General features: G+C 72.1%; 54 protein-coding genes, 1 pseudogene and 1 riboswitch (1 of these 56 cut by a window edge). Of the genes and pseudogenes, 26 read left to right on the top strand and 29 right to left on the bottom strand.

Annotated features, from left to right (window positions below; genetic code table 11):
* A pseudogene (locus BGO91_RS16420) lies at window positions 1–898 on the top strand (hypothetical protein); the annotation flags it as partial.
* Complete coding sequence (locus tag BGO91_RS16425; protein ID WP_290473806.1) at window positions 898–1260, top strand: hypothetical protein; 363 nt, start codon at window positions 898–900, stop codon at window positions 1258–1260. The pseudogene BGO91_RS16420 and the gene BGO91_RS16425, both read left to right, overlap by 1 nt.
* Before the next feature lie 96 nt (window positions 1261–1356).
* Here BGO91_RS16425 and BGO91_RS16430 read toward each other — a convergent pair whose 3' ends face one another.
* Window positions 1357–3060 (bottom strand): cytochrome c biogenesis protein DipZ, encoded by a 1704-nt coding sequence (locus tag BGO91_RS16430; protein ID WP_290473807.1) that lies wholly within the window; start codon window positions 3058–3060, stop codon window positions 1357–1359.
* A 134-nt stretch (window positions 3061–3194) separates the two neighbouring features.
* Here BGO91_RS16430 and BGO91_RS16435 point away from each other — a divergent pair, with 134 nt between their 5' ends.
* Window positions 3195–3857, top strand: coding sequence for a fasciclin domain-containing protein (locus BGO91_RS16435; RefSeq protein WP_290473808.1), 663 nt, complete (start codon window positions 3195–3197; stop codon window positions 3855–3857).
* Between the two features lie 130 nt (window positions 3858–3987).
* A complete protein-coding gene (locus BGO91_RS16440) occupies window positions 3988–4644 on the top strand; it encodes a SagB/ThcOx family dehydrogenase (protein ID WP_290473809.1) in 657 nt (218 codons plus the stop codon).
* Window positions 4645–4684: 40 nt separating this feature from the next.
* On the opposite strand, the gene BGO91_RS16445 is transcribed toward BGO91_RS16440, so the two are convergent.
* The 3 genes from BGO91_RS16445 to pdhA are packed head-to-tail and all read right to left on the bottom strand — an operon-like array spanning window position 4685 to window position 8064.
* A complete protein-coding gene (locus tag BGO91_RS16445) occupies window positions 4685–5926 on the bottom strand; it encodes a dihydrolipoamide acetyltransferase family protein (protein WP_290473810.1) in 1242 nt (413 codons plus the stop codon).
* Between the two features lie 36 nt (window positions 5927–5962).
* Window positions 5963–6955: an alpha-ketoacid dehydrogenase subunit beta gene (locus BGO91_RS16450; protein WP_290473811.1), complete on the bottom strand. Its 993-nt coding sequence runs from the start codon at window positions 6953–6955 to the stop codon at window positions 5963–5965.
* Window positions 6952–8064 carry a pyruvate dehydrogenase (acetyl-transferring) E1 component subunit alpha gene (gene pdhA / locus BGO91_RS16455; protein WP_290473812.1) on the bottom strand — a complete coding sequence of 371 codons (1113 nt, stop codon included), beginning with the start codon at window positions 8062–8064 and terminating at the stop codon, window positions 6952–6954. The genes BGO91_RS16450 and pdhA overlap by 4 nt, the downstream gene beginning before the upstream one ends.
* Window positions 8065–8153: 89 nt before the next feature.
* Here pdhA and BGO91_RS16460 point away from each other — a divergent pair, with 89 nt between their 5' ends.
* Together BGO91_RS16460 and BGO91_RS16465 are read left to right on the top strand one after the other, a co-directional pair.
* Window positions 8154–8750 (top strand): TetR/AcrR family transcriptional regulator, encoded by a 597-nt coding sequence (locus tag BGO91_RS16460; RefSeq protein WP_290473813.1) that lies wholly within the window; start codon window positions 8154–8156, stop codon window positions 8748–8750.
* 51 nt (window positions 8751–8801) lie between these two features.
* The gene (locus BGO91_RS16465) at window positions 8802–9458 is read left to right on the top strand and encodes a DedA family protein (protein WP_290473814.1); all 657 of its coding nucleotides are present in this window, start codon (window positions 8802–8804) and stop codon (window positions 9456–9458) included.
* On the opposite strand, the gene BGO91_RS16470 is transcribed toward BGO91_RS16465, so the two are convergent.
* Window positions 9424–10434 carry a HAMP domain-containing sensor histidine kinase gene (locus tag BGO91_RS16470; protein WP_290473815.1) on the bottom strand — a complete coding sequence of 337 codons (1011 nt, stop codon included), beginning with the start codon at window positions 10432–10434 and terminating at the stop codon, window positions 9424–9426. The genes BGO91_RS16465 and BGO91_RS16470 overlap by 35 nt on opposite strands.
* Window positions 10431–11096: a response regulator transcription factor gene (locus BGO91_RS16475; protein WP_290473816.1), complete on the bottom strand. Its 666-nt coding sequence runs from the start codon at window positions 11094–11096 to the stop codon at window positions 10431–10433. Before BGO91_RS16475 ends, BGO91_RS16470 begins: the two co-directional genes overlap by 4 nt.
* A gap of 107 nt (window positions 11097–11203) precedes the next feature.
* Here BGO91_RS16475 and BGO91_RS16480 point away from each other — a divergent pair, with 107 nt between their 5' ends.
* The gene (locus BGO91_RS16480) at window positions 11204–11980 is read left to right on the top strand and encodes a hypothetical protein (RefSeq protein ID WP_290473817.1); all 777 of its coding nucleotides are present in this window, start codon (window positions 11204–11206) and stop codon (window positions 11978–11980) included.
* A 37-nt stretch (window positions 11981–12017) separates the two neighbouring features.
* Window positions 12018–12692, top strand: coding sequence for a phosphatase PAP2 family protein (locus tag BGO91_RS16485; RefSeq protein WP_290473818.1), 675 nt, complete (start codon window positions 12018–12020; stop codon window positions 12690–12692).
* A gap of 9 nt (window positions 12693–12701) precedes the next feature.
* Here BGO91_RS16485 and BGO91_RS16490 read toward each other — a convergent pair whose 3' ends face one another.
* The 3 genes from BGO91_RS16490 to BGO91_RS16500 form a co-directional block, all read right to left on the bottom strand.
* Window positions 12702–13256 (bottom strand): PIN domain-containing protein, encoded by a 555-nt coding sequence (locus BGO91_RS16490; RefSeq protein WP_290473819.1) that lies wholly within the window; start codon window positions 13254–13256, stop codon window positions 12702–12704.
* 1 nt (window position 13257) lies between these two features.
* The gene (locus BGO91_RS16495) at window positions 13258–13710 is read right to left on the bottom strand and encodes a helix-turn-helix domain-containing protein (protein WP_290473820.1); all 453 of its coding nucleotides are present in this window, start codon (window positions 13708–13710) and stop codon (window positions 13258–13260) included.
* Window positions 13711–13781: 71 nt separating this feature from the next.
* Complete coding sequence (locus tag BGO91_RS16500; protein ID WP_290473821.1) at window positions 13782–14354, bottom strand: putative immunity protein; 573 nt, start codon at window positions 14352–14354, stop codon at window positions 13782–13784.
* 90 nt (window positions 14355–14444) lie between these two features.
* Here BGO91_RS16500 and corA point away from each other — a divergent pair, with 90 nt between their 5' ends.
* Window positions 14445–15413 carry a magnesium/cobalt transporter CorA gene (gene corA / locus BGO91_RS16505; protein ID WP_290473822.1) on the top strand — a complete coding sequence of 323 codons (969 nt, stop codon included), beginning with the start codon at window positions 14445–14447 and terminating at the stop codon, window positions 15411–15413.
* Window positions 15414–15642: 229 nt separating this feature from the next.
* Window positions 15643–16464: a hypothetical protein gene (locus BGO91_RS16510; protein ID WP_290473823.1), complete on the top strand. Its 822-nt coding sequence runs from the start codon at window positions 15643–15645 to the stop codon at window positions 16462–16464.
* Here BGO91_RS16510 and dgt read toward each other — a convergent pair.
* Entirely contained in the window at window positions 16461–17936 is a 1476-nt protein-coding gene (gene dgt / locus BGO91_RS16515; protein ID WP_290473824.1) for a dGTP triphosphohydrolase, read from the bottom strand. The genes BGO91_RS16510 and dgt overlap by 4 nt on opposite strands.
* Before the next feature lie 135 nt (window positions 17937–18071).
* Between dgt and BGO91_RS16520 the strand changes: the two genes are divergently transcribed.
* Window positions 18072–18251, top strand: a complete 180-nt coding sequence (locus BGO91_RS16520; protein ID WP_290473825.1) for a hypothetical protein — start codon at window positions 18072–18074, stop codon at window positions 18249–18251.
* Between the two features lie 49 nt (window positions 18252–18300).
* Here BGO91_RS16520 and BGO91_RS16525 read toward each other — a convergent pair whose 3' ends face one another.
* Both BGO91_RS16525 and BGO91_RS16530 read right to left on the bottom strand, forming a co-directional pair.
* Window positions 18301–19089, bottom strand: a complete 789-nt coding sequence (locus BGO91_RS16525; RefSeq protein ID WP_290473826.1) for a glucose 1-dehydrogenase — start codon at window positions 19087–19089, stop codon at window positions 18301–18303.
* Window positions 19090–19134: 45 nt separating this feature from the next.
* On the bottom strand, window positions 19135–19329 hold the full coding sequence (locus BGO91_RS16530; protein ID WP_290473827.1) for a hypothetical protein: 195 nt from the start codon (window positions 19327–19329) through the stop codon (window positions 19135–19137).
* Between the two features lie 182 nt (window positions 19330–19511).
* Here BGO91_RS16530 and BGO91_RS16535 point away from each other — a divergent pair, with 182 nt between their 5' ends.
* The 3 genes from BGO91_RS16535 to BGO91_RS16545 all read left to right on the top strand — a co-directional run bounded on the left by BGO91_RS16535 (window position 19512) and on the right by BGO91_RS16545 (window position 22819).
* Window positions 19512–20936, top strand: a complete 1425-nt coding sequence (locus BGO91_RS16535; protein WP_290473828.1) for a sensor domain-containing diguanylate cyclase — start codon at window positions 19512–19514, stop codon at window positions 20934–20936.
* A gap of 97 nt (window positions 20937–21033) precedes the next feature.
* On the top strand, window positions 21034–21462 hold the full coding sequence (locus BGO91_RS16540) for a hypothetical protein (protein WP_290473829.1): 429 nt from the start codon (window positions 21034–21036) through the stop codon (window positions 21460–21462).
* A gap of 43 nt (window positions 21463–21505) precedes the next feature.
* Complete coding sequence (locus tag BGO91_RS16545; protein WP_290473830.1) at window positions 21506–22819, top strand: GNAT family N-acetyltransferase; 1314 nt, start codon at window positions 21506–21508, stop codon at window positions 22817–22819.
* Here the strand turns inward: BGO91_RS16545 and BGO91_RS16550 are convergent.
* From BGO91_RS16550 to BGO91_RS16570, 5 genes are all read right to left on the bottom strand, one after another.
* Window positions 22806–23435, bottom strand: a complete 630-nt coding sequence (locus tag BGO91_RS16550) for a histidine phosphatase family protein (protein ID WP_290473831.1) — start codon at window positions 23433–23435, stop codon at window positions 22806–22808. The genes BGO91_RS16545 and BGO91_RS16550 overlap by 14 nt on opposite strands.
* Window positions 23436–23486: 51 nt before the next feature.
* The gene (locus BGO91_RS16555; RefSeq protein ID WP_290473832.1) at window positions 23487–25661 is read right to left on the bottom strand and encodes a bifunctional hydroxymethylpyrimidine kinase/phosphomethylpyrimidine kinase; all 2175 of its coding nucleotides are present in this window, start codon (window positions 25659–25661) and stop codon (window positions 23487–23489) included.
* On the bottom strand, window positions 25658–26437 hold the full coding sequence (thiM, locus tag BGO91_RS16560) for a hydroxyethylthiazole kinase (RefSeq protein WP_290473833.1): 780 nt from the start codon (window positions 26435–26437) through the stop codon (window positions 25658–25660). The genes BGO91_RS16555 and thiM overlap by 4 nt, the downstream gene beginning before the upstream one ends.
* Window positions 26430–26521, bottom strand: a riboswitch (TPP riboswitch). Its footprint overlaps the gene before it by 8 nt.
* Before the next feature lie 55 nt (window positions 26522–26576).
* Complete coding sequence (locus BGO91_RS16565) at window positions 26577–27344, bottom strand: SDR family oxidoreductase (protein WP_290473834.1); 768 nt, start codon at window positions 27342–27344, stop codon at window positions 26577–26579.
* Window positions 27341–28291 carry a helix-turn-helix transcriptional regulator gene (locus tag BGO91_RS16570; protein ID WP_290473835.1) on the bottom strand — a complete coding sequence of 317 codons (951 nt, stop codon included), beginning with the start codon at window positions 28289–28291 and terminating at the stop codon, window positions 27341–27343. Before BGO91_RS16570 ends, BGO91_RS16565 begins: the two co-directional genes overlap by 4 nt.
* Window positions 28292–28409: 118 nt before the next feature.
* Here BGO91_RS16570 and BGO91_RS16575 point away from each other — a divergent pair, with 118 nt between their 5' ends.
* Window positions 28410–29432, top strand: coding sequence for an aldo/keto reductase (locus BGO91_RS16575; protein WP_290473836.1), 1023 nt, complete (start codon window positions 28410–28412; stop codon window positions 29430–29432).
* Between the two features lie 9 nt (window positions 29433–29441).
* Here BGO91_RS16575 and BGO91_RS16580 read toward each other — a convergent pair whose 3' ends face one another.
* Window positions 29442–29867 carry a PaaI family thioesterase gene (locus BGO91_RS16580; protein ID WP_290473837.1) on the bottom strand — a complete coding sequence of 142 codons (426 nt, stop codon included), beginning with the start codon at window positions 29865–29867 and terminating at the stop codon, window positions 29442–29444.
* A gap of 206 nt (window positions 29868–30073) precedes the next feature.
* Between BGO91_RS16580 and BGO91_RS16585 the strand changes: the two genes are divergently transcribed.
* The 4 genes from BGO91_RS16585 (at window position 30074) to BGO91_RS16600 (ending at window position 32608) form a co-directional block, all read left to right on the top strand.
* On the top strand, window positions 30074–30472 hold the full coding sequence (locus BGO91_RS16585) for a VOC family protein (RefSeq protein ID WP_290473838.1): 399 nt from the start codon (window positions 30074–30076) through the stop codon (window positions 30470–30472).
* Between the two features lie 59 nt (window positions 30473–30531).
* A complete protein-coding gene (locus tag BGO91_RS16590) occupies window positions 30532–30810 on the top strand; it encodes a hypothetical protein (RefSeq protein WP_290473839.1) in 279 nt (92 codons plus the stop codon).
* Entirely contained in the window at window positions 30807–31160 is a 354-nt protein-coding gene (locus BGO91_RS16595) for a hypothetical protein (protein WP_290473840.1), read from the top strand. The genes BGO91_RS16590 and BGO91_RS16595 overlap by 4 nt, the downstream gene beginning before the upstream one ends.
* A 140-nt stretch (window positions 31161–31300) precedes the next feature.
* On the top strand, window positions 31301–32608 hold the full coding sequence (locus tag BGO91_RS16600) for a S8 family serine peptidase (RefSeq protein WP_290473841.1): 1308 nt from the start codon (window positions 31301–31303) through the stop codon (window positions 32606–32608).
* A 12-nt stretch (window positions 32609–32620) separates the two neighbouring features.
* Here BGO91_RS16600 and BGO91_RS16605 read toward each other — a convergent pair whose 3' ends face one another.
* Window positions 32621–33979 (bottom strand): hypothetical protein, encoded by a 1359-nt coding sequence (locus tag BGO91_RS16605; RefSeq protein WP_290473842.1) that lies wholly within the window; start codon window positions 33977–33979, stop codon window positions 32621–32623.
* 69 nt (window positions 33980–34048) lie between these two features.
* The gene (locus BGO91_RS16610; RefSeq protein ID WP_290473843.1) at window positions 34049–34633 is read right to left on the bottom strand and encodes a sigma-70 family RNA polymerase sigma factor; all 585 of its coding nucleotides are present in this window, start codon (window positions 34631–34633) and stop codon (window positions 34049–34051) included.
* 346 nt (window positions 34634–34979) lie between these two features.
* Here BGO91_RS16610 and BGO91_RS16615 point away from each other — a divergent pair, with 346 nt between their 5' ends.
* Window positions 34980–42542, top strand: coding sequence for a DUF5979 domain-containing protein (locus BGO91_RS16615; RefSeq protein ID WP_290473844.1), 7563 nt, complete (start codon window positions 34980–34982; stop codon window positions 42540–42542).
* A 75-nt stretch (window positions 42543–42617) separates the two neighbouring features.
* On the opposite strand, the gene BGO91_RS16620 is transcribed toward BGO91_RS16615, so the two are convergent.
* Window positions 42618–43829: an MFS transporter gene (locus BGO91_RS16620; RefSeq protein WP_290473845.1), complete on the bottom strand. Its 1212-nt coding sequence runs from the start codon at window positions 43827–43829 to the stop codon at window positions 42618–42620.
* Window positions 43826–45196: an MFS transporter gene (locus BGO91_RS16625; RefSeq protein ID WP_290473846.1), complete on the bottom strand. Its 1371-nt coding sequence runs from the start codon at window positions 45194–45196 to the stop codon at window positions 43826–43828. The genes BGO91_RS16620 and BGO91_RS16625 overlap by 4 nt, the downstream gene beginning before the upstream one ends.
* 130 nt (window positions 45197–45326) lie before the next feature.
* Between BGO91_RS16625 and BGO91_RS16630 the strand changes: the two genes are divergently transcribed.
* A complete protein-coding gene (locus BGO91_RS16630) occupies window positions 45327–46247 on the top strand; it encodes a helix-turn-helix transcriptional regulator (protein WP_290473847.1) in 921 nt (306 codons plus the stop codon).
* Window positions 46244–47230, top strand: a complete 987-nt coding sequence (locus BGO91_RS16635; RefSeq protein ID WP_290473848.1) for a diacylglycerol kinase family protein — start codon at window positions 46244–46246, stop codon at window positions 47228–47230. Before BGO91_RS16630 ends, BGO91_RS16635 begins: the two co-directional genes overlap by 4 nt.
* 12 nt (window positions 47231–47242) lie before the next feature.
* Here the strand turns inward: BGO91_RS16635 and BGO91_RS16640 are convergent, their stop codons facing one another.
* A complete protein-coding gene (locus BGO91_RS16640; RefSeq protein ID WP_290473849.1) occupies window positions 47243–47380 on the bottom strand; it encodes a hypothetical protein in 138 nt (45 codons plus the stop codon).
* 140 nt (window positions 47381–47520) lie between these two features.
* On the opposite strand from BGO91_RS16640, the gene BGO91_RS16645 reads away from it, so the two are divergent.
* Together BGO91_RS16645 and BGO91_RS16650 are read left to right on the top strand one after the other, a co-directional pair.
* Window positions 47521–48093: a flavin reductase family protein gene (locus BGO91_RS16645; RefSeq protein WP_290473850.1), complete on the top strand. Its 573-nt coding sequence runs from the start codon at window positions 47521–47523 to the stop codon at window positions 48091–48093.
* A gap of 12 nt (window positions 48094–48105) precedes the next feature.
* On the top strand, window positions 48106–48711 hold the full coding sequence (locus BGO91_RS16650) for a phosphoribosylanthranilate isomerase (protein WP_290473851.1): 606 nt from the start codon (window positions 48106–48108) through the stop codon (window positions 48709–48711).
* A 48-nt stretch (window positions 48712–48759) separates the two neighbouring features.
* Here BGO91_RS16650 and BGO91_RS16655 read toward each other — a convergent pair whose 3' ends face one another.
* Window positions 48760–49746 carry an Abi family protein gene (locus BGO91_RS16655; RefSeq protein WP_290473852.1) on the bottom strand — a complete coding sequence of 329 codons (987 nt, stop codon included), beginning with the start codon at window positions 49744–49746 and terminating at the stop codon, window positions 48760–48762.
* An 81-nt stretch (window positions 49747–49827) separates the two neighbouring features.
* Window positions 49828–50541 (bottom strand): TetR/AcrR family transcriptional regulator, encoded by a 714-nt coding sequence (locus BGO91_RS16660; RefSeq protein ID WP_290473853.1) that lies wholly within the window; start codon window positions 50539–50541, stop codon window positions 49828–49830.
* Window positions 50542–50595: 54 nt separating this feature from the next.
* Between BGO91_RS16660 and BGO91_RS16665 the strand changes: the two genes are divergently transcribed.
* Entirely contained in the window at window positions 50596–51963 is a 1368-nt protein-coding gene (locus BGO91_RS16665; protein WP_290473854.1) for an MFS transporter, read from the top strand.
* Between the two features lie 21 nt (window positions 51964–51984).
* On the opposite strand, the gene BGO91_RS16670 is transcribed toward BGO91_RS16665, so the two are convergent.
* Both BGO91_RS16670 and BGO91_RS16675 read right to left on the bottom strand, forming a co-directional pair.
* Window positions 51985–52881: an SDR family oxidoreductase gene (locus tag BGO91_RS16670; protein WP_290473855.1), complete on the bottom strand. Its 897-nt coding sequence runs from the start codon at window positions 52879–52881 to the stop codon at window positions 51985–51987.
* Between the two features lie 31 nt (window positions 52882–52912).
* Window positions 52913–54388 carry an MFS transporter gene (locus BGO91_RS16675; protein WP_290473856.1) on the bottom strand — a complete coding sequence of 492 codons (1476 nt, stop codon included), beginning with the start codon at window positions 54386–54388 and terminating at the stop codon, window positions 52913–52915.
* Between the two features lie 98 nt (window positions 54389–54486).
* On the opposite strand from BGO91_RS16675, the gene BGO91_RS16680 reads away from it, so the two are divergent.
* Complete coding sequence (locus BGO91_RS16680; RefSeq protein WP_290473857.1) at window positions 54487–55062, top strand: TetR/AcrR family transcriptional regulator; 576 nt, start codon at window positions 54487–54489, stop codon at window positions 55060–55062.
* 41 nt (window positions 55063–55103) lie between these two features.
* Here BGO91_RS16680 and BGO91_RS16685 read toward each other — a convergent pair whose 3' ends face one another.
* Both BGO91_RS16685 and mgtA read right to left on the bottom strand, forming a co-directional pair.
* A complete protein-coding gene (locus BGO91_RS16685) occupies window positions 55104–55817 on the bottom strand; it encodes an MgtC/SapB family protein (RefSeq protein WP_290473858.1) in 714 nt (237 codons plus the stop codon).
* Window positions 55818–55830: 13 nt separating this feature from the next.
* Window positions 55831–55936, bottom strand: partial view of a magnesium-translocating P-type ATPase gene (gene mgtA / locus BGO91_RS16690; RefSeq protein WP_290473859.1) — the 3' portion only. 2624 nt of this gene lie beyond the right edge of the window; 106 of the gene's 2730 nt are visible here — the last part of the coding sequence; the start codon falls outside the window, past its right edge — the gene reads right to left on this strand; its stop codon occupies window positions 55831–55833.

Raw genomic sequence — 55936 nt, forward strand, 5'->3', positions numbered from 1 at the left:
CGACGCGACGGTCACCCCGGGCACGGGAACGGACCCGGCGACCGTCGCCGGTACCCACACCTACGCGACCGCCGGCGACTTCACGGTCTCGGTCACGGTGGACGACGGGCTGAAGAGCACCGCCGTCACCACCACGGTCCACGTCGACCAGGCCTACCAGCCGAAGCTCGACGCGGTGGCGGGGACGTTCCTGCCCGGCGCGGACGTGACGATCACCGGGCACGGGTTCGCCGCGGGCGAGCCGGTGGCCGTCACCCTGGGCACCACGCCGGCCACGCCGGTCTCGACGACGGCCGACGGCTCCGGTGCGATCAGCACCACGGTGACGATCCCGGCCGGCACCGCCGACGCCACCTACACGGTGACGGCGCGCGGCGACACGTCGCAGACCGACGCGACGACCTCGGTCGTCGTGAAGGCCCCGGTCGCGCCGGGTGCGGATGCGACGCTGAGCCTCTCCGCCGGGTCCGCCGTGCGCGGCGCGACGGTCGTGGCCTACGGCGACCACTTCCCGGCCGGCCAGACGGTGGCCTTCACCCTCCACTCCGACCCGATCGCGCTCGGGACGGCGACGGTCAACGCGCAGGGCGTCTTCACGGCCCCGCTGGTGGTGCCCGCCGGGGCGGCCACCGGAGCGCACGAGATCGAGGCGACCGCCGGCGGTGTGACCGTGCGGGTGGCGTTCACGGTGCTCGACGCCGCGCCGGTCGACCACGGCACCGCGCCCACGCAGGGCGGTGCCTGGACGGGACTGGCCGACACCGGCTCGAACGCGCAGGGTGCGCAGTCGGCCGCGGCGATGGGCGCCTGGCTCGTCCTCGCGGGCGCACTGCTCGCCGGGGCCGGCTACCTGGTGAGCCGCCGCATCCGCCGCACCCGCGGAGGATCGGCCGAGTGATGGAGGCGACGATCGCGCAGGCGCACGCCGCGGACGAGGAGCAGGAGGAGGGGGAGCGCCCGTACGCCTGGGTGCTCCCCGCCCTCCCGGCCGAGGCCGAGCGCGTCGTCGCCGCCCTCCAGCAGCGGCAGTGGGAGCGCAGCCGGAGCACGTGGTGGCGTCGGGCCGCCCCGCGCCGGCTGACCCCGCTGGACCGCGAGATGGCCGCCGTGCGCGAGCTCCGCGAGCTCGCCACGGCGGTCCTGGACCGCCGCGGCGGCAACCGCTACGGCGCGATCGTCCCGGTCTCGGAGGTCCTGCTCATCCTGTCCGACCCGGTCGCCTGGCGCGAGCTGCTCGCCGTGAGCGGACTCGACCGCTAGCGCGCATCCCCCTCACAGACCCCGACGGGTCGCGGCCCTCAAAACCTCCGGCCGCGGCCCGTCGGCTGCGTTCTGCTCAGTGGGCAGGGCGCGGGTTTATCCGAAGGTGAAGGAGTAGGCGGTCACTCCCTGCGGCACGGTGACCGTCAGGGTCCCGCTCCCCGTGTCCGTGGTCGAGAGCAGCTGTCGGGCGTTCGGGACTCCCGAGACGTGCACGGTCTGCTTCTTGCCGTCGCGCTCGACCGTGACGTCACCGGTGCCGGAGAGCACCATCTGCACCACCTTCGCCGTGTACGAGAGGCGGATGGTCGCCGGGCCGGCCGACGGGGTGATGGACTGGGTGCCCACGTTCCAGCCGCCCTCGAGGGCGAAGGTGTTCGCGGCCTGCTTCGCCGGCAGGCTGAACGTCTGCGCGCCGCTGGTGTACTTCTCGGGACCGTCGTAGTTGCGGACCTTGGTGTAGCCGAGATAGCTCTCCGGCGTGATCTTGCTGACCTGCGGGGTAGAGTCGGCGACCTCGGTGGGAGCCGGCAGCTTCACCGACGGGTTGGCCTGCTGCAGCAGCTGGCGGATGAGCGACTCGGTCTGGGCATAGTTGCCCTCGCCGAACTGCACGTTGCGCACCGTGCCCTTCGCGTCGATCAGGTAGTGGGCCGGCCAGTAGCGGTTGCGGTAGTTGGTCCAGGTCGACAGGTTGTTGTCGATCGCGACCGGGTAGGTGATCCCGAAGCCCTTCGCGGCCGACTCGACGTTCGCCGGCACCTTCTCGAACGCGTACTCGGGGGAGTGGACGCCGATGATCTGCAGCCCCGCCGCCTTGTACGCCTTCTCCCACGCGACGACGTGCGGGATGGAGCGCTCGCAGTTGATGCAGGAGTACGCCCAGAAGTCGATGAGGACGACCTTGCCCTTCTCCTGATCGAGCGCGATCGGCTTGTTCCCGGGGGTGTTGAACCACTGCTGGATGCCCGTGATGTCGGGAGCCGTGCCGCACGACTGAAGCGTGTCGGCGTCGTTCGTGCACTTCGAGAGGTTCTTGTTCTGGTCGTTGACCAGGCCGCCGAGGTTGAGCGCCTGGCTCACCTGGTCGGAGGACGAGAAGTTGTCCTGCAGCGCCGACGTGTAGTCGGGGATGAGCCGCTGCAGGGCCTGCGGGATGTTGAAGAACAGGCCGACCGCCAGGGCGACCATCAGCACACCGCCCGTGATGCGGATGCCCTTCTGGTGCTTGCGGAACCCCTTCACGCGCTCGGAGACCCGTCGGCCCGCCAGCGCGAAGATCAGCAGCGGGATGGCCGCGCCGATTGCGAAGGACAGCGTCAGCACGATCGTCTCCACGCCGATCTTGCCCGTCGAGCCCGCGACCGTGATCGCCGCGAGCACCGGTCCCGCGCAGGGCACGTACACCGCGCCGAGCGCGATGCCGAGCACGAAGCCGCCGCGGTCGGTGCCCACGTTGCGCTGCGGGATCCACGAGAACGGCTTCTCCAGGATCTCCTCGAACTTCGGCACGATCAGGCCGACGCCGATCAGCACCAGCACGACGATGCCCGCGTACCGGAGCACGTCCTGCGGCAGGTGCAGCAGCGCGAGGAGGAGCGAGCCGAGCAGCGTGAACACGCTGAACGACACCACGAGGCCCAGGATCACCTGGTACGGCCTCCACCGGGAGGCGCCGGAGGCGCGGTCGCTCTGCGCGCCGCCGGAGAAGAAGATCACCGGCAGCACGGGGAGGATGCACGGGGAGATGCCCGTGATGAGGCCGCCGAGGAATCCGATCAGCGCGAGTGTCAGGTACATGCCCTGCGTTCGGCGGCGGCATCCCGATCGGATTGGCCGGAAGACGTTCCAATCCGATCGGGAGCGAGGCTCCGAAGCCCCGTCGTAGCAAGCACGTCGAAGTACGTCACATCACTGCACGAAGGAGTCTCACAATGCGCACTTCCAAGATCTCACTCGCCGTCGCGGGAACGGTCGCGGCCCTCGCCCTCGCCCTCACCGGATGTTCGTCGGGCTCCGGGACGGGCTCGTCGTCCACCTCGTCCTCGGGCTCGGCGATGACGACGCCGTCGGCCTCCGCCACCGCCGACCCGGCCGCCGACCTCGTCGGTACGGGCTGCGCCGCCTACGCCAAGCAGGTCCCGACCGGTGCCGGCTCCGTCGCCGGCATGTCGCAGGACCCGGTGGCCACCGCCGCCTCCAACAACCCGCTGCTGACCACGCTGGTCGCCGCGGTCTCCGGCAAGCTGAACCCCAAGGTGAACCTGGTCGACACCCTCAACGGCGGCGAGTTCACCGTCTTCGCCCCGGTCGACAGCGCCTTCGCGAAGATCGACTCCGCCACCCTCGACACGCTGAAGACCGACGCGGGCGCCGCAACGCTCAGCAAGATCCTCACCTACCACGTGGTCCCCGGTCAGATCTCCCCGTCCGACATCGACGGCACCCACAAGACGGTCGAGGGCGGCGACGTCACGGTGACCGGCTCCGGCGACTCGATCAAGGTCAACGACGCCAACGTCATCTGCGGCGGCGTCCACACCGCCAACGCGACGGTGTACCTCATCGACTCCGTCCTGATGCCGCCGGCGCAGTGACCCTGAGCTGACGAAACGCGATGAAGCGCCCGGTCCCGAACCGGGCGCTTCGTCGTGTGCGGGGGAGGGTGCGTTAGTTCCGGCGTTCGCTCGCTCGCGCGTCTCCCGGCCCGGTTTGACTGGTGGGGTGATGACCGCGCGAACGATCCCCCTCCCCTCGCCCGACCTCTATTACCCGGCGTCGGGAGTGAGCGTCGTCACCGCGCTGCGCGAGCGCCGGTCGCAGCACGAGTTCGCGGCCGAGCACCTGTCACTCACGGTGCTGGGAACGCTCCTCAACGAGTCGGCCGGCCTCACGGAGGTCTTCGGCCGAGGAACGCCGTCGCCGGGTCGGGCGTACCCCGTGTCGTGCGTCGTCGCCGCGTGCGCCGTCGACGGTCTGCCCGCCGCGTTCTACCGCTACGACCCGCGGGAGCACACGCTGGCCCCGTTGGACACCGAGGTCGCGCCCCGCGAGTGGCTGCAGCGGGTGCTCGCCAACCGCACCATCGCCGACACGGAGGCCGCGCACGTCTTCGCGGTCGGCGACCCCCGTTCCGCGGAGCAGCACTTCGGGCCGAACGCGGACCGCTTCCTCATGCTCGAGGCGGGCCAGCTCGTCCAGAGCATGCTCCTCGTCGCGCAGCACCAGAAGATCGGCGCGTGCACCATCGGCAGGTTCGACCAGGCCGAGGCGCAGGCGCTGCTCGGCCCGGCGACGGGAGGCGGCCCGGTGCTCCACAGCGCCGCCTTCGGCCACTACCCGGAGGCCCGGGTGCAGTCGGCCGCGCACCGCTCGGCGGCCTGACCGCCGCTCCACCGCCTCCCGCACCCGGACGCTCGTGTCCTCAGGCGATCACGCGCAACGGGTGCTCCAGGAGGCTCACCAGCGTCGCGAGGAACTGCGCGGCGAGCGCCCCGTCGATGATGCGGTGGTCGGCGGTGATCGTGAGCCGCATGCGCGTGCGGTTCACGATCTCCCCGTCCACGAGCGCGAGCTCGTCGCGCGCCGCGCCGACCGCGAGGATCGCTCCCTGCGGCGGGTTGATGATCGCGGTGAAGTGCTCGACGCCGTGCATCCCGAGGTTGCTGACGGTGAAGGTGCCGTCGGCCAGCTCGGCGGCCGAGAGGGTGCGGTCGGCGGCTTTCTCGACCAGTCGCCGCGCGACGGCGGAGATCGTGGACACGGAGGCGCGGTCGGCGTCCGGCACCACGGGGACGACCAGCCCGGACGGGGACGCCACGGCGATGCCCACGTTCACGCGCCGGTGCAGCAGGGTCGCGCCGCCGTCCGCCGCCGAGTAGGACGCGTTCACGCCCGGGTGCTGCCGGAGAGCGAGGGCGACGGCACGGACGAGGAGGTCGTTCACGCTGATCCGCGTTCCGTCGCCGGCCGCGGCATTGAGCTCCGCGCGCAGGCCCAGCAGACCGGCGACGTCGGCGGACGCAGTGACCGTGAACGTCGGAACCGTCGTGGCGCTCTCGGTGAGCCGGGACGCGATCGCCCGGCGGATCCCGTCGAAGGGGATCCGGTCGGCCGGGGCCGGGGCCGAGGCCGGGGCCGGGGCCGGGGCCGAGGCGTCGGCGGGAGGCTGCTCCTGCGTCCGGACGGGGTCGACCGCCGGCGCGACCGGCACCGCGTCCAGGTCGGCGCGGACGATCCGGCCGCCAGGCCCGGTGCCCGGGATCGCGGCTAGATCGAGGCCGCGCTCGCGGGCGATCTTGCGGACGAGCGGCGACGCGGGCCGACGGTCCGGGGACGCGGAGGCGGGGGCGGGAGCGGAGGTGGAGGCGGACGCGGCCTGCGGGGCCGGCGCGGCCGGTGCGGCGGCCGCGACCGGCGCATCCTCCCCGCTCCCGTCGTCGAGTCGCGCGATCGGCGTGCCGATCGCGACGTTCTCGCCCTCGGCGACGAGGATCTCGGCCAGCACCCCCGCCTCGTACGCCTCCTGCTCCATCAGCGCCTTGTCCGTCTCGATCTCGACGAGCACGTCTCCGGGCGCGACGGCGTCTCCCGGCTTCTTGTGCCAGGCGGCGATCGCCCCCTCGGTCATGGTGTCGGACAGGCGGGGCATGAGGATGTCGATCATGGTGCTCTCTTCTCGATACGGGTGCCGGTGGCCGGCTCAGTGGCGGCGCGCGACGGCGTCGAGGGTCTCGCGGATGGCGGTGATCGCGTCGTCCGCCGAGGGCAGCGCGGCCGTCTCCAGCGGTTTGGCGTAGGGCAGCGGCACCTCCGCCATCGCGACGCGGCGCACGGGGGCGTCGAGCCAGTCGAAGGCGCCGTCGGAGATCGTCGCCGCGATCTCCGCGCCGATCCCGTAGGTGAGCCAGTCGTCTTCGAGCACGACCGCGCAGTTCGTCTTCCGCACCGACGCGATCACGGTGTCGCGGTCGAGCGGGCGCAGGCTGCGCAGGTCGACCACCTCCACGTCGATGCCCTCCTCGGCCAGTCGCTCGGCGACCTCCAGGGCGACCGTCGCCATCCGGGAGTAGGCGACGACGGTGATGTCCGTGCCCGCGCGGGTCACCGCGGCCCGGCCGATCTCGGCGGGCTTGTCGTCGTCCGGCACCTCCCCGACCGTGTTGTAGAGGGCGAGGTTCTCCAGCACGAGCACCGGGTCGTCGTCGCGGATCGCGGCGAGCATGAGCGCCTTCGCGTCGGCGGGGGTGGAGGGGGCGACCACCTTCATCCCGGGCACGAACGCGTAGTAGAGCTCGATGTTCTGCGAGTGGGTGGCGCCGAGCTGCTGGCCGCCGCCTCCGGGAGTCCGGATGACGAGCGGCACGCGGGTCTGGCCGCCGAACATCCCGTAGATCTTCGCCGCGTGGTTGACGATCTGGTCGAGCGCGAGCAGCGAGAAGTTGATCGTCATGATCTCGACCACCGGGCGCAGACCGAGCATGGCCGCCCCGATCGCCGCGCCGGTGAAGCCCTCCTCGGCGATCGGGGTGTCGCGCACGCGCTTCGGCCCGAACTCGTCGAGCATCCCGGCGGTGATCTTGTACGAGCCCTCGAACAGCCCGATCTCCTCGCCGATGAGGAAGACGTCGTCGTCGCGGAGCATCTCGCTGCGCAGGGCGTCGTGCAGCGCCTGGCGGTAGCTGATCCGGCTCATGCGGGCACCCCCGCTCGCGAGGCCGCGACGGGACGCGGCGGTTGCGGGAACAGCGCCTCGCCCGGCAGGCGGCGCGAATCGTTCGGGACGGGCGTCGCGTACGTGTAGTCGAAGAGCGTCGAGACATCGGGATGCGGACTCGCCTCGGCGAACGCGGCGGCGTCGGTGACCTGCGCCACGACCTCCGCCTCCACCTCGGCGAGGAGCTCGTCGGTCGCGGCGCCGTCGGCCAGGAGCCGTGCGGCGAGCCCGGCGACCGGGTCCGCGGCGCGCAGCGCATCGACCTCGGCACCCGCGCGATACCGGGCCGGGTCGACCACCGAGTGACCCTTCAGCCGCCCGGAGGTCGCCTCCAGCAGGAACGGCCGCCCGGCTCGTGCACCGGCGATCGCCTCCTGCGCCGCTGCGAACACGGCCGCAGGATCGTTGCCGTCGACGCGCGCGGAGTCCATCCGGTACGCCGCCGCCCGCTTGTAGAGCTCGGGCTCGGCCGACGACTGGTCCACGGTGGTGCCCATCCCGAGCCCGTTGTTGACGACCACGTAGACGATCGGCAGTCCCCACAGGGCGGCGAGGTTCAGCGACTCGTGGAAGGCGCCGATGTTCGTCGTGCCGTCGCCCATCAGGCAGAGCACCACCTCGCTGCCGCCGCGGTAGTCGATCGCCAGCGCGGCGCCGGTGGCGAGGGGGAGCTGGCCGCCGACGATCCCGTAGCCGCCCATGAAGCGGGCGGCGACGTCGAACATGTGCATGGAGCCGCCCCAGCCGCGCGAGACACCGTCGGTGCGGCCGTAGAGCTCGGCCATCACGCGTCGCGGCTCGATGCCGCGGGCGATGGCGTAGCCGTGCTCGCGGTAGTTCGTGAAGACGTAGTCGGTGGGCTCGAGGGCAGACATCAGGCCGACGACGGTCGCCTCCTCGCCGAGGTTGAGGTGGCAGTACCCGCCGATCCTGGCCTCGGTGTAGGCGCGGGCGGTGCGCTCCTCGAAGCGCCGGATCAGCAGCATCCGGCGGTAGAAGGCGAGCAGCCGGGCGGCGTCGGCGGCCGGGCGCGCGGGGGTGGTGCGCGTGGCGGGCCGCTTGCGGGTGGATGCGGTGGATGGGGGCATGCGGGTTCTCCTCGTCGTCCCATAATGATACGAAACTCGTTTCATTGTAGAATGGGAGCCGGACCCGCGACGACCACGAAGGAGGCGCGATGGCCTCCCGAGACGCCCCGGCGACCGCGGCAGCACCGCGCAAGCGGGGCCGCCCCACCGAGCAGGAGCGCGCCCAGCGCCGCGACGACATCCTCGACGCGGCCGTGCGCCTCCTCCTCGCCGGCGGCTTCCACCAGGTGACCCTCGACACCATCGCCGCCGAGGCCCACGTCACCAAGCGCACCATCTACAGCTACTTCGGCGACCGCACGGACATCGGCATCGCCGCCGTCGACCGGTTGCGCGAGCGCGCGCTCGGCGAACCCGACGACGCGCACGGCCTCGCCGAGCTCGCTGCGGCCATCGTCTTCACCCTCCACTCCGACGAGGCGGTCGGCCTGCACCGGCTCATGATCGCGGAAGCCGGCACCCTCCCCGGTCTGGCCGAGCGCTTCTACGCCGACGGCCCGCGGTCGTATATTGCCGCCCTCGACCGGAGGCTGCCGCATCCCGACCCGGAACGCGCGACCGCGCTCTTCGCCCTCCTGCTGGGGGAGCCGCACCGCCAGCGCCTGCTCGGCCTGCGGGCGGCGCCGACCCGGCGGGAGGCCGCCGAGCACGCGAGCGCCGCCCTGCGCCTGCTCGCCCTGGGCTGAGCCGCGCGGTCCTTGGAGGATTCTTGGGGCGCCGCGGCTTGACTTGACCGCATGACCCACACCGGACTCCTCGCCACCGGACTCATCGACCCCCAGGGCATCATCCAGGCCGCCGGACCCTGGGCCCTCCTCGGCGTCTGCGCGATCGTGTTCGTCGAGACCGGCCTGCTCGTCGGGTTCTTCCTCCCCGGCGACACCCTCCTCTTCTTCGCCGGGGTGCTCACCCTCACCGGGCACTTCACCGAGCCGCTGTGGGTGATCATCGTCGCAGTGATCGTCGCGGCGGTGCTCGGCGATCAGGTCGGCTACCTGATCGGCCGCCGCACCGGTCCGGCGGTCTTCGAGCGCAAGGAGTCCGGCTTCTTCAGCAGGGCGAGCGTGGACCGCACACAGCACTTCTTCGACCGGTTCGGCGGCGCCGCCGTCACGGTGGCGCGGTTCGTGCCCGTGGTGCGCACCTTCGCGCCCGTCGCCGCCGGTGTCGGGCGCATGCACTGGACGCTGTTCACCGTCTACAACGTCGTCGGCGCGGCGATCTGGGCGACGGCCGTCATCCTCCTCGGCTACGGCCTCGGCCACATCCCGGGCGTCGCGGACTTCGTCGCGCAGTACCTCGACCTGGTGCTGATCGGCATCGTCGTGATCTCGGTCGTCCCGGTGCTCGTGCGCGCCATCACGCTGCGCCGGCGGTCGCGCGCGGATTCGTAGACGCCGGGACCCGCATCGCCAGCACTGTGCCGGACGGTCCGGTCGTCTCGACCGCGACGCCGCCGCCGTGCCGGGCGGCGATCTCGCGCACGAGGGCGAGGCCGATGCCGAAGCCCGCGCCGGCTCGCCGGGGCACGCTCGGCTGGGCCCGGGCGAACCGGTCGAAGATGCGGGAGGGGTCGATCCCCGAGATCCCCGGACCCTCGTCCGCGACGCGCAGCACCGCGTCCGCCCCGTCGCGGAGGACGCCGATCGTCACCCGGGTGCCGGACGGCGAGTGGGCGAGCGCGTTGTCCACGAGGGCGGTCGCGCAGCGCTGCAGGCTGGCCGGCGGGATCGTGGTCAGCACCTGCGGGTCGGCGTCGAGCAGCAGCTCCACCTCGGCGTCGCGCGCGAGCACCTGCAGGGCCTCGACCGCGCGCGCGACGGGCACGGCCATCGGCGCCGGCTCGACCGCCGCTTCCCGCTCCGGGTCGGCGGCGAGCAGCAGGTCGTTGACCACGTCGATCAGCGTCCGCGCGTCGTCCCGCAGCTCGGCGACCGTCGCCGCGGAGGGGTCGCCGTCCGGCAGACCGCGCTGCAGCACCTGGAGGCGCGCGTCGAGCACGGCGAGCGGCGTGCGCAGCTCGTGGCTCGCGTCCGCGACGAACTCGCGCTGGAGCGTGAGGGCGCGGCCGAGCGGGCGCACGGCGCGGCGGGTGACGATCATGCTGAGGACGCCCGCGATCGCCACCGCCAGCACTCCGACGACGACGAAGGCGATCATCGCCTCGGTCGTGTCGATGTAGATCTTGTGCTCGCCCGGCTTCGGCGGCTCCTGCAGCTCCGACGGCCGCAGCTGATCGAGCACGAAGAAGAACGCGACGCCGATGGCCGCGACGACGAGCGCGCCCGAGGCGATCGCCAGCTGCAGCCCGACCGTGCGGGAGGCGGCCCGCACCTCCCGCAGATCGGCATCCTCCTGCGCGCCGTTCACAGCTGCCCCAGCCGGTAGCCCTGACCGCGGACGGTCGAGATGATGTCGGGATCCGTCTTGCGCCGCACGTAGTGCACGTAGGTGTCGACGGTGCCGTCCTGTTCGTCGGCCTCGAAGACCGCCTCGAGGATCTGCCGTCGCGAGAAGGTGCGCAGCGGGTTCTCGGCGAGCAGGCGCAGGAGCGCGCTCTCCCGGTCGGTCAGCAGGATGCGCCCTTCGTACGGGGAGTAGATCGCCCGGCTCTCGGGGTGGAACCGCCAGCCGCCGACCGCGATCTCCTTGCCCTCGCCCGTGAAGGTGCGCGTCAGCGCGCGCAGGCGGGCGAGGAGCTCGTCGAACTCGAACGGCTTCACCAGGTAGTCGTTCGCGCCGGCGTCGAGGCCGTCCACGCGGTCGCGCACGGTGCCGAGCGCGGTGAGCATCAGGATGGGCGCCACGACCCGCCGTTCGCGCAGCGCGGTCACGACCTCCGCGCCGTCGAGCCCCGGCAGTCGCCGGTCGACGACCAGCGCGTCGAAATCGCCGGCCAGCCCCGCGGCGAGTCCGGCCTCCCCGTCCTCGACCCGCGTCACCTCGTACACCTCGGTCAGCACCTGCTCGATGAGCGGCCCGAGCCGCGGGTCGTCCTCGATCAGGAGCACGCGCAGTCTCTCCGTCGCCACTCGCCACCTCCACTCGCCGGCCCCAGCATGACGGACCGGCTCCCAGACGGCACTAAGGAGCGCGCCGTCTCAGAGATTTCTGGGAGCCGGTCGCCGATGCTGTCAGCATGCTGCGCAACAAGGTACCCGAGGTGACCGCCCTCTTCTGGGCGACCAAGCTGCTCACCACCGCGATGGGCGAGACCGCCTCCGACTTCCTGGTGAAGACCGTCGACCCGTACCTCGCGGTCGGGGTCACCTTCGTCGTGTTCGCCGGTGCGCTCGCGCTGCAGCTGGCCGTGCGCCGCTACATCCCCTGGGTCTACTGGCTGGCCGTCCTCATGGTCGCGGTGTTCGGCACGATGGTCGCCGACGTGCTGCACGTGCAGTTCGGCGTGCCCTATCTCGTCTCGACCATCGGGTTCGCCGTCGTGCTCGCCGCGGTCTTCTCGCTGTGGTGGGGAACGCAGCGCACCCTCTCGGTGCACCGCATCGACACGCGGGCGCGCGAGCTCTTCTACTGGTGCGCGGTGCTCGCCACCTTCGCGCTCGGCACGGCGATCGGCGACCTCACCGCCGTCACGTTCGGCCTGGGCTACCTCGCCGCCGGCCTCCTGTTCGGCGTGCTGTTCGCCATCCCCGGCGCCGCCTACCGGTGGTGGGGGATGGGCGCCACCGCCGCCTTCTGGACCTCCTACGTGCTCACCCGCCCGTTCGGCGCCTCCTTCGCCGACTGGTTCTCGCGCTCCCACGCGCTCGGCGGCCTCGGTCTCGGCACCGGACCGGTCAGCCTCGCGCTGTTCGCCGCGATCGTCGTCTGCGTGGTCGTGCTGTCGGCGCGCCCTCGCGGATCCTCAGGGTCCGGCGCGGCGTCCTTAGAGGTTCCTCAGCAGCGCTCCGCTTGACTGTCCTGGTCGACAGAAACCGAAGGGACCCTCTGACGTGAACTCCGCCCTCCTGCGCATCCCCCGCCATTGGATCGTCTGGACCGTCGCGCTCTTCGCCCTGACGTTCGTGCTCGGCTTCGCGGCCAAGGCCGTCCCGGCGCTGCGACTCGCCGGCCTCGACGACGGGATCAACCGGGCGCACTCGCCGTTCGCCGACGGGGTCGCGCTGGTGCTCGACGAGCTCGACCGGCCGGTCGTCGTGGCCGGGATCCTCGTCGTCGTGTTCGTCGTGCTGCTCTTCGTCCGCGGCTGGAAAGCGGCCCTCGGCGCCTGCGCCGTCACCGGTCTCGGCTGGATCACCACCCTCGTCGTCAAGACGATCGTCGCCCAGCCGCGCCCGACCACCGGCGGCCTCGTGCACACCCTGCACGTGAGCCCCGCGACCCTGAGCTACCCGAGCGGCCACGTCGTCTTCGCGACCGCACTGGTGACCGCCCTGGTGATGGTCTGCCGCGGCCCCGTGGCGCGCGCGGTCGTCGTCGTGCTCGGCGTCGTCTTCGTGGTGGTGGTCGCCTGGTCGCGCCTCTACCTCGGCGTCCACTTCCCGACCGACGTCGTCGGCGGTGTGCTCAACGGCGTCGCGGGCGTGCTGCTCTTCGCCGGGCTGTGGAACCTCGCCGCCGCGCGCGTGTTCGCCGAGCGGCGGGAGCCGGCGCGCGTCACCGTCTGACGCCCTGGATCAGGGGCCGAGGACACCGGTCGGCCAGCCGTGACGGCCGAAGTAGTCGCGAAGACGCTCCAGCACCTCGCTGTCCGTGGCGTTCGGGTCTCTCAACCAGCGCCGACGGGCCATGTCGACGAGGGCGGCGACGGCTTCAGCCGGAGAGACATCGATCGCGTACGTGAGAAACACCGGCATGCGTTGTGCGTCGACGAGGCGGCTCCGGTTGACCTCGTTGTGAAGGTTCTCGTCCTCGGTCAACAAGACATCGGCGTGGCCCCAGAGCGCCGCGGCAACCACATGACGGTCCTTCTCGTTGACATCCAGGCGTACATGGATATCGACCTCGCCCGGCCATTCCACCAGCGCCTCAGGGAAGGCGTCGTTCATGGCCGTGAACAAGCCGGCTCGGGCCCCTGCGTCCATACTGGCGGGAAGGTGCCGATCGGCTTCCTCCAGCACAAGAGGGCTCCAGAGGATCTCGAACAGGTCGGCCGCGGCGAGGGTCAAGACGATGTCGCGCCAACGCCCTGGAACGAGGACGTTGGCGTCGACGAAGACTCGAAACGGCACGTCAGAACGGGTCGCCGTCGTAGCCGCCGGTCTGGGCCGTGACCTCGGCGATCGCATCGAGCGTGGCGCGACGCTCCCGCTTGGACTCCTCGAGGTACCGGACGGTCTCGGTCAGAGACACCCGGCGATGCGTTCCGCGGAACTCGTAGGCGAGCTGCCCGTCGTCGATCAGGTGGACCACGAACGACCGCGATACCCCGAGAAGGTCTGCGACCTGGGAGGTCGTCAGCAGAGTGCGCGCGGAGCCGATGACGACGCTGTCGCCGTTCGCGAAACGTGCCAGCAGGTCCTGAACGGCGTCAGCGACATCGCTCGGAAGGGTGATGACCTCGTCGCCGACCAGGATCCGGGGAGACGTGACGGAGTCTCCCACTCGGGCCGCGGCTGACTTCAGCGCGCTCAACTCCGATGCATCCACGACTGCCTTCGTCGCGTGCGGGCTCAAGAGAGTCATCGGGGCCTCCAACAGGTCCATCGTGAGACACCAGCATAACCGACAAAACCGCCATAAACGCCATAACTCACTTAACTCACATCACGTTCCGGCCGCCGTCCCTTGTGGGGCGGGGTGTGGATGCCTGCCTGCAACCGCCGGATGACCGATCCCAGCACTCCCCGCGCGAGGAGGCCGGAGCCGAGCGGACCCGCGGGGTCCTCGCCGAGCGCGGGCAGCTGCGCCAGCGCCGCCCGCGCCTCCGGGCTCAGGTGGTCGAGCTGCCAGCGGATCTCCTCGTCCATCGCGTCGGGCCGATCGGGGGCGGCGAGTCCTGCGGCCTTGGCTGCGTAGGCGGCGGCTCCGAGCGCGTGCGCTCCCATGTGGGCCACACCCGCGGCTTGGGCGGCGGCGCGGGCGGCGGCGATCGCGGCCGGTCCGGTCACGGCTCCCGCCGCGCGGCCGGCGACGAAGCGGCGACGGATCTCCCCGGCGGCGTCGAGCTCGCCGCGGGCGAAGGCGCGGGTGCGCGCGATCGCGTCGCGGGGACGGTCGTCGTCCGGCGCTTCCGCCTCGAACAGCCTCAGAACCCGCTCGGCGCAGTCCGCCGCCCAGACCGCGACGACGCGTCGATCCCGGTCGCTCAACGACTGCGAAGAACCCACCCGAGCACACTCTCATACCGCGGCCGCAGCGTGCACTCGATCCGCAGCAGACCGCCCGATTCGCGGCGTAAGGTGCAGGGGAGGAGGCACATGATCGTCGACAACGCCGTGTACGTGAACGGTGAACGCACCCCCACGGTGTCGCTGGAGGACACCTGCGAGACCGTCCGCGACCGCGGAGGATTCGCCTGGATCGGCCTCTACCGGCCCACCGAGCAGGAGCTCGGCGCCGTCGCCACCGAGTTCGGCCTTCCGGCGCTCGCCGTGGAGGACGCCCTCGCGGGACACCAGCGCGCCAAGATCGAGAAGTACAGCAGCACCACCTTCGTCGTGCTGCGCCCCGCGAACTACGTGGACGAGACCGAGAAGGTGGAGTTCGGCGAGGTCCACGTGTTCCTCGGCTCCGACTTCCTGATCACCGTCCGCCACTTCGACTCCCCCGATCTGGGATCCGTCCGCCGCCGGCTGGAGGCAGAGCCCGAGCTGCTGGAGCACGGGCCGATGTCCGCCCTCTACGGCATCCTCGACCAGGTCGTCGACGAGTACGGCCCGGTCATGGCCGGCCTCGAGAACGACATCGACGAGATCGAGGACCAGCTCTTCAACGGCGACCGCGGCGTCTCCCGCCGCATCTACGAGCTCTCCACCGAGGTGATGATGTTCCAGCGGGCCGTCAACCCGCTCCGGGATGTGCTGCAGTCGCTGCGCGAGACCCTCGCCGCGCGCGGGGTGGACGACGTTCTCCTCGACGGGATCCGGGATGTGCAGGACCACGCCATCCGCGTCATCGAGCGCGCCGACGGGTTCCGGCAGATCCTGCAGAACGCCCTCACCGTCCACACCACCCTCGTCGGCCAGGCGCAGAACGACGAGGTCAAGAAGGTCTCCGGCTGGGCGGCCATCCTGTTCACGCCCACCCTGGTCGCCTCGGTCTACGGCATGAACTTCCGCATCATGCCCGAGCTGCACTGGGCGCTCGGCTACCCGTTCGCCATCCTGCTGATGCTCGTCATGGGCTTCGGCCTCTACACCGTCTTCAAGCGCAAGAACTGGATCTGACGACGGTGCTGCGGGCCGATCCCCCGGATCGGCCCGCAGCCACTCGGCGATGCCCGGGCCTTCCGGCCCGACCCCCCCCCGGTGCGGGCGTCGCGGGTGAGATCGGCGTCCCCCTGAACGTTTCGCTCTCATAGGGGAATGTCCGGATGGCGGCAGAGGTTCCGCCCCGCTGCATCCCGGGCGTGTCGCGCGAGCTCGCCACGGCGAGAGCGGGAGTAGCGTCCTGACCATGAGCGCCCCCTCCGACGGCGAGATCGTCGTCACCGACGGCCCGCCCACCCGATACTCGCGGCTGTATCACTGGGTGCTGGACCACCTCGCGAAGTTCCCCGGGCGGGTCACGGTCGTGACGTTCCTCGCCGGGGTCGTCGTGACGATCGTCGTCGTGCTGATCGGCGGCGACGGGAGTCCGTCGTCCGTCGTCGGGCTGGTGGCGACGCTGTGGGCCCTCTTCTTCGCGGTGATGATCTACCTGCTCACCGCGCGCGACACCGACACCGTGCTGGAGCAGATCGCCGACCTGCACGAGCAGCTCGCCACCGCGCTGGCGTCGCCGGACGACGGGGGCGAGGATGCCGGAGACGGTGCGGAGGAGGGCGACGGTGAGGACGAGCCGTCGGCGACAGAGGCTCCGCATGCTCCCGAGCCCTCTGCTCCCGAACCCGCGACTCCGACGCCCGCGACACCAGCGACGCCCGCACCTCCCGCCCCGGCGCATCCAGCACCCGGCACCCCCGCCCGCACGCGCCAGCAAGGCGGCCCGCGTGGCGAGACCCGCGTCCTGACCGGTGCGGCCGACATCGTCGCCGGCGTGCCACCCGAGCTCCTCGCCGCGTGGACGTCGGCGACGGGCGGCTCCGCCGACGATCTCGTGCGGGCGTGGACGCGCGACCCCCGGTCGGACCGGCAGTGGGTGTTCGAGACGACCCTGGGCGAGCGCTGGGTGGTCTTCAACCGCGGCCCGCACGGGACGGGCGTCATCTCGCTGACGAACCCGCCCGGTGGCGGACGCCTCCGCCGGCCGGCGCGACCGCAGCGGGGGACCCGCTAGACCCGGTGCCCGAGCGACCAGATCCGGTCGCCGCGGCCCGACAGCGCATCCGAGAGGTCGGCCGCCTGGGCGTCGGAGAGCGAGGCGACGTAGTCGATCACGCCGCGGCCGCGGGCGAGGTCGTCGACGGGGCGCCAGGCGGCGATCGCGCGGTAGCGCGCCTGGTCCATGGCGGCGTAGTCCTCGTGGGCGAGCTCGATCAGCTCGCGGAGGCGGCGCGGCACCCGCTGCCGGTCGTGCTCGTCCTCCATCCACTCGATCAGGGCGCGGACGGTGCGGGAGATGACGGTGCTGAGCCCGCGCTGCTGGATGGCGAGGTCCGGGCGGCTGAGCACGAACTGCCGGTGCAGGAACTTGAGGATCTCGACCCGGTGCCAGGCGGCGGTGCCGAGGCTGATCGGGCCGGTGCGGAGCGACTCCACCTGGGTGATGCCCACCGAGTCCACGAATCCGCGGATCCAGCGGCCGGTGAAGGCGGCCAGCTCGCGTTCCAGCCCGAGCGAGCCGTCGAAGGGGCGGATGAGGAGGGCGTCGACGAGTTCGGCGTTGACCGCCCAGACCGCGTCGTAGAAGGCGTCGTCGGTCGCGATCCACGGGTCGTCGCGGTCGATCTTGCGGCGCAGACGCTCCAGGGCGGCGCCGGGCGCGGTGCTCGCGGCGAGGTCGCGGGCGTCGGCGATCGCCCAGGTCGGCACGGCGTCGAGCCAGCCGTGGAACTCGGCGGTGACCGACGCGTGGTCGAGGATCCCGGCCCGGTAGAAGTCGTCGATGTCGTGCACCGAGTAGGCGATGTCGTCGGCGATGTCCATGACGGCGCCCTCGACCGTCTGCCGCAGCGGCCGCGCCTCCACCTCCCGCCGCGCCTCGTCGAGGTCGGCCTCGTCGACGAAGTAGGTGGAGTACTTGAACACGTCGTAGTCGGCGCCGGCCCGGTGGATGCCGCGCGGCACCCCGTCGGCGTGGTGCAGCTCGCGCGCATCCACCCGCGGCGACCACGGGTACTTCGCGATGGCGGCGCGCGTGGCGGCGGTGAGGTCGAGTCCGCTCGGGGCGTGCTCCACCACGTCGAGGGAGGCGATGATCCGGTAGGTCTGCGCGTTGCCCTCGAAGCCGTCCGTCAGCCCGAGCTCGTCGCGCGCGATGCGGTTCAGCACGGACTCGCCGAGGTGCCCGAACGGTGGATGCCCGAGATCGTGGGCGTTCGCGGCCGCCTCCACCACGGTCGGGTCGCACGGCCCGGCGGCGCTCGTCCCGATGCCGTCGGCGATGGAGCGCGCGACCGACGCGACCTTCAGCGTGTGGGTGAGCCGGTTGTGCACCGGTGCCCCGGCCGTCGACGGCGACACCACCTGCGTGACGGCCGACAGCCGCGAGAAGTAGGGCGAGAACTGCACCCGCTCGAGGTCGACGATGAAGGGGTTCTGCTCGGGTTCGGCATCGCGCTCGGCGAACCGGCGGGTCTCTCTGGGCACGGCGTATCCGATCTGTGGTCCTCCCGTAGATGTACCACGATCCGCCGCCGGCCGCACCGGGAGCCGTCCGTCGGCACGCGACAGCCGCGCGGCTCCGCGCTAGCCTGAGGGCACGCTCAGGATCGGGAGGATCCCATGGAACAGGTGCGACGGCGTTCGCCCCTCGTCCGCATCGGACGGGCGATCGGAGCCGTGATCAGCCGCATCGTCGGAGCGCTCATGATCGTGGGCAGCTCGCTCGGCGATGCCCGCGGCGCCGGCGACCCGCAGGCCAGGAAGGGCTACGAGCCGCCACCGCCCGAGTACCGTCCGTGACGACGGAGCACGGAGCGACGGAGCGGAGCGACGCCCCGGTCGTGCGCGGTCAGCGCGCCGTCCAGCCTCCATCGATCGCGAGGGTCTGCCCGGTGACGAGGGAGGCCGCCGGCGAGGCCAGGAACGCGACCGCACCAGACACCTCGGCGGGCACCCCGATGCGGTGGAGGGCGGCGATCCGGTCGATGGTGTCGGCGCGGAAGGCGTCGTCGGAGAGGGCGGCGGCCGTCCCGTCCGTCTCGATGAAGGTCGGTGCGACAGCGTTGACGCGGATGCCGTACTCGCCCCACTCGACCGCCAGGCAGCGGGTGAGATGCACGACGGCGGCCTTGGCGGCGCAGTAGGACGCTTCGCCCGGAAGCGCGATCAGCCCGGCCTGCGAGGCGACGTTGACGATCGACCCGCCGCCGTTCGCCAGCATGCTCTTCGCCACGTGCTGGGAGAGGAAGAACGTCGAGCGGGTGTTGAGCTGCCAGACCCGGTCGAAGTCCTCCTCCGTGACCTCGAGCGCGGGCGCATCGACGCCGCCGCCGGCGTTGTTGACCAGGATGTCGAACGGACCGGCCTCCGCGGTGGCCGCATCGATGGCGGCGCGGCTCGCGGCGAGGTCGAGCACGTCCATCCGGATCGCCGCCGCACGGACGCCGAAGGCGGCGAGCTCGTCGACCAGCCCGGCGGAGCCGTCGGGATCCCGCACGCCGATCACGACATCCGCCCCCTGCCCGGCGAGCTCGAGCGCGATCTCCCGGCCCAGGCCGCGGCTCGCCGCCGTGACGAGGGCGCGCGAGCCGGTCAGGTCGAAGGGGGTGCGGGTCGGGGAGGTCGTAGCGGAGCTCATGCTGCGACGATACTTCCCGGCGTGCCGGTCGCGCGCGGTGGCCGCCTATCGCGAGAGCCCGAGGATGCGCTCGGCGCGGGCGCGCACGCGCAGGTCGACCGGGCGATCGAACTCGTCGACCGCGGTGACCAGGGTCCGGTACGCCAGCTCCCCGGTCGTGGTCCGCAGGGCCAGGGTGGTGCACGTCACGAGCCCGAAGCCCGGGACCAGCAGGGTGTGCGTCGTCGTCGACTCCGCCATGACCGCACCGTACGCTCGTGCGCTCGGCCGTTCACCTCCGGGGGCGGCCGCTACGACCGTGGCCGTCCCCGCCGCCGACGGGTCCGCGATTCTGAGGTCGTGGACACGGGAACGGCGCACGAACTTGACGATTGCAGAGCGGACCGGCACGCTCGACTCATGAGCCCGGAGCAGCGATGCCGTTGACCGACACCGACTTCGGTGAGGTGGCGCGCATGCAGCCCTTCCCGCGAGCCCTGATCGACAGGGACCACGTCGTGCTGGACGCCAATCTGGCGCTGGAGGTGTGGGCCGCGCGACCCGCCGGGGAGCTGGTCGGCCTGCCGCTCGCGACCGTCCTCGGCGTCGACGACGACGAGCTCTCCGCCGCTCTGGCGACGGGCAACCCCGGGGGGATCCGGCTCGGCACCACCGCCCACGGGTACCAGGGCACGCGGAGCTCGGTGGTGATCCGTGCGGTGCGCATCTCGGGCGGTCGCACGATCGTCGCCTTCGACCCCGAGCTGGCCGCCGTCGGCGAGCGCACGCAGGCCCTCGGCCGACGCGAGAGTGACCGACTGCAGTTGCTGCTCTCCGCCTCCGTCGCCTTCGCCAAGACCCGTTCCGAGCCCGAGCTCGGCGAGCTCCTCTCGGAGACCGCGCGCCGCGCGTTCAACGCGACCGCGTGCAGCGTGCACACCGGGGCGCCCGGCCGCTACGAACTCGTCGCGGGGGAGAACCTGCTTGCGTCGGTGTGGCCCGCCGACGCTCCACCCCGGGCCGGGATGACGGTCGAGCTCGGACGGGTGGTGACGATCGAGTCGCCCGACGACGCCGATCAGGTCGCGCCCGACATCGGACTCAGCGACATCTTCCGCCGAGCCGGAGTGTTCTCCGTCATCGGCGCCCCGATCATCGAGGACGGCACTCCGTTCGGCGCCTTCGCGTGCTACTTCGACCAGCCGCGAACGTTCGACGACCAGGCCGTGCCGCTGGCGGAGGCGCTGGCCGAGCTCGCCGGGCAGGTCCTGGTGCGGTTGCGGCTGGAGCAGCGCTTGCGCCGTGCCGCGATGCTCGACGACGTCACCGGTCTGTCGAACCGGCGGCTCTTCGACCAGAACCTGCAGCGCAGGGAGCGTGCGCAGACCGGCCAGGTCGCCGTGCTCTTCGTCGACCTCGACGGGTTCAAGGCGGTCAACGACTCGCTGGGCCATGCCGCCGGCGACGAGGTCCTCCGTGTCGTGGCGGAGCGCTTGACGCGGATCTTCCGCGCGGAGGACGAGATCGCCCGCTACGGCGGCGACGAGTTCGTCGTCGCCCTCCAGGTCGCCGACACCTCCGACGCCCTCGAGCTCGCCGACCGCGCCCGAGCCGCCATCGCCGAGCCGATCGAGGGCATCCCCGCCGGGCTCACGATCACGGCGAGCGTCGGCATCGCCATCACCGACGGCCCCGCCGCCGACCAGCCGGTCGACTACCTCATCCGCCTGGCGGACCAGGCCATGTACGCCGCGAAGCGCAGCGGAGGCGACCAGGCGGTCGTCCACCGCGGCCACCTGCATTCGCAGGACCTCTCGGTGCGCGACCCGGCGCCGGTTGCCGCGCGCGAGCGGGTTTCGGGGGCGTGAGAGCGGCGGAGGTCGCGGCCCCGTTCTCCGCGCGGTCGTCGTCGCTGCCGGTATCGACGACCGTCTCCGCGTCAGCCCCGGCGGCTACGGTCGTCGGATGAGTGACTTCTTCGTGGCCGGCAGCTGGCGCAATCGTGACGCGATCGAGGAGGTGCTCGCTGCGCTCGATGCGGCCGGCTCGAGCACGTACTGCTTCGTGCGTGCCGGCTATTCGGCGGCCGGGGCTGCCCTCGCGGCGCCGGGCGGGGCGGATGCGGCGGATCTCGGCAGTGCGGCCGTTCACGACGTCTTCGAGCAGGATCTGCAGGCGTTGCGTGCCGCAGAACGATTCCTGCTCGTGCTCCCGGCCGGGCAGGCGGCGCACATCGAGGCAGGGATCGCGTACGGCCTGGGCATGCCGTGCTACGCCGTCGGTCCGGTGGAGCGCTCCGAGACGCTTTACCGCATCTTCGATCGGATGTTCCGGGATGCGGGCGAACTTCAGCACTGGTCCGCCTCGACACGGACCGACCAGCCGGGAGGCTGAGCTGTCCACGCGTTTCCCGCTGGGCCGCCGTTAGGGTGAGGGAGTGGAGAAGCACGCTTTCGACGAACGGTATGAGCTGCGCGAGTTCGCGCCCGGCACGGACGACGACGGGGCACCGGACGCCGACACCGGGGCGTGGATGCAGGCGGTCGGGTTCGGCTTTCACGAGCCGCGGCCGGACGACGTCACGGCGGCGCGCATGGTCTCGAACTTCATCGCGGACGGGGAGACCTACCTCGGCGTGTACGTCCGCCGTCCGCTTCCGGGGTCGGTGGATGCGACCTGGCCGGTCGGCACGTTCGCCTGGCTTCGCAAGGCGCTGAGCTGGGGCGACGGGTCGTCCATCGACACCCAGGCGATCGCCGCCGTCACCGTTCGCGCGACGGAACGGCGACGCGGGATCCTGCGCCGGATGATGACCCACGCGCTCGAGCGCGGCGTCGCCGAGGGATACGCCGTCGCATCCCTGACGGCGTCGGAGGGCACGATCTACCGCCGGTTCGGTTTCGGCAGCGCCATCCGCGAGCGGGCCGTCAGCGTCCGCCGGGACCGCGCCCTCCCGTTCCTCGCCCCGACATCGGGCACGGTCGCCGTGGTCACCCCTGAGTGGCTCGCCGACGGGCCGGGCCGCGCCGTCTTCGACCGGTTCAACGCGCGCACCCCCGGTTCGATGGTCCGGAACGCCGCCAGCTGGCCGGTGATGTTCGGGCTCCGGAACGGCGACGGCGGCGCGGCGAACGACGTCCGCGCCGCGGTCCACCGCCCCGACGACTCGGACGAGGTCGACGGCTACGTGACCTGGCGCGTCAAGGCGGTGAGCGATGCGGAGGGGCGGCTGGAGATCGTCGATTTCGTCTACGCCACCGACGAGGCCTACCTGTCGCTGTGGGAGTTCCTGCTCTCGATCGACTTGAACCACGTCGTGAAGTACGGTCGGTCGCGCCTGGACGACCCGATCGTGGCGGCCCTCGGCGACAATCGCGCCTACGAGGTCGACCACGAGGAGGACCACGTCTGGTTGCGGATCCTCGATGTGCCGGCGGTGCTGACCTCCCGCCCGTACGCCGTCGACGGTTCCGTGACCCTCGCCGTGACCGACGCGCTCGGATTCGCCGCCGGCACGTACCGGCTCGACGTCGTGGCGAGGCGGGGCACCGTCACGAGGGTCGACGCGGCCACGGCCGCGGCGGACCTGGAGCTCGACGTCGCCGACCTCAGTGCGCTGCTCATCGGTTCGGTGTCACCGGCGACGTTGGCGGCGGCGGGACTCGTCCGCGCCGTCGACCCGGCGGCGCCGGCCCTGCTGGGCGCGATGCTGACCCCGCCGCGGACGCCGCACGGGATCACCTACTTCTGACCGGTCGGCGGCCTGCGGGCCGGGTCGCCGGCCGTCGGGGTCCGTGCCCGAGCGCGTTCTCGTTGCTCGGATCGACGACGGCCGTCAGCTGCCACGATCCCCGCCTGCGCTCCAGGACGATCGCGGAGCCGTTGCCCACGAAGCCCGGGTCGATGCCGGTGACGGACCGGACGATGGTGCGGACGATCACGACGTGGGTCACCGCGATCACCCCCGCCTCCGCCGACTCGAGCCGGTGCCAGGCGCGGACGGCGCGCTCGTCGACCGCGCCGATCGGCTCCGAGTCGGGGAAGTCCTGGTCCGGCCAGCGAGCCGTCGCCCGATCCCGATCGACCCCTTCGGCCGCACCGAAGGCCCGTTCGGTGAGGTCGGGCCACGGCTCGCTGGCCGGCGGGAGGCTCAGCCGTTCGCCGATCGCGCGAGCGGTCTGCTGCGCGCGCGTCAGGGGAGAGCTGACGACGCGGCCCCATCTCCATCGGCTCAGGAACGCGGCGGCGCCGTCGGCCTGTCGCAGACCGTTCCCGTTCAGCGGCCGATCGACGCGGCCCTGGAAGACATTCCTGGCGTTCCAATCGGTTTCACCGTGGCGGACGAGGGCGATGCGCGGGTCGTTCACGACTCCACGGTAGCGAAAATACTTAGTGCACGAATCAATCGTCGAGAACTCTCAGCGTGCGCGCTCGAGCGGTGCCCGGAAGAACGCGTCCTCGAGCTCCGCGGACGCTCGGAACGCGTCCCAGGCGCGGGAGCGGGTGGTCGCGTCCGCCGCGTTCCACGCCGAGGTCACGTAGTCGATCGCGCGACGGGTGCTCTCGTGGAACGCCTCGGCGGCGTACGCCTCCAGCCACTCCCGGTACGGGTGGTCCGTCGTCGCAGGGGTTCGCCCCGCCCCGACGTCCGCGTAGATCCGGAAGCAGGGCAGCACGGCGGCGATCAGCACCGCGTGCTCGGCGTGCGACGCGGCCGCCCGCAGCTGACCGAGGTAGGCGGCGGTGACGGGCGAGAGGGCGTGCACCTCGTCCCCGAGTTCGTCGCGATGCAGGCGCAGCTCCTCCTCCCGGCAGGCGCGGGCCGCGTCCGCCCAGAAGGTCGACTCCTCCGCCGTCGGGGCGGAGGCGGAGGCGCGATCGAGCAGGTCGGCGTACCCGGCCAGGTAGAGCGCGTCCTGCCCGAGGTACCAGCGGTAGGCGGACCGCTCGAGCCGCCCGTCGATCAGCCCGCGGACGAACGGGGAGGAGCGGATGCGGTCGCGCACGTCCGCGATGCCCGACCACCACGATTCCGGCAGCGGCGGCGCCAGCGGCGCGGAACCGGGCATCGCCCGACTCCACAGACCCGCGAGGTGATGGATGGGGCCGGCCCCGCCTCCGACCTCCAGCCCGTCCGCGGCGGCGAGGCTCTCGGTCAGCCACGCCTTCGCGTCCGCGATCGGCTGCTCCCAGTCGTCGGCGCCCGCGAGCCGGGTGGACAGCGCGGAGGAGAGGGAGCAACCGGTCCCGTGGGTGTTGGCGGTCATCACCCGGGCGGTCCGGAACTCCCGGACGGCCGGGAGACCGGGTTCGGCGGCCACGGCGTCGACCAGCGCGTCCGGGGCGTCGGCGTCGCGCAGGTGGCCGCCCTTCGCCAGCACCCGGACGCCCAGTTCGCGGGAGACGCGTTCGGCCTGGGCGAGCGCCTCCGGCCAGTCGCGGGCGATCGGAGCGCCCGCGAGGATGGCCAGCTCCGGGATGTTCGGCGTGATCAGATCCGCCCGGCGGGCCAGGCGTCGCACCGCGTCGACCGCGTCCTGCTCCAGCAGCCGGTCGCCGCTGGTCGCGACCATCACCGGGTCGAGGACCGTCAACGGCGGGCGGACGCGGCCGAGCCATTCGTCGACGACACCCGCGATCTCGGCTGTGGCGAGCATGCCGATCTTGACGGCGTCGATCGTCACATCGTCCGACACGGCATCCAGCTGCTCCCGGAGGAAGGATGCCGGCGGCACGTGGACGGACCGCACGCCACGCGTGTTCTGGGCGACCAGGGCGGTGACGACGGCCATCCCGTAGCCGCCGTTCGCCGCGATCGACTTCAGATCGGCCTGGATGCCCGCGCCCCCGGTCGGGTCGGTGCCCGCGATGGCGAGCACGCGCGGTGGACGCGGCGAGAACGGCGTCCGGTCCACGCGGGCGCCGCCGGAACGGGGCGCTCGGTCCGCTCCCGCCCACGCCGCCGCCAGCTCGGCGGCCGCCTCCCGCGGGTCGGACGCGGCGCACACCGCGGAGACGACGGCTGCTCCCGCTGCCCCGGCCGTGCGGAGTCGTGGCAGGTCCGCCGCGGTCACGCCGCCGATCGCCACGGCGGGGAGGGGGCTCAGCGCGCACAGCTCCGCGAAGCGCTCGATTCCGAGCGGTTCCGGCGCGTCCTTCTTCGTCGCCGTCGGATGCAGGGCGCCGATTCCGACGTACGCGACGCCGGCCGGGTCGGCCGCGGCGGCCGCGAGCTGCGATGGTGTCGACGCGCTCAGGCCGATCACGGCCTCCGGCCCCGCGATGGCGCGCACCGTCGACACGGGGAGGTCGGACTGGCCGACATGGATGCCGGTGACCCGCACCCCGCGGGCCCGGGCCGCCGCGTACACGTCGACGCGATCGTTCACGAACAGGGCGACGTGTTCCGGCAGGACCGCCGACACCGCCGTCACGAGCTGCAGGAACGCGCGCGGCGAGCAGTCCTTCTCGCGCAGCTGCACGGTGGTCGCGCCGCCGGCGACCGCGGCGGCGACCGTCTCGACCACGGTGCGTCCGGCCCGCAGGCAGGTGTCGGTGTCCGTCACGAGATAGACGGAGAGGTCGGGGGTCATCGTCCCGCCTCCGCCAGCTCGTCGACGAAACGGGCCGCGAAGGTTCCGGGCCCGCTCGCAGCGGCGGCGGCCCGCTCGGCCGCAGCCGAGTACACGGCGTGGGCGGCGGCCACCGCGTCGATGTCGTCCGTCCCCTGCGCACGGCCCGCCGCGACGAACGCGCCGACGACCGCTCCGAGGGCGCATCCGCCTCCCGTCACACGGGTGAGGATCTCGTCCCCTCCGGGCACCCGGATCGTCGAGGCGCCGTCCGTGACGAGGTCGACGGCCCCGGAGACCGCGACGACGCCTCCCGTGCGCCGGGCGAGGGCGGCAGCGGCCTCGCCCGCCGACTCCACGTCGTCCACGGCATCCACACCGCGACCGCCGGTCCCCGCACCCGCGAGCGCCCGGATCTCGCTCGCGTTGCCGCGGATCACGGTCGGCCGCAGCGCGAGCAGCTCGTCGGCGAGGGCGGTCCGCACGCTCAGCAGCCCGACCGCGACCGGGTCGAGCACCCAGGGAGCGCCGGTGGAGGAGGCGGCTCCCGCGGCCTCCCGCATCGCGATGCGCTGCTCCTCGCGCGGCGTGCCGAGGTTGATCAGCACGGCCCCGGCGACCCGGGCGAACGGACCGGCTTCGCCCGGGATGTCGACCATCGCCGGGGCCGCCCCGACGGCGAGCAGGACGTTGGCGGTGAAGTTGGAGACCACCGCATTGGTGAGGCACTGCACGAGCGGAGTGCTCTCGCGGAGCGCCGCGTGCAGGCGTGGAGGTTCGACAATGGTGCGCGACATGGCGCGACATCCCTTCGCTAGTCCGAACTAGATCAGGTTCGACGGGTGTGATCTCAGCCCTCGCGGGCACCCCGTGTCACGTGTTGAGGTCAGCGTAGCAGCCGTCGGAGCGACGACGACGTGGCCCCTTGCCGGCCCCCTACCGCCCCCTGACCGCCTCCAGATCCCGGCGGAACGCCTCCGGCTCCTGGTCGAGGGGGAGGACGGATGCGTCCTCCGCTCCGTCGAGGGAGCCGGGTGCATCGTGCTGCAGGGCGGCGAAGAGCGGGGTGAGGTCGTCCTGCTCCTGGCCCTTCTCGGCGACGAGCTCGAAGGTGGTGTGGTCGGCGGCGTCGATGCGGAGGGCGTCGATGAGCACGCGGGCGATCTCGTCGCGGGCGATCACGCCGTCGCGGGGCGTGCCGGACTGACGGGTGTCGCCCTGGAGCAGGTGGATGGTGCGCTGGTCGTCGTCGTTGTAGTCGAACCACCCGGGCCGGACGATCGTGTACGCGTTGCCGCTGGCGCGGACGAGGCGCTCGCCGCGGAGCTTCCACTGGGCGTAGGGGGCGCCGGGGCGGGTGACGCCGATCGCGGTCATCAGGGCGATGCGCACGCGGCGGCCGCCGAGGGCGTCGAGGATGTTGGCGACGCCGGCGTAGTCGATGGCGCGCACGTCGCGCTCGTCGGTGGTGGAGCCGTGGACGAAGACGACGGCGTCGACGCCCTCCACGGCGGGCGGCAGGGTGGCGGGCTGCGTCAGGTCGCCGATCACGACCTCCACCTCGTCGGGCAGACGGCGCGCACGGCCGGCGTCACGGGCCAGGGCGCGCACGCGATAGCCCTGGCGGAGGGCCTCGGCAACGGCGTGGGTGCCGATGCTGCCGGTGGCGCCGACGATGAGGACGGTGGTGGGACGGTCGGTCATTGCTTCTCCACGGTGGTCGGGTCGGTGTCCTGCGCAGCCTGGTCCGGTGCAGCCGGCTGCGGTGCCGCCGGCTGCTGCGCCGCCTGCTCCTGAGTCGCCTGCTCCTGGGTCGCCGCCCAGCTGGCGAGGACCTTGAGCGCGTCCTCGGAGGGGGTGCCGGGGTCGGCGGTGTAGACGTTGACGCGCAGGCCGGGGTCGCCGGGCAGCTCGAACGCCTCGAAGGCGAGGTCGAGGTCGCCGACGATGGGGTGGTGGACGCGTTTGCGCCCGGTCCGGTGGTGGTGCACGTCGTGGCGGGCCCAGCGGATGCGGAACTCATCGCTGCGGGTGCTCAGCTCGCCGATCAGGTCGGTGAGGTCTTTGTCGAACGGATTGCGGCCGGCGGTCGAGCGCAGGATGGCGACGATGTCGTCGGCCGCCTGCTCCCAGTCGACGTAGAACTCGCGCGCCTTCGGGTTGAGGAAGGTGAAGCGGGAGTTGTTGGGCGGCTGCACGGTCTCGGCCAGCAGGTCGACGTAGAGGGCGCGGCCGAGCTGGTTGGCGGCGAGCACGTCGCCGCGGTCGTTGCGGATCCACGCGGGAGCGGACTCGATCGCGTCGATGACGCGCTGCAGGCCGGGCCGGACGGTCTGCGGGCTGCGCTTGCGGCGCACCCGCGGGGCGACGGAGGCGGCGCGCGCGAGGTCGTAGAGGTGCGCGGTCTCGGCGTCGTTCAGCTGCAGGGCGCGGGCGAGCGCCTCGAGCACGCTATCGGAGGCGCCGGAGAGGTTCCCGCGCTCGATGCGGGTGTAGTAGTCGACGCTCATTCCGGCGAGCATCGCGACCTCCTCCCGGCGCAGTCCCGCGACGCGGCGGTTGCCGCCGTACGCGGGCAGTCCGGCCTGGTCGGGGGTGATCTTCGCGCGACGGGAGGTGAGGAACTCCCGCACGTCGTCGGTGTGGGTCATGGCCCCGACCCTACGCCGCGGGCCGCCGGGCAGGGAGGCACTGACAGCCCCTCCCACAGGACCAGACGGGCTCCTAGCGTGAGAGGACGGAGAGCCCGTCCAGAGAGAAGGAACCACCATGCAGTACCGCACCCTCGGCCGCACCGGCGTGCAGGTCAGCCCGCTCTGCCTCGGCGCGATGATGTTCGGCCCGTGGGGCAACGACGATCGCGCCGACGCGATCCGCATCATCCACCGGGCGCTGGATGCCGGCATCAACTTCGTCGACACCGCCGACGTCTACTCGGGCGGGGTGTCGGAGGAGATCGTGGGCGAGGCCATCGCCGGCCGCCGCGACGACGTGTTCCTCGCCACCAAGTTCTTCATGCCGATGGATGCCGACGACCCCAACCAGCGCGGCGGCTCCCGCCGGTGGATCATGCGCGAGGTCGAGAACTCGCTGCGACGCCTGAACACCGACCACATCGACCTCTACCAGGTCCACCGGCCCAGCCCCGACACGGATGTGGAGGAGACGCTCGGCGCCCTGACCGACCTCGTGCGCCAGGGCAAGGTGCGCTACCTCGGCTCGTCGTCGTACTCCGGGTCGCAGATCGTGGAGGCGCAGTGGGCGTCGCGTTCGCGCAACCTCGAGCGGTTCGTCACCGAGCAGCCGCCGTACTCGATCCTCGTGCGCGGCATCGAGGAGGACGTGCTGCCGACCCTCCAGCGGCACGGGATGGGCTCCCTCACGTACAGCCCGCTCTCCGGCGGCTGGCTCTCGGGACGCTGGCGCAAGGATGCGGCGGCCGCGCCGACCTCCTCCGCCCGACCGCGCGCTCGGTTCGACATGAGCAGCCCGGCCAACCAGCGCAAGCTCGACATCGTCGAGGAGCTCGCCGTGCTCGCCGAACAGTCGGGCCTCACGCTCATCGAGCTGGCGATCGCCTTCGTCATCCGCCATCCCGGCGTCACGTCCGCGATCGTCGGGCCGCGCACGATGGAGCAGCTGGAGTCGTACCTCCCGGCCGCGGACGTGGTGCTGACGGCGGACGTGCTCGACCGCATCGACGAGCTCGTCGCGCCCGGGACGACCCTCAACCCGGACGACAACAGTTACGGTGCGGCGGAGTTGCAGCCCTCCGCGCGGCGCCGCCCCTAGCGGAGCCCGTCAGCCGGTGACGACGGCCGTTCCCTGTCCGCTCGCGACCAGGACGCGGCCGGACTCGGCCTCGGAGAACACCTCGCACCGCACGACGGCCTGGCGTCTCGTCGTGCCGACGACGGTCGCGACAGCCGTGAGGTCACCCGTCGCGGGCCGGAGGTAGGAGATCGTGATGCCGGAGGTCAGGATGCCCGGGCCGAGGCGCGTGCCGGCGGCGAAGGTGACGGCGTTGTCGATCGCGTAGGCGATCACGCCCCCGTGGACGAAACCGAACTGCTGACGGAGCTGCTCCCGGAACGGCACCCGCACCTCGGCGACCCCCGGATCGAACCGCACCAGCTCCGCGCCGATCAGCGCGCTGAAGTCCTGCGCGGCGAAGGCGGCGCGCGCCGTCGCGACCGCCTCCTCCCACTGCCCGTCGTCATCGCTCATGCGCCCATCCCACACCATCGGGTCGGGAGGCGGCCAGACCGGAGCGGTCAGGCGTCTTCGGGCCGATCGCGGCGGCGCTGCTGGTGATGTGGCCGCCGCGGGTCACCGGGGGCGCGCCCTCCGCGGACACGCCCTCGTCCTGACCGCGCGGCGCGCGGCCCGGCTCGAGCCTTGCCGGGCCCCGCGCGGAGGGCGAGGATGGCGGCATGCCGCTCAGCGATTTCCCGGTACGCGCGTCCATCGCGGTCTCCGACATCGATCGGGCCGTCGCCTTCTACGAGGGCGCGCTCGGCCTGCCCCTGGAGCAGGCCGGCCCCAGCGCCTCGATCGCCGACGGGTCGCGCATCTACCGTTCGGGCGGCGACGTCGCACTGAACGTCTTCCAGTCCGTCACCGCCGGCTCCTCCGAGGCCACGATGGCGACCTGGTACGTCGACGACCTCGACGCGATCGTCGACGAACTCGCATCCGCCGGCGTCCGCTTCGCCCGCTACGACGGCCTCGTCCACGACGCCCGCGGCATCACCGAGCGGGCCGGCGGCGGCCGCATCGCCTGGTTCCGCGACCCGGACGGGAACACCTTCGCGATCGAGTCGGATCGGTGAGTCTATTCGGCCCGAATTCTGCGCTCGATTAAATGAGCCGAATAAAATAGACTGCATGCGTGGCGCCGATCTGGACCTCTTCGACAGCCAAACACGGCGTGCCGCGGCACGACGCCCAATACGCGCTGCTGCACCCGAACTATGTGCGCGATCTGGAACACAATGACGACGGAACAGTGAACCGGCTGTTCATCGGACCAGCGCACGCGCAGACGACCCGCGAGCTGGAGGTGATCGTCCGGATAGCGATCGACGGTTCCGGACGCGAGGCGGTCGTGTTTCATGTGATGCAGTTGGGGCCGAAGTTCCGGCGGTTGAGGGAGGAGAACCCGAGATGAGCGAGAAGGACGTCGACTACGACGCGCTGAGCGACCGGTACGCGGATCCGGATGCGGCAGTGCAGCCCTCCGGGCCGGCGGTGACGGGGGAGGCGGCTGCGGCGGCCGGACGTGAATTCGCGATCGCCGAGTACGGCTCGGTGGAGGCGATGGAATCGGAGATCCGTCGCGGTCGTCCGCGCATCGGTCGCGAGCCGGAACGCTCCGCGTCGCAACGCACCGTGCGGGCGACCCTCTCGGATCAGGACTGGGAGGCGTTCGAGGAACTGCGCGCGCAGACCGGAGCCCAGCAAGCGACCCTCGTGCGCAACGCAATCCATCAGTACCTGCTCGCCCAGCGGGCGTCCTGACCCCGAGGATCTGAGCGACGCCCTCGCTCGGATGGAAGAATGGGATGCGATCGGGGGGATCGCCATGCAGACTCGCGCCACAGGCAGCGTTCCGGCGGCCCTCGCGCGCATCCACGCGCGTCTTTCCAGGGGGGGAAACCATGAACGGACACAGGAGCAGACGCGCCCTCGCGGCCGGGCTGACGTTGGCGCTCGGCGCAGCGATCGTCAGTGCCGCGCCCGCCTCGGCCGAGGGCAGCAACTGGTGGTACGACTACTACTCCGTGGGAGAGGTGCACGCCGACGGCTGGACCGGCAAGGGCGTCACGATCGCCGTGATGGACGACGGCATCAACCCGGCGACGCCCGCCCTCCAGGGCACCGACCTCACCGTCGACCCCGAGGGGCTGTGCGAGGGCGACGACGGCAAGCCGCGTCCGGGTGCGGGCACCGAGATGTCCCGCTACTGGCACGGCACCAACGTGACCTCCTACATCATCGGCAACGGCACCGGACCCAACCAGGTCCAGGGGATCGCGCCGGACGCGAAGGTGCTGTTCTACGCCGACGCCGGAGAGGACGAGAAGGTCTGCAGTCGCGCGGCGGATTGGTCCTCGCAGGTGTACGAGGCGGTGGACGCAGGGGCCGACATCATCACCACCTCGGTGGGCTGGGCGTCGCTCACACCGGATGGGCTCTCCGCCGTGGCGTATGCGCTGGCGAAGGGGGTCATCTTCCTCGCCGCGCAGCCGAACAGCCAGCTGAGCATCTACGAGTATCCCGCCAAGCTCAACGGCGTGGTCCAGGTGAGCGCGTACAACGCGGCGGGTCAGATCGAGTCGGACGAGGACCTCGCCGACGAGCGCGCGATCCACGCCGACACCACCGTCGTCGCACCCGGCGAAGGCCTGCTGAGCATCGGCAACGAGGAGACCGGGAACTGGGACGAATCCGTGGAGATGGCGGGCACCTCCTTCGCCACCCCGATGGTGGCGGCCGCGCTGGCGGACGTGTGGCAGAAATACCCGAAGGCGACCTCGAACCAGCTCATCCAGTCGCTGATCCACAACACCACGCTGGAGGATCACCCGCTGCTGCGGGACACCGAGAGCGGGTACGGCTACGGCCCGATGTCGCTGCGCCACATGCTGCGGGTCGATCCCACCCAGTACCCCGATGTGAACCCGCTGTTCGACAAGGACTACGCCAAACCGACGTCGGCGGAGGTGGACGCGATCACGGCGAAGATCGCTGCGGGCGAGGACGCGCATCCCAAGAAGTGGTCCTCCTTCGACGAGTACTCCGAGAGCGGGGCGACCACCCCCTCCCTGCTCGGCGCCCTGTCCGGCATCCCGCTCTGGCTGGTGATCGGAGCCGGCGTCCTCGCGCTCATCGTCCTCGCGGGAATCGTGCTCACCATCGTGCTCATCGCCCGACGGAACAAACCAGGAAGCGGCGCGACCCCGTAGGCGGAGGTCGTCCTACTCCGTCGCGAAGTCGAGCTTGGCGTCGGCGACGGCGATGACGGACCAGGTGCCGCCGTCGGCGTCGGTGAGCTCGTAGGCGGGCAGGACGAGCACACTGCCGTCCGGCTGCCACTGGCTGGCGAGGCCGAGGCGGGCCTTGACGATGTGGACCTCGTTCACCGGCCACGACGGCGAGACCCCGGGAGAGGGGAGGGCCGGCGGCTGCGTGGGAGCCTCCGCGGGCGTCGGAGTGACGGACCCCTCCGCCGTGCGCATGGCGAGCGGCATGACCGTCTGCTGCGCGCCGAACCGCGGGTCGGAGAGCCGCTCGAACGCCTGCTGCGCGCTCACCACGGGGTAGTCGCCGAGGCTGACGATCGGCGCCAGGGCGCCGGAGGCGCTGACGATGCCCTCCGTGGTCAGCTCCACCGACCAGGACTGGTCGATACGCTGGCCGTCGATGACGGGCCACGCCTGGGCGGAGCGCGTGTAGGCGCCGTCCGGCGTCTCCGAAGTGAACTCGAACGCCCCGGCGTCGCGCCCGGAGGCGGTGATGATCGAGCGCAGGGCGGCGATCGCGGCGTCGGGGGCGGGGAGGGACGGGCTCGGCGCCGTGCACGGCTCGGCCGTTCCGCCGCTCCCTTCACTGCTGCCGCCGCCGCTGGTGTCGGTCGTGACGCAGGGCATCGGGTTGAGCGCCGGGTTCGAGAAGAAGAAGCTGAGGGTCCCGTCCAGGCCGACGGTGAGGGAGGGCGCGGTGCCGTCCTGGGGGCCGGCCTGCCAGCTGCCGTCCTTCAGGGCGGGGGCCGCGTCGATCCCGAGCGCCTTCGCGAGGGCGCCGACCGTCGTGGCGTCGGAGGCGGCGCGCGCGTCGAAACCGTACGCCCGCGCGGTTCCCGTCGAGGTGGAGAGGCCGGAGGCCGTGAAGCTGTTGCGCCCGTAGCCGGAGCGGTAGACCTGATCGGAGGCCCCGGGAGCCGCGATCTTCTGCCCGGCGGTGGGGCTCCCGACCGCACTGCGCCCTTCCGCCGTCTGCGCGCCGCCGCCCTGGAGCGAGACCGGCGCCGCCGCTCCTCCTGCGACGCTCGAGGCGGTCGTGCCCGCACCGATCGCGAACCCGGCGCCGCCGAAGACGACCACGGACGCCGCGACCGCCGCGATGGGCAGCCAGAGGCGACGTCGCCGCGCTCGCGCCGAGGCGATCTCCGCGACCGGCGCGTGCTGATCCGCCGATTCGTGCCCGGCCCCGCCCGTCGTGCTGCCCGTCGCCTCGGCGACGACCTGCGCGGCGAACCCGGCCGGCGCCTCCACGTCCGCGGCCGGGTCGGCGGCGCGCAGCCGGGCCAGTGGGTCGAGCTCGTTGTCGTCGGTCATGTCCATCACCCTCCGTGGGAACGCTTCATCAACGTCTATGTCCGGCCCGCCGGGGACCTTGCACGACGGTCAGAACGAGAGCCGTTCGCCCCAGGCCTCGCGCAGCCGCTTGCGGGCGCGCGACAGGGCGGCATCCGCCCCCGATCGCGAGATGCCGAGGGCGGTGGCGAGCTCCTCGCCGCTCAGCCCCTCCCAGGCGTGCAGCAGCAGGATGTCCCGGTCGCGCTCGCCGACGCTCGCCAGGGCTCCGCGCAGCTCGGCATCGAACAGCGCGCTGAGCTCGGGGTCGTCGGCCACCCGGGTCGTGCCCGCCTCCGGCACCTCGCCCACCGGGAGGTCCACCGTCTTGCGGCGGTGGTTGGCGAGGGTGAACCCGGCGGTGCGGTACAGCCACGGCAGCACCGCCTCGTCGGGCACGTCGGCGCGGCGCCGCCACGCCGTCGTGAAGACGTCGGCCGCGAGGTCCTCCGCGTCCTGCCGGGGCGCGCGGCGGGCGAAATACCGCACGAGCGCCGTCGAGTGCTCCTCGACCACCGCGGTGAACCAGGCGACGTCGTGCGCGGAGGTGCGCGGGAGGTCGGCGTCGGCCATCCCGTCCCCCTCGGTCGTCTCGGCGTCGGTCCCGGTGTCGGCTGCGGTTCTGGCGATCCTCACACCCTGGCTGTGTCGAGTATTCCGTGGATCTTGCAGGCTGTGCGCGATCGACCGGGCCTCGCGGAGGTCCTCGGCGCCCTCCTGACGCGGTAGCGCTCGCCCCTTTCGGGGTACAGAACGGTCCCCCAGGAGGCGGACTGTCCCCAACAATGGGGTGATCGGTCCACTACAGGTGTGATCGAAATTCCGCTAGGAAAGACGTGAGGGATTTCTCACCGGACCCGACCGGCGAGCCGCTACCCGAACGACACCCGTCGATCTACCCGGACGACGTGGTCGATGCGGACTGGGATCCTTCGTCCTGCCTGGGGGACCCGTTTTGCTTACCCGAATCCGCGCTATTTTCGTGCGCCCGCGCGGCCGTCACTCCGCCGCCCGACTCGCTCTGCGGACGCCCGTCAGCGTCGCCGCCGCGCTCGCCCTGGTGCTCCTCGGCTCCTCCGTCATCGGTGTGCAGGCGGCCAACGCCGACGACCTCGGCTCCGGCGTCCTGAACCTGTCGAAGACGACGACGGTCACGGATGTCGCCCCCGGCCAGCAGTTCGTCTACACCCTCAACTTCGGCTGCTCGTCGACGACGACCGGTTGCGTCGACGCCACGATCACCGACCCGCTGCCGGCCCCGCTGACCGTGGTCGGCACCCCGACCGTCGTCGGCGGCAGCGGCACGGTCTCCGTCGACAACGGCACCATGAAGGTCGTCTTCGGCGACGTCGTCCCCAACACCACCCCGGCGAGCACGGGACTCGCCGCCGGTGCGACGGGCACGGTCCAGCTCGTCGTCAAGGTGCCGGACGACATCGCGAAGTCGTTCGACGGCCAGACCCTCACGAACACCGCGAGCTTCACCGCGAAGAACGCGGCGACGGTGCAGGCCTCCGCCCCCGTGGTCGTGCACGTCCCCGACGTCCTCGCCGCGACCGCCGCCAAGACCTGGAAGCCGGCGTCCACGCAGTACAACGCGGGTGAGCAGTCCACCGCCACGCTGAAGGCGGCCAGCGCGTCGAACATCGCCGCGAGCGCCCTGACCATCGCCGAGCCGGGCGACCCGTCGGTCGCGGGCGGCGTCTTCGACTTCTACGACTTCGCCGGATTCGGCGCCGTGACGTTCCCCGCCGGCGCGGACCAGGTGCAGGTCATCGCGATCACCGCCGGCCAGGACGGCGGCCCCGGCGGCGAGGTCGCCGGGCCGATCGGGACGACGCCGACCCTCCCCTCCAGTGTCGACCCGGGCGACGTGATCGGGCTCAAGCTCGTCTTCAGCTCGTCGCAGGGCGCCACCATCGCGCCGGGCGCGAACGGCTCCGCCGACGTCGTGTTCGCCCAGCGCGCCACGAACCGGCGGACGGACGCGACCCTCGTCGCGGGCGGCACCCGCGTCAACTCGATCACCGCCTCCGTCACCACCCCCAAGGGCGACGCCACCTCCAACCCGGCCACGGCCGCGCAGGAGATCGCGCCGCTGACCGTGAGCGTCTCCGCCGACAAGAGCTTCAGCGTCCAGCAGCTGCCGGCGGGCCAGTCCACCACGGCGACCCTGACCGCGACGAACACCTCCACCGGCCCGCTGACCACCCTGTCGGTGCGCGAGCCCGGCACCGGCACGTTCTTCTCCGACAAGATCTCGTTCTCGGGCTTCACCTCCGGGGCCGCGTGGCCGGACGGCGCGACCGGCGCCACCGTCTCGTGGTCGGTCAACACCGGCAGCGCCCCGGCCGACTCGACGTTCACCGCCGCCTCCGGCCTCCCCACGACCCCGACGCTCGCGCCGGGGCAGTACATCACCGCGTTCCAGGTGACGTACACCGGGACCATCGCCACGGGCGCCTCGGCGAAGCTGCCGTTCGGCGTCGGCACGACCACGAACGCGGGACCCGTGGGCTCCGGCTTCGTCACGTACCCCAACGCCGCGACCGTGACCGGCACGAACGCCGCCGGCAGCGACGACGACACCGCGACGGCCGACCTCCAGGTCTACTTCCCCGAGGTCATGCTGTCGCTCGCCAAGACGATCACGCCGCAGACGGTCATCCCGGGCGGCGCGAGCCTCGTCCAGCTGTCGGCGCAGACGCCGACCGGCACCAGCTCGGTGCGCCCGAACACGATCGTGGTGACCGAGCCGCAGGACACCGCGGCCGCGCCGTACTGGAACGCGTTCGACGCGACGGCCGTCGCGCCCACCTCGGTTCCCGCCGGCTCGAAGCTCACCATCGAGTACACGACCGACGGCACCACCTGGAAGACGCTCGACACCGTGGACGCGACCTCGGGCGCGAAGACGTACTCGGCCGTCCTCGACGACGTGCTGCCCAGCGGCACCACCCACTCCGACGTGCGCGGGCTGCGCTTCACCTTCACCGACCCGGCCGGCTTCGGCCAGGCCACCAACGTGAAGCCGGGCATCGTCTTCGTCGCCCGCGGCGCGCTCCGCGACGGCAGCGGCCCGACCAACCCGGGCACCTACCCGGCGCTGACCGCGTACGAGAACTGCTCCGTCAGCTCCGCGAGCGGCAGCGTCAACGGCGGCACCACGATCACGAGCCGTCCCGCCACCTCCTGCGCCACCGCGAACGTGCAGGCCACCGACGGCGGCCCCGGCCCGCTGATGGCGAGCAAGGCGTGGGACGGCACCAAGGTGCTGCAGGCGCAGTCCGGCGTCACCACGGGCGTCACCCTCGGCTGGGGCACCCAGACCACCGGCATCCGCTCGATGGTCGTGCAGGACCCGGCGACCCCCTCGCCGCTGACCGGCAGCGTATTCCAGGCGTTCGACCTGACGCGCATCGACGCGATCACGCCGACCTCGACCGGAGGCGCCACCTTCGACCCGCTGATCCGCTACGACAAGGTCTCGAAGGTCGAGCTGTTCGACGGCACCACCTGGAACGACATCACGTCCAAGGCGTGCACCACCGCGAACGCCTGCGACGGGACCTTCCCTGGCTACACGCTGAGCACCGCCGAGCGAGGCTCCACCCAGGGCGTGCGCCTGACGTTCATCGAGAGTCCGAATCGTGCCGCGACGATCGCCGCGACCGGCGACCCGATGGCGCCGACCGTGGGCAGCGGCGTCGCGAGCGCCTCCGCCGGCGCCTTCCCGGGCGCCGACGCGAACGCGCGCACCATCCACCTCGACCTGAAGCTGCGCAACGCCGTGCGCGGAAGCACCCCGACTGACTGGGTGACCGGCACGCGCACGTACAACATGGCCGGCTCGGCGGGCGCGGTCGACAACACCGTCCTCGTCCGCGGCATCCCCGCCACCGGCGACCCGTTCGAGCGGACCGCGGACGACCACGTCACGATCATCGACCCGACCTTCACCACCAAGGTGACGAAGACCGCGAACCCGACGTCGCTCGTGATCCCGCAGCCGGACGTGCCCGCGGCCTCCTACCCGACCACGGTCTACACGACCACGATCGCCAACACCTCCACCAGCAGCACCTGGCAGCTGCGGATCAGCGACCCGGTCGACTGCACCAACGCGGCGACCACCGCGCCGTGCGACTTCGGAACGTACGACGCGGCCGCCAACCCGCTGGACAAGCTGAACCTGACCAAGATCGCCGTCGACCTCAGCTCGGCCGCCGGCGTGCAGACCTCGCTCAGCGTGGTCTCGCTGCTGCACCGCACCGCGGACGGGTCGCTCTCGACCACGACGCACACGATCGCGCAGGCCACCGCGCTGACCGCCTCCCAGCTCGCCGACGTCGTCGGCGTCAGCGTGCTGCTCCGCGGCACGAACGCGCAGGGGACCGACGGCACCGGCGCCACCATCGCGTCGGGTCAGAAGGCCACCGTCACCCTGACCACGCAGCTGCGGCCGACCAGCCGCGCGGCGGGCGTCGCGCCCACAGCCGGCACCTTCGTCAACACCGTGTACGGCGCACTGCACGACGACGTCTACCCGGCGGTGCAGGCGACGGACACGCAGAGCGCCTCCGTCACGCTGGCCAACGGCAACCTCCAGGTCGCCACGGCCAAGACCTTCACGCCGACCAGCACGCTGCAGGCCAGCCCGACGAACCCGATCCAGGTGAACCTGCGGGCCCGCGCCACGGGGACGCTCGCGCCGAAGATCCTCGTCATCGAGGACTCCGCGCCCACCTTCTGGAACGCGTTCACCCTCACGGGCTTCGCCATCCCGAACGTGCCGACCGGCGCCGACCGGGTGACGATCGACGCGCAGACCGGTCAGGGCGCGTCCGCGACCTGGACCTCCGGCACCGCGACGACGATCGCGACCGCGTCGCTGCCCTCGGGCGTCGCGGCCGCCGACGTGACCGGCCTCCGCTTCACGTTCACGAAGGCCGACGGCACCAGCTTCACCGCCTCGAACAACGCGGACAACGTGCGGCTCAGCGTGAGCCTGCGCTCCCAGCTGCGCGACGGCTCCGGCCCGGTCGCCTCGACCGCGGTCTCCACGCCGATGCCGGGTGAGACCGCTGCAGGCACCATCACGAACACGGTGTCCGCCGACGCCTCCTACAACGACGTGAAGGCCACGCGCGCCACGGCGACCGCCACCTTCACGGTCAACCCCGGCACCGCCGCCATCGCGGTGGAGAAGACGAGCCCCGGTCAGGCGGCCTCCGGCAAGGAGGTCAACTGGACCCTGCGGTTCAAGAACACCGGCACCGGCTACCTGCCCAACCCGGTCGTGATGGACACCCTCCCGGGCGACGGCTCGCTGCTCTTCGTGCCGACCAACGTGCCGGTGTACAGCACCTCGACCGGCGGCACGCTGCCGACCGACGCGACCAAGGTGTCCCGTGCGTACGACCAGACGGCGGGGACCATCCGCTTCACCTGGCCGGCCGGATCGCAGCTGGCCCCGGGTGAGACCTACAGCATCACCATCTCGCTGCAGATCAAGCCGGGCCTGCCGCCCGCGACGGTCGCGACCAACCGGTTCGGCGTGAGCACCGACCGCGTCCTCACGGCCGGCGTCTGCACCGCGCTCAACCCGGGCAACGGCCGCCCCGTCAGCTTCGCGGCGAACACGTGCTCCACGTCCAACGTCGTCACCACGCTGTCGCAGGGCTCCTTCACCGCCTCGAAGGGCGTCCGCTCCGACAGCGGCGCCGCGCAGAACATCAACAACCCGGCCCTGCCCTGCACCTCCGACGCGGACGGCTACTACCGCTACCCCTGCGCGGCCGTCAGCGCGATCGGCGACACCGACCACTGGAAGCTCGAGATGGTGAACGGCGGGAACGTCGCCGCCAAGAGCCTCACGGCCGTCGACGTCTTCCCGTACCCCGGCGACGTCGGCGTGGTCGACCCGTCGCAGCGCGGCTCGGTCTACACGCCGCGGTTCAACGGCGACGTCGCCTTCCAGACGTCGGGCGGCCAGGACGGCAGCCGGATGGACTGGTACGTCACCACCTCCGCGAACCCCTGCACCAAGGAGATCACCCCGGGCGCCGGCTCCTGCCCCGCGGGATCGTGGCTGCCCTCCAGCGTGGTCGGCACGACCGTCGACGCCGGTGCGGTCACCGCGATCAAGATGGTCTTCGACTTCAGCGGCGCCCCCGGAGCGGTGCTGCCGGCCGGCGGCTCGCTCAAGGTGACCTACTCGACGACCAACGTCCCGACGACGAAGGCCGGGGACGACCGCGCACCGGTCACCGCCCCGGTGACCGGCGTGCGCGCCTGGAACTCCTTCGGCTTCTACCCGACCTACGTGTCGGGATCGCAGCCGGCGGGACCGCAGGAGCCGATCAAGTCCGGCGTCATCCTCACCGGCGGCCCGCTGCAGATCACGAAGACGATCACGGGAGACGCGGCCCAGTACGCGCCGACCAGTTTCGTCGCCGACGTGGTGTGCACGATCGAGGGCGTGAAGGTCGACCTCGGCAGCGCCTCCTCGGTCACGCTGAGCAAGGCCGGCGGCTACACGGCCCGCATCGACGGCATCCCGGTCGGCGCGTCCTGCGCGGTCACCGAGCACGGCGCCGACGGCTCGTACGGCGAGTCCAGCCGCACGGTCACCCCGTCGAGCGTGGTCATCGCGACCGCGGCCGACGCGACCGCCGCGGTCCCGGCCGGCCAGAGCGTCGCGATCGCGAACGACTACGCGGTCACGCAGCTCACCGTCACGAAGCACGTCGACACCGCGGCGTCCGCCGGATCGTTCGGGCCGTTCGGGATGACGCTGGTCTGCACCAGCGCCCTCGGTACGCGGATCCCGCTCGCCGCGGCCGACGCGGCCTTCACGCTCGCCGACGGCGCCTCGCGCACCGTGACCGGCCTGCCGGTCGGCGCCACCTGCGTGATCAGCGAGACGGACGCCGACGGCGCCGCCACCGCTCCCAACCACGTCGGCATCGCGTTCGACGGCGCGGCGGAGACCTCGGGCGCGTCGGCCACGGTGACCCTCACGAACGCGGACGGCGGTGACGACGCGGTGGTGACCAACCACTACGCGGCGGGCACCCTGACGATCACCAAGACCGTCGACGGCGACGCCGCGGGCGACTACGGCACCGGTCCCTTCACGGTGCACGCGACCTGCGTATACGACGGCGACCAGACCCTGTTCGACGGTGACGTGACCATCCGCGGCGGCGAGACCGTGACGGTCCCGGGCGTGTACCCGGCCGGCACCGTCTGCGATGTGACGGAGACGGCGACCGGAGGCGCGACGGACAGCACCGTCGACACGCCCTCGGTCACCATCCCCGGCGCCCTCGACGGCAGCGTGCAGAACGTGACGGTCGACGTGACCAACACCTTCTCCGCCGGCTCCGTCGCGATCGAGAAGGTCCGCACCGGCGACGGCGCCGCGACCTACGGCTCCGGTCCGTTCACCGCCCAGCTCACCTGCACCTGGGTCAAGGACGGCGTCACGCTCACCATCCCGCTGCCCGACGCCGGGCGGGTCGTCCTGAACGACGCGAACGGCTACAAGGCCACCGTCACCGGGCTCATCCAGGGCGCCCACTGCGACACCGCCGAGACGGCCACGGGAGGCGCGACCTCCGTCGCGATCGCCCCGGCCGCCGGAGTGACGGTTCCGGCGGGCAGCCCGGCGGCGGTGACGATCACCAACACCTTCGACACCGGGTCGCTCACCATCGACAAGAAGCGCGTCGGCGACGGCGTCGCCCTCTTCGGAGCCGGTCCGTTCACGATGCAGGTGACCTGCACCTACCTGGTCGACGGCGTGACCACGCCGATCGACCTCGGGAAGAACGCGACGCTGACGCTCTCGAAGGCGAACGGGTACACGGCGACGATCGACGATCTGATCGCGGGCGCCTCCTGCTCGGTCGAGGAGACGGACGCGGGCCTCGCCACGCAGACGACCCTCGACCCGGCCGATGGCATCGTCGCGATCCCGTCCGGCTCGGCCGCCACGGTCACGGTGACCAACCGCTTCGACATCGGGCACCTCTCGATCCTGAAGAGCGCGGACCGGGCCTCGGCCTCGGTGGGCGACACGATCGTCTACACGATCGTCGTCACCAACGACGGCCAGATCGACGCGGTGGACGCGACGGTGAGCGACCTCCTGCCGAAGGGGCTCCGGGTGATCAGCACCAACCCGCTCTCCACGGCCTCGGCGGGCAAGCTGACGTGGAAGATCCCCTCGCTCGCGGTGGGCAAGTCCGTCACGTTCACGGTGACCACCGTGCTCGACGCACCGCTCGACACCAGCAACCGCGCGACGGTCACCACCCCTCCGGGGCCGTGGGAGCCGTCCACCGGTGAGGGCGGCTGCGGCGACGCCGGCGTCGCGTGCGCCGTCGTGCTCGACCCGCCGCGCGCCGCCGGCACCGGGCTCGCGAGCACCGGCTCCGACCAGCGCACCGGGATGCTGTGGGCGCTCGGCCTGCTCATCGCCGGCGCCGGCGGACTCGTGTCCACGCGTCTGCGCCGCCGCCACCCGCGGCACGGCTGACATCGGCACGGCTGACCCTGCAGCGGCGGGATGAGGGCGACACCCCTCGTCCCGCCGCTGCGGTGTATCGCGTCGTCAGGCCGTGCGGCGTCGCGCCCGCCCGGCCATGACCAGCAGGGCGGCCAGTCCGAGGACCGCCATCGCGATCCCGATCAGCACGGGTCCGATCGCGCCGAGCGGCGACGCGATCGCCCCGGCCCCGGCCGCGGTTCCGATCGCCGTCCCGCCGTTGAACGCGGCGACGGAGACCGCCGCCGCGAGGGTGGGTGCCGCGCGGGCGTAGCGCACCGCGAGGCCCGTGCCGACGGGCGGGATCCCCATCCCGGCGACGCCCAGGAGGAACAGCAGCACGAAGGTCGCGACGGCGTCGGTCGACAGCGGGACGAGCGCCACGAGGACGACGACGCTGCCGGCCGTCGCCGTGATGAAGGTCGCGAGCGGCCGCTCGTCGGCGAAGCGCCCGGCGAGGTTCGTGCCGAGGACGGCTCCGACGCCGAACGCGACGAAGAGCAGGGGCACGGCCGCCTCGGGGATCCCGGCGCGTCCCGTGGCCAGCGGCGAGAGGTAGCTGAACGCGGTCATGTAACCGCCGGTGGCGAGCACCGTCGCGACCAGGAGGATCGCCATGCGTCCGGTGGCGACCGCGCGGAGCTCGTCCCGCACCGATGACGCCGCGTGCTCGTCGTCGCGCGGCGTGAACCGGGCGATCACCGGGGCGGCCAGAGCGGCGAGCACGGCCAGGGCCCAGAAGGTCCCCCGCCAGCCGAGCAGCTGACCGGCGACGGCCCCGAGCGGCACGCCCGCCACGGTGGCCAGCCCGACGCCGGTCATCATCACCTCGAGCGCGCGCGAGCTGCTCGCCGGGCCGGCGGCGGTCGTCGCGACGGCCGAGGCGACGGCCCAGAAGGCGCCCGCCGCGAGCGCCGTGATCACCCGCGCGACGAGCACGATCCCGAACGCGCCGCCGGCCGCGGCGAGCACGTGCCCGGCGGCGAAGACGAGCAGAGCGAGTACGAGGGTGGCGCGGCGCGGCAGCCGGAGGGTCGCGAGCGCCATGAGCGGTGACCCGACGATCATCCCGCCGGCGAAGGCGGTGATCAGCAGACCGGCCTGCGCGACCGAGACGTGCAGGTCCGCGGCGATCTCCGGCAGGAGGCCGGCGACGATGTATTCGGTCGTGATCATGAGGAACGTGCCGAGCGTGAGCAGCGGCACCACGAACGGGAGCCGGGGCCGGCGGCCCGGGGAGCCCGTCGCGGTCGTGGAGGCGGTGGAGGGTGCGGTCATTCTGAACCGGCCTTTCGGGTCTGGGGCCCGCGGATGCGGAGGCTGACGAGTGCCGCGGCGAGCAGACCGGCCGCAGCGATCGCGAAGGCGAGCTGCATGCCGGGCACGAACGTCGCCGGATCCGCGACGAACGCGCCGAAGACGGCGATCGCGACGGCTCCGCCGACCTGGCGGACGGTGTTGAACACGGCGCTCGCCGCTCCAGCGCGGTGGGCGGGCGCACTGGCGAGGACGACGGAGGTCACCGGCGGCATGGCGATCGAGCCGCCCGTCCCGGTGAAGACGAGGAAGAGTCCGGCGAGCAGCGGGGAGCCGGTCGGCGCGCAGGCCAGCAGGCCGACGAACCCCAGCGCCATCAGGCCGAGCCCGAGGGCCGCCGGAACGCGCGGACCGTAGCGGTTGGCGAGCCTCCCGCTGACGAGGTTGCCGGTGATGCTGAACGCGGCCGACGGCAGGAACACGAGGCCGGCGAGCAGCGGTGACAGCCCGAGGTGCTGCTGCAGGTACAGGCTGACGACGAACACCGAGCCGAAGTTGCCGACCATGAAGGCGAACCCGTCGAGCAGCGCGATCCGCATCCCCGCCGGCCGGAACAGGTCCAGCGGCATCATCGGGTGGCGCACGCGGGACTGGAGCAGCACGAAGCACGCGATCCCGGCCACGGCGATGACGAGCGCCGCGATCACCGCCGGCCGGGCGAACCCGCTGTCGCCGCCGGTGATGAGCCCGTACATCAGCGCGGTCAGCGCGACCGCGGCGACCGCCTGACCGGCCCAGTCGAACGGCGTGGGCCGCGCCGGCGACGGGGCGACCGCGGTGAGCAGGGCGAGCATCGCGACGCCGACGGGGAGGTTGATCGCGAAGACCAGCCGCCAGTCGACCGTCGTGAGGAGACCTCCGACCAGCGGGCCGACGGCTCCGGCGACCGCGCCGCCGACCGCCCAGATCCCGAGCGCGTGCGTGCGCTGCCGCGGGTCGGGGAACGCCTCCCTGATCAACGCCATCGAGGCCGGCAGCATGATCGCCGCGCCGGCCCCCTGGACGACACGCGCCGCGATGAGCAGGCCGAGCGTCGGGGCGACCGCGCACGCGATCGACGCCAGCAGGAACAGGGCGATCCCGGCGCCGAACGCCCGCTTCGCTCCGATCCGGTCGGAGAGGTTGCCCGCGAAGAGCAGCAGGACGGCGAACGTCAGCGTGTACCCGTCGATCACCCACTGGCGGCCGGAGGCGCCGCCGCCGAGCTCGACGCCGATCTGCGTCAGCGCGAGGTTCACGATCAGGATGTCGAGCGTGATCAGGAAGAACCCCAGCGACGCCAGCAGCAGGGTGGCGCGCGCTCGGGTCGCGGTCTGGGGGCGGTACACGGCGCTCCTCCGGTCGGCGGCGATGGTCGGGGTCCAGCCAACCGGGGTCCGCGTGCGCGAGGGAGTCTCCGTCGAAAGGTGTTCCGCCAGGGCACCCCACGACGGCCGATCGGCTCGTACGGTGGGAGGCATGACGACGAATCGCGACGAGGTCCGGGGGTTCCTCACGACCCGCCGGGCGAAGGTGCGGCCCGAGCAGGTCGACCTGCCCGCCGGGCCGAACCGCCGCGTCCCCGGGCTGCGCCGGACCGAGGTCGCGATGCTCGCCGGCGTGAGCGTCGAGTACTACGCGCGGCTCGAGCGGGGCGACCTGGCCGGGGCGTCGGAGTCCGTGCTGCACGCCGTCGCGACCGCGCTCCGGCTCGACGAGGCCGAGCGCGACCACCTCTTCGATCTGGCCCGCACGGCGAACGGCTCGACCGCGCGCCGCCCGCGCGCGCGTTCCCGCACCGCGTCGGTGCGTCCGTCCCTCCAGCTGATGCTCGACGCCATCACGGCCGGTCCGGCGCTGATCCGCAACGGGCGCATGGACATCCTGGCGACGAACCTGCTCGCACGGGCCCTCCACGTCGACGCCCTCACCGCTGTCCCGGAGCGTCCGCTCAACATGGCGCGCTTCGCCTTCCTGCATCGGGAGAGCGCCGAGCGGTTCTACCCCGACTGGGATGTCGCCGCCGACATGATCGTCGCCATCCTTCGCGCGGAGGCCGGCCGCGACCCCTACGACCGCGACCTGCAGGACCTCGTCGGCGAGCTCTCCACCCGCAGCGCCGAGTTCCGCACGAAGTGGGGCGACCACAACGTGCGCAGGCACGTCACCGGCGTGAAGCGGTTCCGGCATCCCGTGGTCGGCGACGTGGAGTTCCTCTTCGAGGGCACCGAGCTGCCCGGCACCCCCGGCTGGAACCTGAACGTCTACCTCGCCGAGCCCGGCACCCCCACCGAAGACGCCCTGCGGCTCCTCGCCAGCTGGGCGGCGACCCAGGAGCAGGAGGCGCCGCAGGGCGCCCCGGAGGAGAAGGCAGCAGGTCCGCGTACGCTGGGCGGATGAGCGCTGACATCGAGGGGGCGTCGCGGCAGCGGCGGGCGGCCGTCGTCGTCAACCCCACCAAGGTGCGGTTGTCCGCGCTCCAGAGCGCCGTCGCGGCGCAGGAGGCGAAGGTCGGCTGGGCGGCCGCGGAGTGGTTCGAGACCAGCGCCGACGACGACGGACGCGACGCCGTCGAGCGTGCCGCCGCCTCCTCTCCCGACCTCATCGTCGTCGCGGGCGGCGACGGCACCCTGCGCGCGGCCGCCGCGGTGCTGGCCGGGTCCGGGATCGCGATCGGCGTCATCCCCTCCGGCACCGGCAACCTTTTCGCCCGCGAGCTCGGCCTGCCCGTGAACAACCTCGGCTCGGCGGTGGCGACCGCGTTCGACGGGGACGACCGCCCGGTGGACCTCGGCTTCGCCCGGCTGGAGCGCGACGGCGGCGACAGCGAAGAACGCGCGTTCCTCGTCATGGCGGGCATCGGCCTCGACGCCCACATGGCCGCGCACACCAACCAGAAGCTGAAGAAGCGGATCGGCTGGCTCGCCTACTCCGACCCCATCGCGCGGAGCATCCTCGGCAACCGCCGGTTCGACATGGTCTACGGCCTCGACGACAAGCCCGACGTCGAGATGCGCGCCCACACCGTGATCGTGGGCAACTCCGGCAGCCTGACGGCCGGGATGCTGCTCATCCCGGACGCGGTCATCGACGACGGCCTGCTCGACGCGGTCGTCATGCGGCCGAAGGGCGGGGGAGGCTGGACCAACATCGGCTACCGCCTCGCGTTCAACCGCGTTCTGCACCGCACCCGCTTCGGCCGCTTCATCGGCCGGCTGACGCCCAAGCCGCGCGCCATCCTCTACGCGCAGGCGAAGACCCTCCGGGTCCGCTTCCGCGAGCCGCAGGAGATCCAGCTCGACGGCGACCCCAACGGCTCCGTCATCGCCGTGCACCTGCGCGTGGAGCACCTCGCGCTGACCATCCGGGTGCCGCAGGGCTGAGCGGTCGCCCGGTCAGCCGGGCTCCTCCTCCGACTCCAGCGTCTCGTCCGCGTCGACGCCCGAGTCGTCGGTCTCGGTCGCCTCGATCGCGGCCTCCGCCTCGGCCTGCGCCTCTGCGGCAGCGGCCTCCCGGCGCTTCTCTCTGCTCATGCCGTCGTTCCCCTTTCGATGCGTGCGTGCACACAGTGTCTCGCGGATCCGTAAGAGCGCGTAATGAAAGGACGCGCCGGGAGCCGCGCGCGACGACGATGGGCACACCCGCACACCGACCGCGAACGAGGGGACCCGTCATGAGCGACGCGCAGACGATCAGCACCGAGAGCTCCGGCCAGGGCCCGCGCCGTGCGGGATTCTCGGTCGGGCTGAGCCCCGACGAGTTCAAGCGGGCGTTCCGCAACCACGCGGCCGGTGTGGCCGTGATCACGGCCGACGACGGCAACGGCCCGGTCGGGCTCACGGCGACGAGCGTGTTCTCGGTGAGCGCCGAGCCCGCCCTGCTCGTCTTCTCCGTCTCAGCGCAGTCGTCCAGCGCGCCGACGCTGCTGCGCGCCGAGCACGTGGTGGTGCACCTGCTGGCCGAGGGGCAGCGCGACCTGGCGCAGCTGTGCGCGACCAGCGGCATCGACCGCTTCGCCGACACGAGCATCTGGACCCGGCTGATCACCGGGGAGCCCTACTTCCCCGCCGCGCACTCCTGGATCCGCGGTCGCGTGGTGGACACGATGAGCGCGGGCACGTCGACCATCGTCGCCGTGCAGGCGCTGCAGGCGCAGGTGCCCGAGCGGGAGGCGGCGCCGCTGGTCTACCACAACCGCACCTGGCACAGCCTCGGCGATGCGTCGCGCATCGATCCGCATCGCTAGGCTGAGGAACCGATGTACGTCAAGATCTGCGGTCTCTCCACGATCGAGTCGGCCCGGGTCGCGCTCGACGCCGGTGCGGACGCCGTCGGCGTCGTCATGAGCAGACGCAGCCGTCGCACGGTCTCCGCCGACGTCGCGCGCGAGATCGCCGGCTTCGTCGGCGGCGCCGCCGACGTCGTGCTCGTCGTGGACGAGCTCCCCGCGCTGGAGGCGGCTTCCGTCGCGGGTGGGATCGGCGCCGACGTGGTCCAGCTGCACGGACCTGGGTACCGACCGGACGATGTCGCCGCGGCCGCCGGTGCAGGTCTTCGCGTCTGGCGCGCGACCTCCGTGACCTCGGCCGACGAGGTCGACGTCGGATCCTGGGGAGAGGAGGCCCTTCTCCTGGACTCGCCCGACCCCGGCTCGGGCCGCCGCTGGGACTTCGCCGTGCTCGAGGGCCGGCCCCTGGACGGCCAGTGGATGCTCGCGGGTGGCCTCGACCCCGAGAACGTCGCGGAGGCCGTCGCCTCCGCGCGCCCGTCGGGAGTCGACGTCTCCAGCGGCGTCGAATCCGCGCCCGGGGTCAAGGACCTCGACCGCATCCGCGCGTTCGTCGCGGCGGCGAAGGCGGGCTGACCTAGCCTCGGGGACGCCCCGAAACGCGCCTAGCCAAGGCAGATCCCGTCATCGCCTCCACAACTCCTGGTCTTCCCAACCCATAGGTGCTCCCATATCGGCGACGGTGAGCTCTCCGACAGGGAAGTCACGCATATGCCCGGCCATCGTCAGCTTCCACTGACACGCTGGGTCGAGAACCGATATGAGGTAGGCCATGATCGCGAGAGCGTTATAGGTACCGAATGTAGCTTTGGATCCACTGTTCGCGCGGAGATGCCCGAGGAGAGGTAACAGCTCGGGGTTCGGGCGGCTGGGCGCGACGACGAGTTTGCGGTTGAAGAGCCTGGCGTGGTGGGCGGCTACATTTCGCACGTAGTTGAGGCTCGAGACCCAGCTTCCGAACATCTTCTTCGACGGAACGGAATAGGCGTTAGCGATGCGGGTTCCCAAGTCGTTCTGGAGGCCGCCGAACATCTGCCCGAGATGACCGAGCTCAAGGATCTCGGTGAGTGCCCAAATCGGGAGTCGATCGTCGTAGCGTTCCCGAAAATGGGCCACGAATGCCTCATCGGAGCTGGCTTGCCGGAGCTGGATCCGGGCAAGTAGTGATGAGAACTTGCTCGGGGTTCGTTCGCCGGTGACCTCATCCACATGCTCCTCGGTGAACGAGCGGGTGTACGACGTCGGATCCTGGTGCGCGAACGCCGAACGAGCGCCGAGGGTGTATCCGATCTGCATGCGCAACGAGATTTCGATGCGCTCTACAGCCTCAAGGACCAGCATGCGCAGTCGACGGTCGAAGTCGATGAGCTCGGCCGCATACCTGATCGACGTGCCCATTCGATAGTCGGCTAAAACCCGTACCCTCTCCCGGCCGCCCTCGACGGAGGATTCAGATTGCCGGAAGGGGTAGAGGTATCCGGTTAGGCGGTAATACCCGACCTGCGCCAATAGGTCGCGAGCGTCAGCGCGATTGCCGATGTCGACGCCACGCGCCATGAGCGTATCGATCTGCTCATCGATCGATAACCACGGTTTGCTGTACTCAGTCAACGGACTTCCAGTTAAAGAAAATCAGCCCGAGCCGTGAGGCGAGCGGGCTGATCGTGATAAGTCCAGGCTAGCACAGCGTAGTTAGCGCTCACCGGGGTCGTCGGGGTAGACGAGCGGACGCACATCCGATCCCGGGTCCACCCGTCGACTGCACGCTGAGGTGCAGCCGAACGCGGCGAGGAAGGTCTCGACTCCGGCGCGCACCGACCCGTCGAGTTCGGAGCTCGTCAGACGGCGGGTGCCGTACCCGCTGGCGGGGAGGGCGCCGTCCGTGACGAGCGCCATGAAGTGGGAGGCCGCGCGTCCCGGGTCGGGGAGTCGCAGGAGGCCGCGCGCGCTGTACTGCGCGAGTTTGCCGGCGAGCTGGTCGAGGTTCGACGCGCGGGACCGCTCCGACGTCTCGTCGAGTTCAGGGAAGCGGGAGCGCTCGCCCGCCTGGAGGCGGAGGATGGCCGACCCCTCCTCGTCGGTGACGCACTCGACCAGCGCGTGCCCGAGCGCGACGAGCGTGCGCTCGAGGTCGTCCGGTCGCGGATCGGCCGACTCGATCGCCCGCTGCACACGGTCTCGGGATCGCAGCGCGCCGGTGGTCCACGCGCGGATGAAAAGCGAGCGCTTGTCGCCGAAGCGGTTGTACACCGTGGGCTTCGCGACTCCCGCGGCGCGGGCGATGTCGTCCACGCTGGCGTCGGCGTAGCCGGATCTGCCGAACTCGGCGAGAGCCGCGGTCAGGATGGCGGCCTCCCGGTCCGCCACGGCGCCGCCTGTGCGTCGCGAGGGAGGCGGGGTGGTCATGCCTCGATGTTACTCGAGGGTTGCGAAGAATGAACTGATGCGTATATTGAACCCATGAGTTCAATTCTCTTGTCGCGGCGATACAGTCTGGGTCGGACGGCGGCGCTCCTCGTCCCGGGAGGGATCCTCGCCCTGCTGAGTGTGACCGTCGCCGGGGTGATGATCCCCTCGATGCGGGCCGAGTTCCCCGCCGCGGGCGGAGCGGTCCCGTGGGTCACCACCGTCTACCTCCTCGTCAGCGCGACAGCGATCCCGGTCGGCGGCTGGGCGGGGACGAGGTTCGGTGTCCGGCGAACGTGGCTCATCGCGCTCGCCGTGTTCGCAGCCGGTGCGCTGGCGAGCGCGGTCGCCCCGGACGTGTCCCTCCTCATCGCCGCACGCGCCCTGCAGGCTGCGGGCGGCGGAGTGCTCGAGCCCCTGATGCTCACCGCGCTGGCGCGTGCCGCCGGGCCGGCTCGGATGGGGCGGGTGATGGGGGGTGTCGCGGCAGCGATGTCGATCGGCCCCCTGGCCGGTCCCGCCCTGGCGGCCGCGGTCGTCACCGTCGCGGGATGGCGGACGGTGTTCCTCGTCATCGCCGCGGTGGCGGTCGTGCTTCTCGCGTGCGCGGCGCTGTGGTTGCCGGCGGGAGCGGATGCGGAGGGCGACGGGTCGCGACGGCTCGATGGCGTCGGCCTGCTTCTGCTGAGCGCAGGCGCCGTCGGCCTCCTCGTCGCGCTCGGCCAGTCCGTGCTCTGGGCGGGAATCGTCGGTGTCGCGGGTCTCGGTGGGGCGATCGCGTGGATGCGACGCCACGGAGACGAGGCCCTGATCCCGCCGCGGACGTTCCGGCAGCGGGGATTCGGCCCGGCCGTCGTGATCATGGTCGGCCTGGGTGCGGCGATCTTCCCGCTCTTCTTCGCCGTCCCGCAGTACCTCGGCGCTGCGGTCGGAGTTCCGGTCGTCGCCGCGGGCTCCCTCCTGATCCCGTACGGGATCGGGACGGTGATCGCGATGCCGGTCGTCGGTGCGCTCAGCGACCGTATCGCGGCCCGCAGGCTCGTCACCGTCGGGGCGGTTGTCGCGGCCCTGGGGTTCGTGGGACTCGTCGTCGCTCCCTCGCTGCCCGTCTCGCCGGTGGCTCGCGGGGCCCTTCTCGTCGGAAGCCTGCTCCTGGTGGGGCTCGGTCTCGGCGCCGTGGGGAGCCCGACCGTCGCCACGCTGTACCGCGTCCTCCCGCCCGACCTGCTCGGCACGGGATCGACGGTGCTGTTCGTCGGCAATCAGCTCGGAGGCGCCGCCGGTGTGGCCGTGGTCGCCGCCCTGATCGGTTCCGACGGCTGGACCGTTGCTGACGGCGCCGTCCCGCTTCTGCTCCCGCTGGCCGCTGTGGCGCTCATCGCCGTGCTGGCGCAGCGGCTCCCCGCGCCGACGCCGGCGTGACACCGGCGCGGGAGCCGTCGTTCAGTCGCCCGCGTACGCCCCGCCCAGGATGTCCTCGATCAGTGTCGGCCCGGTCGGCTCCCAGCCCAGCAGCTCGCGCGTGCGTGCGCTGGAGCCGGTCATGGTGCGGCCGAAGAAGTGCCCGACGACGCCGAAGTGGGCTCCTGCGTCGGCGGGGTCGATGGAGGTGACGGGCAGGCCGAGGGCCTCGCCGAGTGCTTCCGCGATGGCCTTCGTCGTGATCGTCTGCTCGGCGACCGCGTGCAGGCGGGTGCCGCCCGGCGCGCCCTCCAGGCCCAGCCGGATCAGGCGGGCGGTGTCGGAGACGTGGACCGCCGACCATTCGCTCGTGCCGTCGCCGATGTAGCCGGAGACGCCCTGCTCGCGTGCGGCGTCCGCCAGCCAGCGGACGAAGCCCCAGTCGCCGTGCCCGTGGACGCTGGGCGCGAAGCGGATCGCGATCGAGCGGATGCCGCGAGTGACGGCGTCGAGGGCGAGGTTCTCGGTTCCGCCGCGGTCCGACTCCGGGCCGATCGCGGGGGAGGCGTCGGCCTCGGTGACCGGGCGTCCCTCCACGATGTCGGAGAGGCCGTTGGCGATGACGAACGGCTTGGCCGAGCCGTCGAGGGCGTCGAGGATGGCCTCCACCGCCCTCAGCTGCACGCGGTCGTTGCCCGCCGGGTCCGCCCAGTCGTGCTTGTTGGCGAGGTGGACGACCGCGTCGGAGGAGCTCGCCCCGGCGTGGAACGCGGCCGGGTCGTCGAGGTCGCCGCGGAGCACCTGCGCGCCCGTGGCGGCCAGCGTCGCGGCGGAGGCGTCGGAGCGGGCGAGGCCGAGCACCTCGTGCCCGGAGTGGAGGAGTTCCTGGACGGTGGCGGATCCGATCCAGCCGGTGGAACCTGTGACGAAGACGCGCATGGTGCGGTCTCCTTTCTGCCCGTGCGGGCGATCAGTGGGTGTGTCGAGCGGCCCAGGCGCTTCCGGCGACGACGACGAGTCCGGCCGCGAACGCGATGAGGCTCGTGATCAGGAGGGCCGAAGCGGCGCCGTCGGTGAAGGCGTGGACGATTTCGGGGCGTTGCGCGGGCGCGGTGGCCAGCGCCTCGGCGACGGTGTGCGGGCCGTCCGGCCCGCGGAGGGAGGCGGGCAGGGCGCCGCTGAAGACGGCGGTGAGGATGGTGCCGACGACGGCGACGCCGAGGGCGCTCCCGAGTTCGCGGGTCGCGGACTGGAGGCCGCCGGCGACTCCGGCCTGTTCGGCGGGGAGGCCGTCGGTGATCTCGGCGGTCAGCGTGGGCAGTGCCAGCGTGACGCCGATCCCGACGACCACCAGCCAGCACGCGTAGACGGCGTACGGCTGCGCGATCGCGGTCGAGAGACCGAGCAGGCCGCCCGAGGTGGCGAGGAACGCGAGGGCGAGCACGGCCGAGCGGCCGATCCGGGAGACCAGGCGCGGCACGAAGCGGACGCCGGCCAGCACCGGGACGACCAGGGGCACCACGCCCAGCCCCGCCTCGAGCACGGTGAACCCGCGCCCGTACTGGAGGAGCGAGGCGTTGACGTAGAAGAGCCCGAAGTTGGCGAAGAACGCGACGAGCATCCCGACGCTGGCGGCGCTCAGCAGGGGGCTGCGGAAGATCCGCGGGTCCAGCATCGGGTGGGCGACCCGCCGCTCGATCAGCACCCAGACCACCAGCAGCGCCGCCGCGGCGGCGAAGCAGCCCAGGACGAGCGGGCTCGCCCAGCCGCTCTCCGGTCCCTCGATGATGCCGGCGAGCAGCGCCACGATCGCCGCGACGAACGTCACGGTCCCGGCGGGGTCGAGGGCGCGGGAGTGACGACCGGTGCGCGGGACGGCGACGGCCACCCAGGTCGCGCACCCGGCGGCGATGAGGGCGACGGCGACGAAGAGCAGACGCCAGTCCCCCGTCGTCATCAGGAGGCCGCCGCCGACGTTGCCGATGACGCCGCCGATCCCGGACATCCCGGCCCAGGTGGCGATCGCGCGTCCGCGGCGGGCGGGCGGCATCGTGTGCACGAGCACGCCCATCGTGTTCGGCAGGACGAGCGCGGCGCCGATGCCCGTGAGCACGCGCCCGGCGAGCATGATCGCGACAGTCGGTGCGAGCGCGGAGACCGCCGCACCGGCGGCGAGCGCGGCCAGCCCGGCCAGCAGCACCCCCTTGCGGCCGAACCGGTCGCCGGCCGCCCCGGCCGGGATGACCAGGCACGCGAACACGACCACATAGCCGTCGACGATCCAGAGCAGCTCGCTCGACGACGGGTGGAGGGCGCTCGCCGCGATCATCGGCACGGCGAGGTTGATCGCGGCGACGAAGCCGATCACGAGGGCGGTGCACGCGCACAGCGCAGCGAGGACGGACGAGGCCCGACGGCCGTCGAGAGGGGGGATGGTGTCGGTCACCGGAGCTGACTCCTAATTACGAGGCATTGTGTATCGAAACAGTAACACAATAACGATGCAACGTGTCTCGTAATGCGTCGGTCGGTAGGCTTCGAGGCATGGAGCAGACCGTCGGCCGGGGACGACCGCGCAGCGAGAGCGCGCGGATCGCCGTGCTGCACGCGGTCGACGACCTGCTCGTGGAGGTCGGCTACGCGAACCTCTCCCTCAAGGGCATCGCGGACCGCGCCGGCGTCGGCCGGCAGACCCTCTACCGCTGGTGGTCGACCAAGGCCGAGATCCTCCTGGAGGCGAGTTCGCACGACGCGCGACACGAGCTCGCCGTCCCGGAGACCGGCGGCGCTGAGGAGCAGCTGGTCGCCTACCTCGACGCGCTCGGCGTCTTCCTCACCCGCTCGCACGCGGGCACCGCGTACCGGGCACTGCTGGGCGAGGCTCAGCACGACCCGGCCGTGGCCGAACTGCTCGCCCGCAACGACCTCCTCGGCGACAGCGCCCGGCTCGTCATCGCCCGCGTGACGGAGGACGACCTCCCCGAGCCCGCTCTCGGCCGTGCCGTCGCGACGCTCGTCGGGCCGGCGTTCTTCTGGGCGCTCACCGGCCACGACCCGTCGGTGCTCGACCGGGCCGGGGCCGCGCGGGCGTGTCTGGAGGAGGCTCGCGCAGGCCGGTGACCCGCGCGAGCCGATGACCGGGGCCGCCGAACCTCCGGAACTCAGTCCACCAGCGCCGTGTCGGCCGCCGTCCAGCGCACTGCGGTGACGGCCTCCGTGCGCACCACGGCGGCGAGCGCCTCCTCGATCGCCCGGTCGTCGCGCTCGCCGCTGTGGACGGCGGCGGTGATGAGCACGGCGCCGTCCGGTTCGTCGGTCGCGGTGATGGAGCGGACGGTGAAGCCGGGGCGGTGGACGGCGTCGAAGACGAGGGCGCGCACGTCCGGTTCGGCATCCACCCGGCAGCGGACCTCGAACGTGTAGTCGACCTCCGTGCTCTCCAGGCCCGCGCCTGCGGCCCGGCGGTCGAGCAGGCGGCCGACCGGGCGCAGGAGCGTGTTGGCGAGCATGATGAGCACCGTCCCGCCGGCGGCGACCGCCCAGAGGCCGCCGCCGGCGAGCGCCCCGACCGCGGCGGACGCCCAGAGCGTCGCCGCGGTGTTGAGGCCGGAGATGGAGGCGCCCTGCTTCATGATGACGCCGGCGCCGAGGAAGCCGATGCCCGAGACGACCTGGGCGGCGACCCGGGTGGGGTCGGCGTCCGGGCCGTGGAAGCTGAAGGCTCCCATCACCACGAACAGCGCGGCGCCGAGGCTGACGAGCGCGTTGGTGCGCACGCCGGCGGTGCGGGCGCGCCACTGGCGTTCCAGGCCGATGAGGGCTCCGCAGCCGACGGCGAGCAGCACGCGGAGGGCGATGTCGATGGTGATGGTCATCGGTTCTCTCCTCTCAGATCCAGGTGCCGAACCTGCGGATGAACACGGTCTTGGCGAGCTGCGTCAGCGCGCAGTAGGCGGCGAGGGTCGCCACCAGCCAGGGGAAGTACGTCCACGGC

It is taken from the genome of Leifsonia sp. 71-9 (assembly GCF_001898805.1).
Lineage (GTDB): Bacteria > Actinomycetota > Actinomycetes > Actinomycetales > Microbacteriaceae > Leifsonia.

What these genes read in the sequence shown, in the direction of transcription:
- BGO91_RS16575 (WP_290473836.1), top strand. Translation starts at nt 28,410, where the DNA reads ATGCAGTACCGCACCCTCGGCCGCACCGGCGTGCAGGTCAGCCCGCTC.
- BGO91_RS16670 (WP_290473855.1), bottom strand. Translation starts at nt 52,881, where the DNA reads ATGCGCGTCTTCGTCACAGGTTCCACCGGCTGGATCGGATCCGCCACC.
- BGO91_RS16600 (WP_290473841.1), top strand. Translation starts at nt 31,301, where the DNA reads ATGAACGGACACAGGAGCAGACGCGCCCTCGCGGCCGGGCTGACGTTG.
- BGO91_RS16585 (WP_290473838.1), top strand. Translation starts at nt 30,074, where the DNA reads ATGCCGCTCAGCGATTTCCCGGTACGCGCGTCCATCGCGGTCTCCGAC.
- BGO91_RS16660 (WP_290473853.1), bottom strand. Translation starts at nt 50,541, where the DNA reads ATGACCACCCCGCCTCCCTCGCGACGCACAGGCGGCGCCGTGGCGGAC.
- BGO91_RS16435 (WP_290473808.1), top strand. Translation starts at nt 3,195, where the DNA reads ATGCGCACTTCCAAGATCTCACTCGCCGTCGCGGGAACGGTCGCGGCC.
- BGO91_RS16640 (WP_290473849.1), bottom strand. Translation starts at nt 47,380, where the DNA reads ATGAGCAGAGAGAAGCGCCGGGAGGCCGCTGCCGCAGAGGCGCAGGCC.
- BGO91_RS16425 (WP_290473806.1), top strand. Translation starts at nt 898, where the DNA reads ATGGAGGCGACGATCGCGCAGGCGCACGCCGCGGACGAGGAGCAGGAG.
- pdhA (WP_290473812.1), bottom strand. Translation starts at nt 8,064, where the DNA reads ATGCCCCCATCCACCGCATCCACCCGCAAGCGGCCCGCCACGCGCACC.
- BGO91_RS16565 (WP_290473834.1), bottom strand. Translation starts at nt 27,344, where the DNA reads ATGACCGACCGTCCCACCACCGTCCTCATCGTCGGCGCCACCGGCAGC.
- BGO91_RS16525 (WP_290473826.1), bottom strand. Translation starts at nt 19,089, where the DNA reads ATGAGCTCCGCTACGACCTCCCCGACCCGCACCCCCTTCGACCTGACC.
- BGO91_RS16630 (WP_290473847.1), top strand. Translation starts at nt 45,327, where the DNA reads ATGACGACGAATCGCGACGAGGTCCGGGGGTTCCTCACGACCCGCCGG.
- BGO91_RS16580 (WP_290473837.1), bottom strand. Translation starts at nt 29,867, where the DNA reads ATGAGCGATGACGACGGGCAGTGGGAGGAGGCGGTCGCGACGGCGCGC.
- BGO91_RS16635 (WP_290473848.1), top strand. Translation starts at nt 46,244, where the DNA reads ATGAGCGCTGACATCGAGGGGGCGTCGCGGCAGCGGCGGGCGGCCGTC.
- BGO91_RS16520 (WP_290473825.1), top strand. Translation starts at nt 18,072, where the DNA reads ATGGAACAGGTGCGACGGCGTTCGCCCCTCGTCCGCATCGGACGGGCG.
- BGO91_RS16620 (WP_290473845.1), bottom strand. Translation starts at nt 43,829, where the DNA reads ATGACCGCACCCTCCACCGCCTCCACGACCGCGACGGGCTCCCCGGGC.
- BGO91_RS16555 (WP_290473832.1), bottom strand. Translation starts at nt 25,661, where the DNA reads ATGACCCCCGACCTCTCCGTCTATCTCGTGACGGACACCGACACCTGC.
- BGO91_RS16650 (WP_290473851.1), top strand. Translation starts at nt 48,106, where the DNA reads ATGTACGTCAAGATCTGCGGTCTCTCCACGATCGAGTCGGCCCGGGTC.
- BGO91_RS16595 (WP_290473840.1), top strand. Translation starts at nt 30,807, where the DNA reads ATGAGCGAGAAGGACGTCGACTACGACGCGCTGAGCGACCGGTACGCG.
- BGO91_RS16465 (WP_290473814.1), top strand. Translation starts at nt 8,802, where the DNA reads ATGACCCACACCGGACTCCTCGCCACCGGACTCATCGACCCCCAGGGC.
- BGO91_RS16645 (WP_290473850.1), top strand. Translation starts at nt 47,521, where the DNA reads ATGAGCGACGCGCAGACGATCAGCACCGAGAGCTCCGGCCAGGGCCCG.
- BGO91_RS16665 (WP_290473854.1), top strand. Translation starts at nt 50,596, where the DNA reads ATGAGTTCAATTCTCTTGTCGCGGCGATACAGTCTGGGTCGGACGGCG.
- BGO91_RS16440 (WP_290473809.1), top strand. Translation starts at nt 3,988, where the DNA reads ATGACCGCGCGAACGATCCCCCTCCCCTCGCCCGACCTCTATTACCCG.
- BGO91_RS16540 (WP_290473829.1), top strand. Translation starts at nt 21,034, where the DNA reads ATGAGTGACTTCTTCGTGGCCGGCAGCTGGCGCAATCGTGACGCGATC.
- BGO91_RS16605 (WP_290473842.1), bottom strand. Translation starts at nt 33,979, where the DNA reads ATGACCGACGACAACGAGCTCGACCCACTGGCCCGGCTGCGCGCCGCC.
- corA (WP_290473822.1), top strand. Translation starts at nt 14,445, where the DNA reads ATGATCGTCGACAACGCCGTGTACGTGAACGGTGAACGCACCCCCACG.
- BGO91_RS16495 (WP_290473820.1), bottom strand. Translation starts at nt 13,710, where the DNA reads ATGACTCTCTTGAGCCCGCACGCGACGAAGGCAGTCGTGGATGCATCG.
- BGO91_RS16680 (WP_290473857.1), top strand. Translation starts at nt 54,487, where the DNA reads ATGGAGCAGACCGTCGGCCGGGGACGACCGCGCAGCGAGAGCGCGCGG.
- BGO91_RS16430 (WP_290473807.1), bottom strand. Translation starts at nt 3,060, where the DNA reads ATGTACCTGACACTCGCGCTGATCGGATTCCTCGGCGGCCTCATCACG.
- BGO91_RS16570 (WP_290473835.1), bottom strand. Translation starts at nt 28,291, where the DNA reads ATGACCCACACCGACGACGTGCGGGAGTTCCTCACCTCCCGTCGCGCG.
- thiM (WP_290473833.1), bottom strand. Translation starts at nt 26,437, where the DNA reads ATGTCGCGCACCATTGTCGAACCTCCACGCCTGCACGCGGCGCTCCGC.
- BGO91_RS16460 (WP_290473813.1), top strand. Translation starts at nt 8,154, where the DNA reads ATGGCCTCCCGAGACGCCCCGGCGACCGCGGCAGCACCGCGCAAGCGG.
- BGO91_RS16445 (WP_290473810.1), bottom strand. Translation starts at nt 5,926, where the DNA reads ATGATCGACATCCTCATGCCCCGCCTGTCCGACACCATGACCGAGGGG.
- BGO91_RS16685 (WP_290473858.1), bottom strand. Translation starts at nt 55,817, where the DNA reads ATGACCATCACCATCGACATCGCCCTCCGCGTGCTGCTCGCCGTCGGC.
- BGO91_RS16530 (WP_290473827.1), bottom strand. Translation starts at nt 19,329, where the DNA reads ATGGCGGAGTCGACGACGACGCACACCCTGCTGGTCCCGGGCTTCGGG.
- BGO91_RS16450 (WP_290473811.1), bottom strand. Translation starts at nt 6,955, where the DNA reads ATGAGCCGGATCAGCTACCGCCAGGCGCTGCACGACGCCCTGCGCAGC.
- BGO91_RS16480 (WP_290473817.1), top strand. Translation starts at nt 11,204, where the DNA reads ATGCTGCGCAACAAGGTACCCGAGGTGACCGCCCTCTTCTGGGCGACC.
- BGO91_RS16510 (WP_290473823.1), top strand. Translation starts at nt 15,643, where the DNA reads ATGAGCGCCCCCTCCGACGGCGAGATCGTCGTCACCGACGGCCCGCCC.